The sequence below is a fragment of the Nonomuraea sp. B19D2 genome, from assembly GCF_040137845.1.
Taxonomy (GTDB): Bacteria; Actinomycetota; Actinomycetes; order Streptosporangiales; family Streptosporangiaceae; genus Nonomuraea.
In genome coordinates, this window is sequence record NZ_JBEFAK010000008.1 from 170,590 (window position 1) to 227,893 (window position 57,304).

A 57,304-nucleotide genomic window follows, 5' to 3' on the forward strand; every position below is an offset into this window, starting at 1 on the left:
CACGGCCACGTTGCCGACGCCGATCACCGCCACCTCGGAGCTGTCGAGCGTGAACCGTCCGGGATCGACGTCGGGATGCCCGCAGTACCAGTTGACGAAGTCGGTCGCCGCCACGCTGCCCGGCAGGTCCTCACCCGGGATGCCGAGCTTCCTGTCGACCATCGCGCCCGTGCAGTAGACCACCGCGTCGTACGTGCTCAGCAGGTCCTCGACGGACACCTGCTCGCCCAGCGTGACGCCGCCGAGGAAGCGGACCTGAGGGAGCTCGAGCACCCTGCGCAGGTAGTTCGCGATCGACTTGATCGACGTGTGGTCGGGCGCGACGCCGTACCTGACCAGCCCGTACGGCGTCGGCAGGCGTTCGAGGACGTCGACCTGCACGGGCTCGGCCGACTGCCTCACCAGAGCCTCGGCCGTGTAGATCCCGGCGGGGCCCGACCCGATGACCGCCACGTGCAACGCCACGCTGCCTCCTAAGACCCGAGTACCGCATGATCGGTCCTGCAAACGTAGCCGCTCATCACCGCCGCGGAGCGGAGGAACACCCACCTTGGTCCTCGTCCGGCAGGACGCGTCCTGGATGTACCGGCGAACAGGCGCAACATGGCGGCTCCCGGGGCATACGGCGCTAGTTCGACCCTACTCCGACCCGGCTGCCCCCGAGAGACCTCAGCCCTCACTCAACAGGACCTCGGCCGACGCGCGGAGCGCCGGCTTGTCCACTTTCCCGTTCACATTCGTGGGAAGGGAGTCCACCACGACCACCCGCTTGGGCACCTTGTAGTTGGACATGTTCGCCCGGGCCCAGGCGAGCAGCGCCTCAGGATCGGCGGAGAAGCCCGGCCGCGGCACGACGTACGCCAGGCCGGCCTCGCCGCTGGCGGCGTCCGGCACGCCGACGACGGCCACCTGCGCCAGTGACCCCTCGCGCAGCAGCAGCGACTCCACCTCGGCCGGTGACACGTTGAACCCGTTGACGATGTAGAGCTCCTTCTTGCGGTCCACGATGGCGAGGTTCCCCGACGGGTCCAGCACCCCGACGTCCCCTGTGTGCAGCCACCCGTCCCGGTCGACGGCCTCGGCAGTCCTGGCGGGCTCGCCCCAGTAGCCCCGCATCACCCCGTAGCCCCGCTGCAGGATCTCCCCGCGTTCTCCGGTGGCGACATCCTTCCTGTCGTCGTCCACGATCCTGACCTCGATCCCCGGCACGGGCCGCCCCGCGGTGCCGGCGATCACGTCGATCGGGTCCCCGGCCCTGGTCATGGCGACGACCGTGCCCTCCATCAGCCCGTACGCGTTGATCATCCGCTCCAGCCCCACCCGCTCAACCAGTCGCCTGATCAGGCTGGGCGGCACGGCGGCGGCCCCGCAGATGGCCACGCGCAGCGACGACACGTCCCAGGAGCCGCGGTCCAGCTCGTCCAGGATCCGGTGGAAGAGGGTCGGCGGCCCGGCCAGTACGGTGATCCGTTCGGCCGAGATCAGCGACATCAGCGCGTCAGGCGTGAAGACGGGGATCGGCACCATCGTGGCCCGGCGCAGGACGCAGGCGATGAGCCCGGCGTTCAGCCCGAAGCCGTGGCTGAACGGCGCGATGATCGGATAGCGGTCGCGCTCGTCCAGGGTGACGATCTCGGACCAGTCCCAGTAGCCGCGCAGGATCTGGGCGTGGTCGAGCATGACGCCCTTGGGCACGCCGGTGGTGCCCGACGTGGACATGATCTCGCACAGGTCGTCCGGGCCGATGGCGAGCGCCCGTTCCTCGGCCTCCCGGGCGGAGACCCGCGCGCCCAGCGCGCGTAGGTCCGGCGGGTGGTGCAGGCCGGGGAGCGGCGGCAGGAGGTCGGCGAGCGGGGTCGCGGACGGGCCCGCTCCGGTGATCAGCACCTTCGCGCCGGTCTTCTCGATCAGCTGCGCGGCCTCGATGCCCTTGTAGCGGGAGGAGAGCGGCACGATGACCGCGCCCGCGTCCCAGATCCCGAACGCGTGCCGCACCCAGAACGCCGAGTTCAGGCCCCATAACGCCACCCGGTCCCCTGGACCGACGCCGAGGGCGATCAGGCCGCGGGCGATCTCGGCGGCCGCGGCCCTCAGCTCGGACAATGTCATCCGCGTGCCGCCGTCGGCGACCACGGTGGCGTCGGGGTGGTTTGCTGCCTGGTCGCGCAGCATGCGGGGGAGCGTTCCCCAGTCCGGCATCGGTGCCATCGGTTGCCCCTAGGTGATGAGAGCGCGATCCCTTCCGAGGTGGTGGCCGCGCAGGTCGGTCACGGTGCCCGGCGCGGGGGTCTCGGAGACGTCCTGGGCGATCTCCACGTTGATCGATATGGGGGTCAGCGCCTGGACGGCCTGCCGGATCCTCGACTTCCACATGGGATTCTGCACCAGGCTCATCCGGCTGAACGTGACCGTGAGCACCGCCGCGTCCAGCGTCCCCTGCCGGCTGATCGCGAGGTCCCAGCCGGCCACGCCGTCGATCTTCGACAGTGCCTTCTCGATGCGCGGCAGCGCCAGCCACACGCCTCTGACCAGCACGTGGTCGCCCACAGTGTGAGCCGGCGCAGGTACGCCGTGGGGGCTGCCAAGCCGGGCGACCAGGCCGGTCCTGAGCGCGGCGTCGCCGGGCGGCGGGGTGACGATCAGCTCGGCGAGCCCGGTGGCGGGGTCGGGGGCGTCGTCCTTGGTCAGCGATGCCACGCCCAGCACGCCGTCCGCGAGCGGAGTGAGCGGATCCTCGTCCGCGGCCCGCCATGCCAGGCCGCCGCCGGTGTACGGGTTGGCGAACACCTCCGTCACCCTGGACTCGAACTCGCCCGCCAGGTGGCTCATCGTCCGCTTGGCGGCGATCTCTCCAGTCAGGACGATGTTCCTGAGCCCGAGGTCCAGCGGGTCCAGGAGGAACTCCAGGTGCAGCCGGGCCAGGAAGTCCATCGCACCGGTGGGGGTGATGACCAGGGTGGTCGCCTTCAGCGCGGTCAGCGCGTGGTGCAGGCGCAGCCTGCCGCGCGGTCCCACGTCGGCTGCGGCGCCGGCCACGCCGGCGGCGGCGGCCGTCCAGAGCGCGCCCGCGGGCTCGGCGAGGGCCACCACGACGCGGTCGCGCTCGCCGACGCCCGCCTCGCGCAGCGCCTGCGCGGTCAGGCCGTGGTCCTGCGGGGCCAGCGGCACGGCGCTCGACACATCGGGAGAAACGAGCAGGAGCCCCGTGGCGGCGTGCGCGGCGGCCCCGAGATCGTCACGCGTGAGCCAGAGGGTCATCGGACCACCACTTCCGTAAGGGCCATCAACGCATCACCTCGGTCATGAACAGCGTCATCGAGTCGCACACCCGGTCGTGCGCCAGCCCGCCGACCTGCGCCTGGATGATGAGGTCCGTCGCGCCCGCCTCGGCGATCCTGGCCAGGGCCTTGCGCGAGCCCGCCACGTCGTCCACCACCACCATCAGGTTCTCGCGCAGCGTGGCCATGGACTCCTCGGGCGGCAGCCCGGCCGCGAGCTGCCCCAGCACCCGGTGCGTGGCGTGGCGGGCGTCGTAGTAGTCGGGCGGGGTGACCAGGTTGACCTGGCGGCGGATGTACCACAGGACGGCGTCGGCGGCCGCGGCGTTCGCCTCGTCCCGGGTGGGGGCGACGTACCAGGGGATCATCAGCGCGACGCGCCGGCTCGCCGGGTCGAAGCCGTGCTCCGCCAGACATTCCCGATATTTCGTGATGTCGGAGGCCACGTCGTCGATGCCCTTGAGCATCGTCATGCCGAGCAGGTTGTACCCGTGCCTGGCCGCTGCCAGGTATCCCTCCAACGAGGTCGACGCCACCCATACCGGGGGATGCGGCCGCTGGGCCGGGCGCGGGTAGACGGCCACGTCGGGGATCTCGAAGAACTCGTTCGACCGGTAGACCGGCTCGCCGTCGGCCTGCCAGATGGCCAGCGTCGCCTCCAGCGAGTCCTCCCAGATCTGCCGGGACTTCTCGAACGGCCGCTGGAACGCCTGGTACTCCAGAGGGGAGGCGCCCCGACCCGTGCCGAACTCCACCCGCCCGCCGCTCAGCACGTCCAGCGTGGCGACGCGCTCGGCCGTCCGGATGGGCGACTGGAACGGCAGCAGGACCACGCCGAGCCCCAGGTGGATGCGCTCGGTGCGCTGCGAGATGGCGGCCAGGACCAGGTCGGGCGCGGAGGAGTGGGAGAAACCCCTGGTGAAGTGGTGCTCCACGAACCAGGCCGTGTCGAAGCCCAGCCGGTCGCCCAGCGCGACCTGGTCGATCACGTTCCTGAACGCCTGCTGCTCCACTTCACGGGTACGACCGCGGACCTCCAGCTCATATCCCAGGCTGATCCGTAGGGACGTCATCGCGCCTCCGGCGAAGTAGTGAACCAAGCGCTCGCTTGGTAGAGCGTATCAGCAGCGAACACTTGCGGGAAGGGCGCGGACCCGATCAGAGTGGATGCCTGTGAAGCGAAAGCATGCGCTGCGGCGGCCGAAGGACGGGCCGCTATCCGACGCCGACGATGACTTCTCGCTCACCAGTGCCCGCAGGTATGAGGCGTTCGGCCGGGTGATGGCCGCGCTCGCCGGCGAGGCCGACTTCATCGAGTCGTGCCGCGACCTGACCTGGTGGCGCGGGTCCGACCACAGCTGGCACATCGAGTGGCGCGACGGCCCGTACGCGTCCGAGGTGGCCGCGCTGCTCACCGAGCAGGTGCGCGACCCCGGCTACGACGGCCCGCTCGTCACCGAGGCCGGGCCGGGGAGCGGCGGCTCGGCCGTGCTCGACGTGATGGGCGTGCGGTTCGAGTTGCGGGCGATCGACCCGATGGGGTGGGCCACCGTACAGGCGCGCCCGGGGTTCTGGCGCCTGGCGGAGGCGCTCGACACCACCCGCCGCACCAACACCCGCCACCCGTGGGAGGAACTGCTCGGCGGCTAGCTCCCCGTGGGACCTCCACCGAAACACGGCATCCACCCTCCTCCCAAGGGACCTCCACCGAAGTGCGGCGGGACGGAAGCGTGCAGGTCGGCCGGCCGGAACGGGCGCTAGCCGAGAGCGTGGGCCGTCAGGCGGGCGCGGTGCGCCTGCGGCGGGCCGAACAGCTGCGCGTCCGAGGTGGCCCGTTTGAGGTAGCGGTGCGCGGGATGCTCCCACGTGATGCCGATCCCGCCGTGCACCTGGATGTTCTCGCCCGCCGCCGACAAATACGCCTCCGTGCAGTACGACCCGGCGATCGCCGCGAACACCTCGTCGCGGGCCGCCGCCCCCGCCGCCGACCTGGCCGACTCCACCAGCAGGAGCAGGTCGGCGAGCTTGTGCTTGATCGCCTGGAACGACCCGATCGGCCGCCCGAACTGCCGCCGCTGACTGGCGTGCCCGACCGCCATCTCCAGGCACCGCTGCGCCCCGCCCACCTGCTCCGCCGCCAGCGCGGCGATCCCGAGGTCACGCACGCGGGCCCACGACGTGCCGTCGCCGAGCCGCCGTACCGGGGTGCTCTGGAAGGAGAGTTCCTGCAGCGGCCGGCTCTCGTCCATGGTCCGGTACGTCCTGCGCCGCGCCGGCACGGCCCCAACCAGCAGCCCGTCCACGTAGAGCAGCACCAGCTCGCCCGCCAGCGCGTACGGGACGACGCCCGTGAGCAGGCCCGACTCCAGCCGGAGAGCCCCGTCGCCGGGCAGGACCACCGTCGCCGTCCTCGAGCCGTCGGCCAGGGCCGGGAGCAAGTGGGCGGCCCCGCACGATTTGAGCGCCTCGACCGCCATCACCGCCGTCTGCAGGAACGGATGGGGCGACAGGGCCCGGCCCAGCTCCTCGGCCACCGCGGCCGTTTCGGCCGGACCGCATCCCGTCCCGCCGTGCTCCTCCGGCACGAGGAGCCCCGCGATCCCCACGTCACGCGCGAACAGCTGCCACGGCGCGCCCGGCCGGTCGGCGAGGTAGTCGCGGACGACGGCGCCCAGCTCATCGGGGAGTGCCATGACGTGATGTTAACCAAGCGATTGCTCGCTTTGGTATGCGGTGACCGAAATTTGCCTTTTCTGTACGGACACATAATCTGACAGTGGTCAACCCAGGGAGTAACCATGGCACGGTTGACCAGGGAAAAGAGATGAACGACACCAGCATCGACTATGCCGACCTCGCCGAGTACGACCGGCGGCAGCTCTGCATCGAGCGCCATCTTCTGGCGGCCTTCCTCGGGGGAATCGCCGTCGGGCTGACCGGCATGCTCCTCGCCGGCAAGGGGCCCGGATGGATCGGCCAGATCTACGACCCCTACGTCTACCTCGCCCTGGCGCTGGCCGTGGGCGCGACGGCGTCCGGGTTCGGCTGGGCGTTGCTGACGACGTTCCTGGCGACCGCGTCCACGCTGGTCGCGGCCATGGGCGCGAGCGCGTTCAGTGGCGACCTGGCCTTCGACGTCATCGGCGGCAGCGCCGCCGGGCTCAACTGGACGATCGTCCTGCTCGTCGGCCTGGGCCTGCTGGCGTACGCCACCCGCAGGGACGACGTCTGGGGCGACCTCGCGGCGGGCGCGATCGGCGTGGTGCTGACCGTGGATGTGGTGGACCGGGTGACTCCCGGGTTCATCGACGACGAGCGGTCGTTCTGGCCCGGTCCCGCGCTCGTGGTCGGGCTGCTGTCGGTCGCGATGGTGTTCCTGCTGCGCAGAAAGGCGCGGGGCCGGATATGCGCGCTGGCTTTGTCGGCGATGTTCGCCGGTCTGTTCACGGCCTGCCTGGCCGCTCTCGTGTCGGGCTGGATCCCCCTGACGGTCTGAGCCCTGTGGATAAGCGTGAGCGCTGAGCTGCTCCGACTCGATAGCCTGTAATCCTTCACATCCGGTTCGAGCAAGGAGTAGCCGTGTTGCTGCGCATGTCGACGTTGTTTCTTCGCACCCTGCGGGACGACCCGGCAGACGCGGAAGTGCCGAGCCACAAGCTCCTGGTCCGCGCCGGCTACGTCCGCCGCGTGGCGCCCGGCATCTACTCCTGGCTGCCCCTCGGCAAGATGGTGCTGGAGAACGTCGCCAGGATCGTCCGCGAGGAGATGAACCGGATGGGCGGCCAGGAAGTGCTCTTCCCCGCCCTGCTGCCCCGCGAATACTACGAGGCCACCGGCCGCTGGACCGAGTACGGCGACACGCTCTTCCGGCTCCAGGACCGCAAGGGCGCCGACTACCTCCTCGGCCCCACGCACGAGGAGCTCTTCACCGACATGGTCAAGGGCGAATACTCCTCGTACAAGGACTATCCGGTCACCCTCTACCAGATCCAGACGAAATACCGCGACGAGGCCCGGCCCCGGGCGGGGATCCTGCGCGGGCGTGAGTTCCTCATGAAGGACTCGTACTCGTTCGACCTCGACGACGACGGGCTCAAGCGCTCCTACGAGCAGCACCGCGAGACGTACATCCGCACCTTCGACCGGCTCGGCATCCGCTACAAGATCGTGTTCGCCCAGTCGGGCGCGATGGGCGGGTCGGCGTCGGAGGAGTTCCTGGCGCCCACGCCCACGGGTGAGGACACGTTCGTGGCCTGCCACTCGTGCGGCTACGCGGCCAACGCCGAGGCCGTCGTCACGACCGCGCCCGCCGCCCGCTCGGTCGACGACGTGGCGCCGCTGCAGGTCATGGACACGCCCGACACCCCGACCATCGAGACGCTGGTGTCGTACGTCAACGAGCACCACGGCCTGTCCGTCACCGCCGCCGACACGCTCAAGAACGTCGTCGTCAAGGTCTCCACGCCGGGTTCCGACAAGGTCGAGACCCTGGTCATCGGCGTGCCGGGGGACCGCGAGGTCGACTTCAAGCGCCTGGAGGCCGCGCTGACGCCCGGCGAGCCCGCCATCTTCGAGGCGGCCGACTTCGCCAAGCACCCCGGCCTCGTACGCGGCTACATCGGGCCGCAGGTCCTGCGCGCGCTCGGCATCCGCTACCTCGTCGACCCCCGGGTGGTCACCGGCACCTCCTGGGTGACCGGGGCCAACGAGCCCGGCAAGCACGCCGCCAACGTGGTGGCGGGGCGCGACTTCACCCCCGACGGCACGATCGAGGCCGCCGAGGTGCGCGCCGGCGACCCCTGCCCGCGCTGCGGCTCCGAGCTCTCCATCGACCGCGGCATCGAGATCGGCCACATCTTCCAGCTCGGCCGCAAATACGCCGACGCCGCCGGCCTCGACGCCCTGGGCCCCGACGGCAAGCCGATCCGGATCACGATGGGCTCCTACGGCATCGGCGTCTCCCGCGCCGTGGCCGTCATCGCCGAGCAGGCCCACGACTCGCTCGGGCTGGTGTGGCCGCGCGAGGTCGCGCCCGCCGACGTGCACATCGTCGGGACCGGCAAGGAAAACCAGGTGGAGGCGGCCCTGCAGCTGGGGGCCGAGCTCGAGTCCCGCGGAGTGCGGGTGCTGGTGGACGACCGGGCCTCGGTCTCGCCCGGGGTGAAGTTCAAGGACGCCGAGCTGCTGGGCGTGCCCACGATCGTGGTGGTCGGGCGCGGGCTTTCCCAGGGGGTCGTGGAGCTTCGGGACCGGGTTTCCGGTGAGAAGTCGGAGATCCCGCTCGCCGAGGCCGCCGACCGCGTCCTGGCCGCCATCGGCTGACCGGCCGTCCCACGCTTGACGCCACCGGGCCTGTCCACGGGTGAGGGTCCGGTGGCGTCCACGGACTCTGCAGGCCCACCACGTGCGGGCCGCACCCCCCGGGTGGAGCGGGGGGGCGGACTCGGGCAGGGGCCTATCCGCCGTCCGACGTCGCCGAGGGCGAGGGCGACGGCGGCGGGTTGGCCGCCGCCGGCATGCCGGGGAAGGCCGCGGGCTGGGCGGGACGGAAGGCGTACGAACGGGTCACGGCCTCCTGCATGGCCAGCGCGGCATAGCGCCGCAGCGTGACGTCCTGCGCGGCGGCCAGCTCGAGATAGGCGGCCGTGACGCCGCTCTCCAGGTGCACCGCCAGCTTGACGGCGAGCGCCTGGTCGGCCGGGAAGAACGGCAGCGCGTAGGACGCGTCGGGCTCGGCCGGCCGGCCACCTCGCGCCGTGATGAACGAGCGCAGCTGATCGCGGCGCGCCCGGTGCGCGTCGAAGGCCGCGCTCACCCGGTCGCGCAGCGACCCCGAGGTGCGCGCGCCCAGCAGCCCGTACGCGAACAGCACCGCGTGCTCGGCCGCCAGCACCTTGCGTAGTTTCTCGACGTCGTCGGGGCTCACAGCGACCTCGGCAGGGCGACGGCGTGGGCAGCCTCGCAGGCCCCGATGCTGGCGATCAGCTGCGCCACTCCGGGCGAGACGCCGGCGAGCTGCCGGACCCGCAGGGCCGCGGCCCTGCGCTCCAGGTCACGCAGCCGCGACAGCGACGGCTTGGCAGTGGCGGCGGTCGAAGCGGCGACGGACGGCGACGAGGCCACGGTCACATATTTGCGCAGCTCGTTCAGATGAGCCTGATGGCGGTCCCGGAACGGCACCAGCTTCTGCGCCCCGCCAGAGATCAGCGACGAGTAGAGCTCGATCGTCCGCTCCTTCTCCGCGATCAGGCCTTTCAGCAGGGTGGTCTCCGGTGAGTCAGAGGCCTTCACGGAGGGCTGCGACGGGCCGGACGCGCTGCAGGCGGTGAGAGCGGCCGCTCCGCCCGCCAGCAAGACTCGCCGGGAGAGGTGACGCGGACGCACGAGCTAGGACCTCCAGTGAATACGGACGCAGATAGCATCGTACGGGTTAGTGCCCGGGATCGCTGTCAGGCGACGCTCCGCCATTCGACCACGACGAGTGGCGCTCTTTCCGTGCCCTCATACAGATAGGGTGTCAACTGTCGTCGCTGGCTGAGCGGCCAGACGACGTGAGCCAGAGGCGAGGTCCGCCCGGCTGAGACATGACAATAGGGGAGGTCGATATGGGCAGCGCATCACCCCGCGACCACCTGATGAAGCTCCTTGAGCCCGTGGTCAGCGCGGAGGGCCTCGACCTGGAGGACGTCACGGTCACCCAGGCGGGCAAGAGACGGTTGCTGCGCGTGATCGTGGACCGCGACGGCGGTGTGAGCCTTGACGACGTGGCAGAGGTGAGCCAGGCCGTGTCCACGGCCCTCGACGACGACGACTCGATGGGCCAGTCGGCTTACACGCTGGAAGTCTCCTCGCCGGGCGTCGACCGCCCGCTGACCGAGCCGCGCCACTGGCGCCGGGCGGCGAAACGATTGGTGAAGGCAGAGATGAGAGACGGCACCGTGGTGGAGGGTCGCATCCTGGCCGCGGACGAGACCGGTGTCGACATCGATGTCACAGGCACCGCACGCAGGCTTGATTACGAGGACCTTACCCGGGGACGGGTACAGGTGGAGTTCCGCCGGATCGACGACGTCGACGGCGACGAAGGCTAGGGGGGAGCCGTCGTGGACATCGACATGAGCGTCCTGCGCAGCCTGGAGCGAGAAAAGGACATCTCCTTCGACCTGGTCGTCAAGGCGATCGAGGACGCGCTGCTGATCGCCTACTTCCGCACCGAGGGCGCCGCGTCCAAGGCGCGCGCCGAGCTCGACAGGAGCAGCGGGCACGTCATGATCTGGGCGGCCGAGCTGGACGAGGACGGCGAGGTCGTCAGGGAGTTCGACGATACGCCCAACAACTTCAGCAGGATCGCCGCCACCACCGCCAAGCAGGTCATCCTGCAGCAGCTGCGCGACGCCGAGGACGAGATCAACTTCGGCGAGTTCGCCAGCCGCGAGGGCGAGCTGGTCTCCGGTGTCATCCAGCAGGGCAAGGACCCGCGGGTGGTGCTGGTCGACCTCGGCAAGATCGAGGCGGTGCTGCCGCACGCCGAGCAGGTCCCCGGCGAGGAGTACGTGCACGGAGAGCGCATCCGCGCCTACGTCGTGCAGGTGAAGAAGGGCCACAAGGGCCCCTCCGTCACCCTGTCGCGCACGCACCCCGGGCTGGTGAAGAAGCTGTTCGCGCTGGAGGTGCCCGAGATCGCCGACGGCACCGTGGAGATCGCGGCGGTGGCGCGTGAGGCGGGCCACCGTACGAAGATCGCGGTGAGGTCACGCAAGCCGGGCGTCAACGCCAAGGGCGCCTGCATCGGGCCGATGGGCTCGCGCGTCCGCAACGTGATGACCGAGCTGCACGGAGAGAAGATCGACATCATCGACTGGTCGGAGGACCCGGGCGAGTTCGTGGGGAATGCCCTGTCGCCGGCCCGTGTTTCCCATGTTGAGGTGCTCGATCTCGAGGGGCGCGTCGCGCGGGTGACCGTGCCCGACTACCAGCTCTCGCTGGCCATCGGGAAAGAGGGGCAGAACGCCCGGCTCGCCGCGAGACTCACCGGGTGGCGGATCGACATCCGGCCGGACACACAGGCCGAAGATGCCGCCGGTTCCGTAGATGCGTCAACACGGTAAGCTGGAATATGGTGGCCAAGCGGTCCCACAGCGCACCTGTGTGGGCTGCAGGGTTCGCACGGCTAAGTCCGAGCTGCTCCGCCTGGTGCGGGTCGAGGATCAAGTGGTCCCTGACCTGCGAGGACGGCTTCCTGGTCGCGGTGCATCGCTGCATCCGTCCTTGAGCTGTCTGGAGCTAGCCGAGCGGCGCCGAGCGTTCTCGCGCGCATTCCGCGTGCCGGGGCCGCTTGACGTGTCGCTCGTGCGAGCGCACTTGGAGGGAGACACCGAAATGTCATGTAGGACGCCGAGTTGATGGGCGGAGTCAGATTGCTATGAGCGCCTGATGAGCACGCGGCGATGAAGACGTCAAGGTAGCGACGGTCCGGACGGCATAGCCAGCCTCCCGGGCCGAGTAAGGGAGTGCAGTGGCGAAGGTCCGGGTATACGAGCTCGCTAAGGAGTTCGGCGTAGAGAGCAAGGTCGTCATGGCCAAGCTCCAGGAGATGGGAGAGTTCGTCCGCTCGGCGTCCTCGACCATCGAGGCGCCGGTGGTCCGCAGGCTCACCGAAGCTCTGGGCGCATCGAAGGGTGGGCCCTCTAGGGGCGGCGGACAGCCGTCCAACAAGCCGCAGCCGCCGAAGGCTGCTCCCCGGCCGGCGGAAGGCCAGGCCGGTAACGGCACCGCACAGGCGCCGGTCCCCTCACCTCCGCGTCCGGGCCCCAAGCCCGGTCCGCGTCCCGGCCCCGCGGGTGGCGTTCAGCCGCGCCCGCCGGTGCCCATGCCCCACCAGCAGCCGCAGCAGCAGCCTGAGGCTGCTCGCGGCGAGACTTCCGGGGCTCCGCAAGCACGATTCGAGAGCGGCGCGCCCGCGCGCCCGACTCCTGGTCCGCGTCCCGGTCCCGGCGGCGCCCGTCCCGGCCCCAAGCCGGGTCCCGCGCCTCGTCCCGGGCCCTCGGGCGGCGGCGACCGGGGTGAGCGGGGTGACCGGGGCGACCGGCAGGCGCCGCGTCCCGGCGCGCACACCGGTGGCGGCCCGCGTCCCGGCCCGGGTCCCAAGCCCGGCCCGCGCGGCCCGCGTCCCGGTAACAACCCGTTCTCCTCGACCGCCAGCGGCATGGGCCAGTCGCGCCCGCCGCGTCCGGGTGGCCAGCGTGACGGAGGCGGCCCCGGCCAGCGCGAGCGTCGCGACGGCCCGCCGCGTGACCGTGACGGCGCGATGCCGCGCCCGCCGCAGGGCCGTGGTGGCGCCGGAGACGCCGGGCCCAGGCCCGGACCGCGTCCCGGCCCGCCCGGTGCCGGTGGTCCGCGTCCCGGTCCCGGTGCGGGTGGTCCGCGTCCCGGTGGTCCGCGTCCCAACCCGATGATGATGCCGCAGGGTCGTCCTGCCGGTCCGGGCGGCGGTGGCCGTCCGGGTGGCGGTGGCGGCGGTGGCGGTCGTCCCGGTGGCGGCGGTGGCCGTCCCGGTGGCGGCGGCGGTCGTCCCGGTGGTGGCGGCGGCTTCGCCGGCCGTCCCGGTGGCGGCGGCGGCACCGGCCAGCGCACCGGCACCGGTGGTCCCGGCGGCGGTGGCGGCGGCTTCGGCGGTCGTCCCGGCCCCGGTGGTCGTGGCCGTGGTGGCGGCACCGCGGGTGCCTTCGGGCGTCCCGGCGGCCGTCCGGCTCGCGGGCGCAAGTCGAAGCGGCAGAGGCGCCAGGAGTTCGACAACATGTCGGCGCCGGCGATCGGCGGCGTGCAGGTCGCTCGTGGCAACGGCGCGACGATCCGCCTTCCGCGCGGCGCGTCGCTGTCCGACTTCGCCGACCGCATCGGCGCGAACCCGGCCTCGCTCGTGCAGATCATGCTGCACCTCGGCGAGATGGTGACCGCGACGCAGTCGGTGAGCGAGGACACGCTGCAGATCCTCGGCGGCGAGCTGGACTACAACATCCAGGTCGTCAGCCCGGAGGAGGAGGACCGCGAGCTTCTCGAGGCCTTCGACATCGAGTTCGGCGAGGACGAGGGCGACGAGGCCGACCTGGCCGCGCGTCCGCCGGTCGTGACTGTCATGGGTCACGTCGACCACGGTAAGACCAAGCTGCTCGACGCCATCCGCAAGACCAACGTGGTGGCGCGCGAGGCGGGTGGCATCACCCAGCACATCGGCGCTTACCAGGTCTCCACCGAGCACGAGGGCGAAGACCGGAAGGTCACCTTCATCGACACCCCGGGTCACGAGGCGTTCACCGCCATGCGTGCCCGAGGCGCCAAGTCCACCGACATCGCGGTGCTGGTGGTCGCGGCCGACGACGGTGTGAAGCCGCAGACGATCGAGGCTCTCAACCACGCCCAGGCGGCCGACGTGCCGATCGTGGTCGCGGTCAACAAGATCGACAAGGAGGGCGCCGACCCCAGCAAGGTCCGTGCCCAGCTCACCGAGTACGGTCTGGTGGCCGAGGAGTACGGTGGCTCGACGCTGTTCGTCGACATCTCGGCGAAGAACGGCACGGGCATCGACAACCTCCTCGAGGCCATCCTGCTGACCGCGGACGCCGAGCTCGACCTGCGGGCCAACCCGACGATGGACGCCCAGGGCATCGCGATCGAGGCGCACCTCGACCGCGGTCGCGGCCCGGTCGCGACCGTCCTGGTCCAGCGCGGCACGCTGCGCGTCGGCGACAGCATCGTCTGTGGCGAGGCCTTCGGCCGCGTCCGGGCGCTGCTCGACGACAACGGCGACGCGGTCGAGGAGGCCACGCCGTCCCGTCCGGTCCTGGTGATGGGTCTGACGGCCGTGCCGAGCGCCGGTGACAACTTCATCGTGGTCACCGACGACCGGATGGCCCGCCAGATCGCCCAGCAGCGCGCGGCGCGCAAGCGCACCGCCGACATGGCGAAGTCGAGCCGTCGCCGCAGCCTCGAGGACATCTTCAAGGACCTCGAGAAGGGCAGCGTCGACGAGCTCAAGCTCATCATCAAGGGTGACGTGTCCGGTTCGGTGGAGGCCCTGGAAGACGCCCTGCTCAAGATCGACGTCGGCGACGAGGTCAGGCTCCGTGTCCTGCACCGCGCGGTCGGCGCCATCACCGAGTACGACGTCAACCTGGCCGTCGCCGACGACAACGCGGTCATCATCGGCTTCAACGTGCGCCCCGAGCCGCGGGCGCGCGACCTGGCCGAGCGCGAGGGCGTCGACATCCGCTACTACTCGGTCATCTACCAGGCGATCGAGGAGATCGAAGCGGCGCTCAAGGGCATGCTCAAGCCCGAGTTCGAAGAGGTCCAGCTGGGCACGGCGGAGGTCCGCGAGGTCTTCAAGGTGCCGAAGATCGGCAACGTCGCCGGTTCGCTGGTCCGCTCCGGTCTGATCGTCCGCAACAGCAAGGCCAGGCTGATCCGCGATGGCGTCGTCATCGCCGACAACCTGACCGTCTCGTCCCTGCGTCGCTTCAAGGATGACGCGACCGAGGTCCGCGAGGGCTTCGAGTGCGGTATCGGTGTCGGTTACAACGACATCCGGATCGACGACGTGATCGAGACGTTCGAGATGCGGGAGAAGCCGCGCGTGTGACGCGCGGCCGGGCGCCCGGCGGGACATCCGCCGGGCGCTTCTCGCACGCTCTGGCCTGCTCTCCACCGCAGCAGGCCGGTCGTGCGTTCACACCAGGTCAAGCGGTGGTTGCCAACGATGTATGTGGGTGCTCTGATCCTGGACATCCTGCTCGGCGACGTCAGGTCGCTGAAGCAGAAGCGCTCTGTCGTGCGGCCGCTGATCGCCGAGCTGCAGCGCCGTTACCCCAGCATCGCGGTGGCTGAGACCGGCCATCTCGACCTGCACCGCAGGGCCGAGGTCGGCGTCGCCGTGGTGTCCGCCTCCGCGGGAAACTGCAAGGAGCTGCTGGACGCCTGCGAGCGGATGGTGGCCTTCCGCCCTGAGATCGAGCTGCTGTCCGCCAGGCATCGGCTCTACAACGACGAAGATTGAATGACTGCACGGCCAGGTCGTGCGTGAGGGGGAGCGAACATGGCGGATGCCGCACGAGCGCGCAAGCTCGCCGACCGCATCCAGCAGATCGTCGCCGAGATGCTGGAACGCCGGATCAAGGACCCGCGCCTGGGCTTCGTCACCGTGACCGACACGCGCGTCACGGCTGACCTGCGCGAGGCGACGGTGTTCTACACGGTGTTCGGCTCCGACGCCGAGCGGGCCGACAGCGCGGCCGCCCTCGAGAGCGCCAAGGGCATCATCCGCTCCGAGGTGGGCCGCCAGACCGGCGTGCGCTTCGCCCCGACGCTGACGTTCAAGCACGACCCGCTGCCTGACAGCGCGCGCCACCTCGACGATCTGATCGTCGCTGCCAGGGCGCGGGACGCCGAGGTCGCGCGCCAGGCCGAGGGCGCCGCCTACGCGGGGGAGGCCGACCCCTACCGGACGCCGGACGAGGGGGAGGACGACCAGGAGTGACGCCCGACGTACGCGACAGGGCCGGCCGCCAGCCCCGCCTGAACTCCCGCACGGTCACCGCGATCCCCGAGGCCGCGTGGGACCGGGCGGTGCGGTTGATCGGACAGGCCGACGACATCGCGCTCGCCTGCCATGTCACACCGGACGGCGACGCGCTCGGCTCGATGCTGGCCATGGGGTTCGCGCTGCGGTCGATGGGCAAGCGGGTCGTGGCGTCGTTCGGCGACCATCACTTCGCGGTGCCGCGGCTGCTGCGCTTCCTGCCGGGGCAGGAGATGCTGGTGCCGCCGGAGGACTATCCCGCCGCGCCCAAGCTGATGATCACCTTCGACGTCTCGACGTTCGAGCGCCTCGGGCTGCTGCGTGACAACACCGCCAGGGCGCACGAGGTCATCGTCGTGGACCACCACCCGTCGAACGAGGGGTTCGGCACGCTCAGCCTCATCGACTCCACGGCGGCCGCCACGGCCATGCTGGCCGAGCAGCTCATCTACCGGCTCGGCGGGCGGCTCGACCGCGACATCGCCACCTGCCTGTACACGGGGCTGGTGACCGACACGGGGTCGTTCAGGCACTCGTCCACCACGCCTGCCGTGCACCAGATGGCGGCCAGGCTCGTCGCGACCGGGCTGCGTACCGACGAGATCGCCCGCGAGCTGTGGGACCGCTCGCCGTTCGGCTACCTCAAGGTGCTGGCCGCCGCGCTCGACCGTGCGGTGCTGGAGGACGGTCTGGTGTGGACGTACGTGACGCGGGTGGATCGGGCGGCGCAGGGGCTGCCGTACGCGGAGCTGGAAGGCATCATCGACATCGTGCGGCGTACCGACGAGGCCGAGGTCGCGGTCGTGCTCAAGGAGGACGACCACGGCCACTGGCAGGTGTCGACCAGGTCCAAGGGCAAGGCCGACGTGGGCGCCGTGTGCGCAGCGCTGGGCGGCGGCGGACACCACAACGCCGCCGGATACACCTCCTACGACAGCGTGGAGAAGACCATGGCCGCGTTCCGGCGCGAGCTGGGGAAGGTTTGATGGCCGAGAGCGGTTTGATCATCGTTGACAAGCCGGGCGACTGGACGTCCCACGACGTGGTGGCCAAGATGCGGCGCATCGCGGGCACCCGCCGCGTGGGGCACGCGGGCACGCTCGACCCGATGGCCACGGGCGTGCTCGTGATCGGTGTGGAGAAGGCCACCAGGCTGCTCGGGCACCTGACGCTGACCGAGAAGGTGTACGAGGCCACGATCCGGCTCGGCGTGAGCACGAACACCGACGACGCCGAGGGCGAGGTCACCGCCACGGCGCCGGCGTCAGAGGTGACGGCGGCCGAGATCCACAAGGGCGTCGCGGCGCTGACCGGCGAGATCATGCAGATCCCGCCGCAGGTGAGCGCGATCAAGGTGAACGGGCAGCGCGCCTACAAGAAGGCACGCGCGGGCGAGGAGGTCGAGCTGCAGGCCCGGCCCGTCACCGTGCGGTCGTTCGAGGTGCTCGACATCCGCGCCCACGACGACGTCGTGGACGTGGACGCGGTCGTGACCTGCTCCAGCGGCACCTACATCCGCGCGCTGGCCCGCGATCTCGGGGCGGCACTCGCGGCCGGGGGACATCTGACGCGGCTGCGGCGCACCCGCGTGGGGCCCTACGACCTGTCGCTGGCCAGGACCATCGAGCAGCTGGCCGAGGAGTGCGTGATCCTGCCCATCGGCGAGGCGGTGGCGGCGGCGTTCCCGCGCCGTGACGTGACCGCCGAGGAGGCGCGCGTCATCGGGCACGGGGGGCGCCTGGGCGCCGTCGGGCTGGGGAAGGGGCCGATCGGCGTGTTCGGGCCTGAGGGCGAGCTGCTGGCGCTGGTGGAGGAGCAGGGCCGCGTGGCCAAGCCCCTCGCCGTGTTCGTCTCCTAGGGCTGTCTCCGCCGCTCACCGGAGCACGCTGCGATGACGCGGGCTCCGGGCCGGCTCAGGCGGGCTTGCGGGCGACGATGACGTCGCGGACGATCGCCTGGTCCACCCAGTGCTCGAAGTCGGGATAGTCCATCACCTCGAGTCCCGCCCCGGTGAGGATCTGGGCCAGCTCGGAGCTCTTGCCCCCGTAGGTGTTCCAGGAGATGCCCATCGCGCCGCCCGGGCGAAGCAACTCGGCCCAGCCGGGGACGGCCTGCCTCAGCAGGTCCAGGGGGCTCCGTGACAGCCCGCTGCCGGCCTTGCTGCCGTGCTGGACGCCGTAGGGCGCGTCGGCCACCAGGACGTCGAACGAGCGCGGCTTGAAGAAGTCCCGGCTCCTGAGCGTGTCGGCGTTCACCACGGCCAGGTGCTGCACGTCGCCGCTCTTGAGCGCCTCCTTCGACAGCCCGAACGTCACGTTCAGCCGCCGCCCCACCAGGGCCCGCTCGCGCCGCACCGGCACGGTCTCCGCGGTGTGCTTGAGCCGCTTGTTGCGCAGCCAGGTCTTGATGAACCCGGAGTAGGCCTCGAAGTCCTTGCCGTCGACGTCAAGCCCGTAGGCGTCGTAGCCGTACATGAGAGCCTGGTTGAGCGTCGTGCCACGCCCGCACAGCGGGTCGAACACCGCCAGTCGCGCGCCGAGGCCCTTGTCCCCGGCCAGCGCGGTGACGTTGAGCAGCAGCTTGGTGAAGTGCTCGTTGGTCTTTCCCGCGTACCTCTGGATGGTGATCAGGTCGCTGCTCAGGCGGTCGAGCGACTTCATGGTGAGCGGCCGGAGCAGCTCCCCTTCCATCGCAAAAATCGCGTAAACCGAGGAAAGATTGGACAAAAGCGAGATATCCGACTCACTCAAGTCGGACGACGTCTCGAACGTCACGTACGGCACACCGCCGATGGTGGTCTCCTCGCTCTCCACCACCTTGCCGCCGAGCCCGCGCTCGCTGAAGACGGCCAGCTCGCTCCGGGTCATCCGGACGGAGCTCTCCCCATAGACCCGGTTGAAGGCAGGCAGGATCAGAAGCGCGTAACGAGGCATGATGCCCGATCCTATCTCCCTCGATTGCCGGGAATAGAGACGCGCGTGGCAGGCTTGTGTCGGATTGATCCGCCACGAGCGAATGGGGCCTAGCGTGCAGGGTTCGGAAAGGTCTGTCGTCACCATCGGTGTGTACGACGGGGTCCACCGCGGGCACCAGCGGGTGGTGGAGCGGGCCGTCGCCATCGCCCGCGAGCGGGGGCTGCGTAGCGTGGCCGTCACGTTCGAGCCGCATCCGGACGAGGTGGTGCGGCCCGGGTCGCACCCGCAGCGGCTGACCAGCCTGCGGCGCAGGGCCGAGCTGCTGGACGGGCTGGGTGTGGACGAGATCGACGTGGTGGAGTTCACGCTCGGCCTGTCGCGGACGAGCCCGGCCGACTTCGCCCAGAACGTGCTGGCCGAGCGGCTGCGGGCGGCCGTCGTGGCGGTGGGGGAGGACTTCGTGTTCGGGCACCAGGCGAGCGGCGATGTCGAGACATTGCGGACGCTGGGCGATAAGTATGACTTTGCGGTGGAGGTCGTGCCCATGCTCGACGGCATCTCCTCGTCCGCGATCCGCGAGCGGCTCGTGGCGGGCGACGTCGAAGGTGCTCGCGAGCAGCTCGGGCGGCCGCACCGGGTCGAGGGCGTGGTCGTGCGCGGCTACCAGCGGGGGCGCCAGCTGGGCTTCCCGACCGCGAACGTCGAGACGCCGCCGCACACCGCCATCCCGGCCGACGGGGTCTACGCGGGGTGGCTGGAGTGCATACCGGTGGCCAACCTGCCCGCGCTCTACGCGGGCGAGCGGTGGCCGGCGGCGATTTCGGTCGGCACCAACCCGACGTTCGAGGGGGTGCCGCGGACGGTCGAGGCCTATGCGCTGGACCGGGATGATCTGGAGCTGTACGGAGTGCACGTGGCGGTCGAGTTCGGTGCGCGGCTGCGTGGCAACACGCGCTTCGAGTCCATCGACGCGCTGATCGCCCAGATCCACGCCGATGTCGAGGCCGCCCGCCGCCTCACAAGCTGAGTCGTCCGAGTACTCCCCGTGCAGTGGTAGCCTTGCATGTCGGCTCTGTAGCGGCGGCGCTGCGCGCTGCCCATGACGGCCTTCACCGCGGCGACTGTAGGCACGCACGGTCGTTCGCACTCTCAATCTCATTCGCGCGTGCCTGTAGCTCAAAGGAGAGCCGTGTCCCTCGACACCGCTGCCAAGAAGTCCATCATCAGCGAATACGCGACGGCCGAAGGCGACACCGGGTCGCCCGAGGTACAGATCGCACTGCTGAGCAAGCGCATCAGCGAGCTCACCGAGCACCTGAAGACGCACAAGCACGACCACCACAGCCGTCGTGGCCTGCTTCTGCTCGTCGGTCGCCGGCGTCGCCTGCTGAAGTACCTGCAGAAGGTCGACATCCAGCGCTACCGCTCGCTTATCGAGCGGCTCGGCCTGCGCCGATAACATGAAAGGGAGCGGCGAACGCGCCGCTCCCTTCTCATATGGGTAGAGCCATATGGCTGGGCGCGTGGCGGCATGGAAACGCCGTCGCGCCTGGCGTACAACTGAAGATCCGAGACACACAGCCCCCGCGTCCGCTCAGCACCATGCGACCCGCGACGCCTGCGGGCCGGTCCTCGGTAGTGGCTTCCGGTAGGAATTTGACAGAGAAATGTGACCGGGCGCTTCGATCGAAGACCGGCGCTGCACCTAACGAGGGTGCCGGTGAAAAGGGCGCGGGAGACCGACTACAAGGAGGTCCCCCGTGGAGGGTGTCCACACTGCTGAAGCCGTCATAGACAACGGCGCATTCGGCACACGCACGATCCGGTTCGAGACCGGTCGTCTCGCGCGCCAGGCGGCGGGTTCCGCCGTCGCCTACCTCGACAACGACACGATGGTGCTCTCAGCCACCACCGCTTCGAAGTCGCCCAAGGAGAACTTCGACTTCTTCCCGCTCACGGTCGACGTCGAAGAGCGCATGTACGCCGCGGGCCGCATCCCCGGCTCGTTCTTCCGCAGGGAGGGCCGTCCCTCCGAGGACGCGATCCTCACCTGTCGCCTGATCGACCGGCCGCTGCGCCCGTCGTTCGTGAAGGGCCTGCGTAACGAGATCCAGGTCGTCGCCACCGTGATGGCGCTCAACCCCGACCACCTCTACGACGTCGTCGCGATCAACGCCGCGTCGCTGTCCACCCAGCTCGCCGGGCTGCCGTTCTCCGGCCCGATCGGCGGGGTGCGCGTCGCGCTCATCGACGGCCAGTGGGTGGCGTTCCCGACCCATCCCGAGCTGGAGCGGGCCACGTTCGACATGGTCGTGGCGGGCCGCGTGCTCGGCGACGGCGACGTCGCGATCATGATGGTCGAGGCCGAGTCCACCAGGGACACGCTCAAGCTGGTCGCCGAGGGCGCCGTCGCGCCCACCGAGGAGACCGTCGCGCAGGGCCTGGAGGCGGCCAAGCCGTTCATCAAGGTGCTGTGCGAGGCGCAGTCGCGCATCGCGCAGGTCGCCGCCAAGGAGACCGCCGAATACCCGGTCTTCCTGGACTACCAGGACGACGTCTACGCCGCGGTCGAGGCCGCGGTGAAGACCGAGCTGGCCGCCGCGCTGACGATCGCGGGCAAGCAGGAGCGCGAGAACGAGCTGGAGAAGGTCAAGGCGCTGGCCGCCGAGAAGCTCCTGCCCGAGTTCGAGGGGCGGGAGAAGGAGATCTCCGCCGCGTACCGCTCGGTGATGAAGAAGCTCATGCGCGAGCGGGTCATCAACGAGGGCGTCCGCATCGACGGCCGCGGCACCAAGGACATCCGCGCCCTGTCGGCCGAGGTCCACGTGGTGCCCCGGGTGCACGGCTCGGCGCTGTTCGAGCGCGGCGAGACCCAGATCCTGGGCATCACCACGCTCAACATGCTCCGCATGGAGCAGGTCATCGACACGCTCAACCCGGAGCGCACCAAGCGCTACATGCACAACTACAACTTCCCGCCCTACTCCACCGGCGAGACCGGCCGGGTGGGCTCGCCCAAGCGCCGCGAGATCGGTCACGGCGCGCTGGCCGAGCGGGCGCTGATCCCGGTGCTCCCGACCCGCGAGGAGTTCCCGTACGCCATCCGCCAGGTCTCCGAGGCGCTCAGCTCCAACGGCTCCACCTCGATGGGCTCGGTCTGCGCGTCCACGATGTCGCTGCTGGACGCCGGCGTGCCGCTGAAGGAGATGGTCGCGGGCATCGCGATGGGCCTGATCGGCGAGGGCGACACGTACGTCACGCTGACCGACATCCTCGGCGCCGAGGACGCCATGGGCGACATGGACTTCAAGGTCGCCGGCACCAAGGACGTCATCACCGCGCTGCAGCTCGACACCAAGCTCGACGGCATTCCCGCGAGCGTGCTGGCCGCCGCGCTGAAGCAGGCCAAGGGCGCCCGCCTGGCGATCCTCGACGTGATGCAGGAGGCGATCGCCTCCCCGGCGGAGATGAACCCGACCGCGCCGCGCATCATCACCATCAAGGTCCCGGTCGACAAGATCGGCGAGGTCATCGGCCCGAAGGGCAAGATGATCAACCAGATCCAGGACGACACGGGCGCCGAGATCACCATCGAGGACGACGGCACGATCTACATCGGCGCCACCGACGGCCCGTCCGCCGAGGCGGCCCGTTCGGCGATCAACGCCATCGCCAACCCGCACATGCCGGAGGTCGGGGAGCGCTACATCGGCACGGTCGTCAAGATCGCGGCCTTCGGCGCGTTCATCTCGCTCCTGCCCGGCAAGGACGGCCTGCTGCACGTCTCGCAGATCCGCAAGCTGCACGGCGGCAAGCGCATCGAGAACGTCGAAGACGTGATGAGCGTCGGCGAGAAGATCCAGGTCGAGATCGCCGAGATCGACGCCCGGGGCAAGCTCTCGCTGGTGCCGGTCGAGGTCATCGAGAAGGAGGCCGCCGAGAAGGAGGCGAAGGCCGCTACTGGGGCCGCCGAGGGCACGGAGGCCCCGCCTGCGGAGGAGGCCGCCGAACCGGCCGCCGAGGAGAAGCCGGAGCGGCCCCGCCGCACCCGGACCCGCGTCCGCACCCGCGGCGGCAGCAACGACGCGGATGACCGCAACTCGTGAGCGAGTTGACGAACCGCGGTGGGGGGCCCCTGGGGGCGGGGCCCACCACCGGTCTTACCGGACGACGCGGCGGCATTTCGGAGGCTCCGTGAGCGAGCGAACCGTCGAACACAGGGCCTTGCTCGCAGGGCCTCCGAAGGAGGTCCTGTGAGCACCACTACGCTGCACCCCGGCAGGGATGGCGCCGGGGTGGTGAGGCGCACCGTCCTCCCCGGTGGGCTGCGCGTGGTGACCGAGACCATGCCGACCGTGCGCAGTGTCGCGGTCGGCATGTGGGTCGGCATCGGCTCGCGCGACGAGGCCCCGGAGCACATGGGGGCCACCCACTTCCTCGAACACCTGCTGTTCAAGGGCACCTCCACGCGCGACGCGATGCAGATCTCCGCCTCCATCGAGGGCATCGGCGGTGAGATCAACGCCTTCACCGCCAAGGAGTACACGTGCTACTACGCACGCGTGCTCGACGAGGACCTGCCGATCGCGGTCGACGTGCTCGCCGACGTGGTGACCAGCTCGCTCATCACGGAGGAGGACGTCGAGTCCGAGCGCGGCGTGATCCTCGAGGAGATCGCCATGCACGACGACGATCCCTCCGACGTGGTGCATGAGCAGTTCGCCGCCGCCCTCTACGGCGACTCGCCGATCGGCCGGCCCATCCTCGGCACGGTCGACTCGATCAACGCGCTCGGGCGTGCGCGGATCGCCGAGTACTACCAGCGCTACTACCGGCCCCGCCGCACCGTCGTGTCCGTCGCGGGCAACGTACGGCACGAAGAGGTCGTCGAGCTGGTCACCAGGGCGTACGAGCGGGCGGGCGCGCTGGGCGGCCCCGCCGAGTTCGCCCCGCCGCGCACCAGCGGCCCGGGCGCCGAGACGCGCTCCGGTGTGCGGGTGCTCGACCGGCCGACCGAGCAGGCCAACCTGGTGCTCGGCACGACCGGCCTGTCCCGTACGGACGACCGCAGGTTCGCGCTCGGCGTGCTCAACGCGGCCCTGGGCGGCGGCATGTCGTCCAGGCTCTTCCAGGAGATCAGGGAGAAACGCGGCCTGGCCTACTCGGCCTACAGCTACACCTCGGCCTACGCCGACACCGGACAGTTCGGCATCTACGTGGGCTGCCTGCCGTCGAAGATCGACGACGTGCTCAAGATCTGCCGGGACGAGGTGTCCAGGGTGATAGCCCAGGGCCTGAGCGCCGACGAGATCATGCGGGGCAAGGGGCAGATGCGCGGCGGGCTCGTGCTCGGCCTGGAGGACACCGGCTCGCGCATGTCGCGCATCGGCAAGAACGAGCTGGTCTACGACGAGCTGATGTCGGTGGACGAGGTGCTGTCCCGCATCGAGGCGGTCACCCCCGACGAGATCGACGCGGTGGCCAGAGACGTGCTCGAACGGCCGCTCACGCTCGCCGTGATCGGGCCGTACGGCGACAAGGACTTCTCTGACGCCGTACGCCAGTGAGAAACCTGCATGGACCGCATTGAGCAGCCAAAACAGTGTGACGGCTGTCTGGTATAGGGTTGCCCTGTGATCAGGGTAGGTGTGCTGGGCGCCCGCGGCCGGGTGGGCGTCGAGGTGTGCAAGGCGGTCGAGGCGGCCACCGACATGGAGCTGGTGGCCGCGCTCGACAAGGACGACTCCATCGAGGGGCTCGAGGGCGCCGAGGTGGTGGTCGACTTCACCCATCCCGACGTGGTCATGGGCAACCTCGAATGGGCGATCAGGCACGGCATCCACCCGGTGGTGGGGACGACCGGGTTCGACGAGGGCCGGCTGGAGAGCGTGCGCGGGTGGCTGGCCGACTCTCCGGGCACCCACTGCCTGATCGCGCCCAACTTCGGCATCGCGGCCGTGCTCATGATGCACTTCGCCCAGCAGGCGGCCCGCTACTTCGAGTCCGTCGAGATCGTCGAGCTGCACCATCCCAACAAGGCCGACGCGCCGTCCGGCACGGCCCGGCGCACGGCGGAGCTGGTGGCCGAGGCGCGTGCCAAGGCCGGGCTGGGGCAGATGCCCGACGCCACGAGCACCGCGCTCGACGGCGCTCGCGGGGCCGACGTGGGAGGCGTGCACGTGCACGCGGTGCGGCTGTCCGGGCTGATCGCGCACCAGGAGGTGCTCCTGGGCGGCGACGGCGAGATCCTCACGATCCGGCACGACACGATGAGCAGGGCGGCCTTCACTCCGGGCGTGCTGCTCGGGGTGCGCCGGGTGCGCGAGCTGCCCGGCCTCACCCTGGGCCTCGAGCCGCTCCTCGACCTCTGAAGCGGCCTCTGGCCGCACACGACGTGCCCACCACCGGGCGGTCGTGGGCACGTCGTGAGGAGAGGGTCCCGGCTCCGCACAGCCGAGCCTACGAGCACAAACACTAATACGAGTGGCAAGATCCGCCTGACCCATGGGATCGTGTCGGCATGGTGCGATGGGCTGAGGCCGGGGAGCTGGCCGGGCTGGCCGCGGTGGAGCTGGCGGCGGACAAGCTTTTCGAGCAGGTGGGCATCGTGTTCCCGCCCGGCACCACCATGATCGAAGAGGTGGACGATCCCGGGGCCGTCCTGGTGGAGGGGACTCCTCCGGCGGGGTTCGCGCTGGTCGGGTGGGTGGACGGCAACCTGCACCTGGAGCAGCTGGCCGTGCATCCGCAGAGCATGCGCCAGGGCATCGGCGGGCGGTTGACGGCGGCGGTCATCGACCACGCGCGGGCCGCCGGGGCGCCTGCCGTGACGCTGACGACGTACCGGGACGTGCCCTGGAACGCGCCGTGGTATGCGCGGCACGGCTTCTCGGTGATGCCCGAGCAGGAGTGGGGGCCGGAGCTGCGCGCGGTGGTCGAGCACGAGCGCGAGCTGGGCATCGAGGTGGCGCCCCGCGTGGTGATGCGCCGCTAGCTCCCGCGGTAGGCGGCGAACCAGTCGACGGCGTAGTCCACGGCGGCGATCAGCGGGAACAGACGGGCCTCGGCCGCGCCCACCCGTCCGCGCCGCACCGCGCCGGTCTTGTCGAAGTCCGCGCCCAGCGCCTCGAAGTCGCTCACGTCCACGTCCACGTCCACGAACTCGCACCACTCAGGTCCCCGCCCGTCGTCGACCACGGCGCGGTAGCCGCGCCGGGGCGGGTCGCTGGTGTAGCGGTATTCGGCCAGGTGGAAGGTGGTGCACTTGTCGTAGCCGACGCCGAGCAGCAGGACCAGGGCGCCGGCGTCGTAGAGCCGGGCGAGCGGGGAGCGCTCGCCGAGCAGGCAGTCCCGGGCGTGGCCGCCGGTGATCTCCGCCGCCCGGGGTCCGACGGCGGCGAAGGACGTCTGCGGGTGGGCGCTGCGCAGGGCGCCGGGCAGGGTGCGTACGCATTCGGCGATCCGGCCCATCGACGTGGACGGGGTGGCACGGGGGTCGTAGGCCGGCATCGCGGAGCGGTAACGGGCGATCTCCTCCGGGCTCATCCCCGCGGTGGCGCTGCGGTAATGCGGCGAGGTGTCGGAGTTGGCGGAGGTGCCGCTGGGCACGGCCAGCGTGCCGTCGTCGCCGAGCAGCTCGCGGAGCACCGCGACCACCGTGTCGGGGCCGCCCTCGACGTGACCGATGCGGCTGAGTGCGGAATGCACGAGCACGACCTGCCCGGGTCCGATCCCCAGGGCGGCGAGGTCGCGCGCTAACCGGGCATTGTCGATCATAGGGTGTGAGATCACCATCTGAGCGGTCATTGCTCCTATTGTGCGATAGTTTCCATAAACGGCCTGATTTGGTCAGTAAACGTATGGAATAAGGTGGGCCAGAATGGCCCCCACCTGCACGTTGGCTGGCTATACTTCTACGGGCTGCAGCGCCAATATGTTGGTCAACGTTTTCCCGTCCATGCAATTGCAAGCAGTATGTCGCTGTTCCCACGCGTATTGATGACGCAGAGGTCATGTGGCCCGAGGGAAGCGGCTGGGGCGGGGGCGTGGAAGGAACTGACGCGGAGCGGCGCGGCTCGCCGCCTCGTTGGACGGCGGACTTCGTCCGAGTATGGGCGGGATCGGCCATCTCCACCATCGGCACCCGCACTCTCGGCGTGGTCTATCCGCTCCTGGCCCTCGCGGTGACGGGGTCGCCCGCAGCGGCGGGCTGGACCGGATTCGCCCTGACGCTCCCGATCCTGATCCTCTATGTCCCCGGCGGGGTTCTCGTCGACCGGATACCGCCTCGTTCGATCGTGCTCTTCGCCGAATCGGTGCGTGGGCTGACCGTGGCCAGTGTGTGCGTGGCGCTGTTCCTGGGTGAGGTGTGGCTGCCGCACGTGATCCTGGCCGCGTTCGTCGAGGGCGCGATGTGGGTGCTCTACATGCTGGCGGAGATGTCATTGGTGCCGTCCCTGGTGGAGCGGACCGGCCTGCGGTACGCGCTGGCCAGGACCGAGAGTGCCAGCCATCTGGCCTCGCTCGCGGGCAAGCCGCTCGGCGGCTACCTGTTCGGGCTGGGACATCTGATGCCGTTCGCGGTCAACGCCGTGCTCTTCACCGTGTCCTTCTTCCTGTTCTTCGGGATGCGCGCGGGCCCCGTCCGGCGGCCGGCGCGTCCGCCGCTGCAACGCGACCTGCTGACCGGATTCCGGGCACTCAGACACCAGCCGTTCCTGCGTGCCTCGGTCACGCTCATCGCCATCACCAATTTGATGGTGAACGCGATGATCATGATTTTCGTGGCCGGTTCCAGCGGCGTCACGTCGTTGACGGTCGGGCTCGTGCTGGCGTCCGCCGGAGTGGGGGGAGCCTTCGGGGCGGCCATGACCCCCTACCTCAGGCGGCCGATGCGTTCCATCCTGCTCGTTCACATGTGGGTCTGGGTCGGGGCGCTGTCCACTGCCGCGTTCGGCGCGATGCTGGAGGTCCGGCCGGTCTTCTTCGCCATGGCGCTGTTCATCACCGGCTTCGGCGGGGCCGTGAGCAACGTGTGCATCAGGGCCATCGAGGTGGAGTGCATCCCGCCGAAGACTCTGGCCCGCGTGGTCGGCGTCTCCCGGCTCACGTCCCACGGCGCGATCTGCCTCGCGGCGCCTCTGGGCGGCTTCCTGGTGACCTGGTTCGGCGTGGCGGGCGGCTCGTTCGTACTGCTCCTCGCGATGCTGTGCGTGGCGGTGCCGGCCACCCGCATGCGGGTGCTGCGCGACAACCTGGTCCCGGCCTCGCCCTGAAGCGCCGCCTGACGGCCGGGGCGTTCACCCGACGCCGGCCAGCCGCCGGGCGTCCTCGGTCATGTGCTCGGGTATCGCGGGGGCCGAGGCCGCGATGGCCTGCTGGGCCAGCGCCGCGGCTGAGGTGGTCTTGCCCGCCAGCTCCTCCACGCGCGCCGCGTACAGCAGCACCGGCCCGTGGTCCATGGCCTCGGTCAGGGCCTCCACCATCTCCTGCTGGGCTTCCTGCATGCTGTCGGTCTGCGCGAGCGCGAGCGCGTGCGCGACTTTGGCGAACGGCCAGCGCAGCGGCCCCGCCCGGTCGAGATCGCGCAGCGCGGCCTGCGGCCGGCCCATGCCGGCCAGGATCTGGCCGCGGCCGAGCAGGGCGTCGGTGTTGTTGCCCTCCCTGTCGAGCACGCCGTTGAGCACGCCCACGGCCGCGTCCGGATGTCCGCCTTGCCACAGTGCCCAGGCCAGCTCCGTCTGGATCGTCAGATCCGCCGGCACCCGGATCATCGCGGCGTGCAACTCGCGTACGGCAGCGGCGGGCGAGCCCTGCGCCAGCCGCAGCCTCCCGATGGCCGTGAGCAGGGGCCCGACGGCGGACGCCGTCCCGGCGGTCTCGAAGCTCCTGGCCGCCGTGCCGTAGTGGGCGATGGCCTTGTCCAGGTCTCCGTGCTGATGGGCGACGTTGCCGAGCAGCGACTCGATCTGCGCGCGCAGCGTGAGGTCGTGCTCATGCGCACGGGCCAGCGCCTCCTCGCCGAGCCTGGCGGCCAGGAAGAGATCGCCCTCGCGCAGCGCGCCCTCCGCCTCGCGGAGGCAGTCCGCGGAGCGCAGCTCGACGGGGATGGCCTCCACGCTCTGCTCGTCCTGCTTGACCGGCTGGAGCAGCCGGTCGTACGCCAGCTCGTACGAGCTCTTGCCCAGATGCTCGTCGGCCCGGAGAAGACGGCGCTTCACCAGCAGGGCGATCACGGTCTTGCCGACCCCCGCCGACCTGATCGCGCTCTGCCGGACGGCCTGCGGCCCACCCCCGGCCCGGCCGGGGAAGGTCAGCCGCAGCCAGGTCGTCAGCCGGCGCGCGTCGCCGTTGAACCGTTCGACGGCGATCGCCCGGATCTCTCTGGCATAGTGCTCGGACAGCGCCCTGTCGGCGTACCGGAGCACGTCGCCCCTTCTGATCTCGGTGGTCTCCGGGGACAGAGATCTCCACAGTGACTCGCAGACCACCTGCAGCTGGACCGGCTCCACCGCCTGCGCCCGCTGCCCGCTGCCCGACCGGGCCCTGATCGCGATGAGGTCCCGCACCACCTGCTCGGCCGCACCCTCGGCGAACGCGCGCCCCGTGCCCTCCACCGGCCTGGTGACCGCTTCCAGCGCGCCGTCGAAGCCCAGCGCGTCCAGGGCGTAGCGCTCCAGACTCGAGTCTTCGCTCTCCCGGTCGTCCAGCACGAGGCGGGCGAGCTCGCGTTCGTGCTTCAGCAGATCGGCGAGCCGGTCCGCGCGGATCGACATCAGCAGGCGCAGGTGGGGGTTCTCGCTCAGCGCCTCGGCGAGCTGGCCGAAGAACCAGCGCCGGTACGGCTGATGCCGCTGCCCGCCGGTGAAGAGCTCCTCGGCCTGGTCGATGGCCATCAGGACAGGTGTCGGCGCACCGAAGGCGTCGCGCTTGACCGGCCGGGACCGGAGGAACGCCGGAATCGTCATGCCCGTCAGCCGGGTGGGCGGCGCCGGCGGCGTCCACGACATCAGCAGCGCGAGAACGTACGGATTGTGGGCCGGCAGCGCGGCCCGCGGAAAGGACGACCCATAGGACACCCGGCCGAGCGGGAGGATGTCGGCCTCGCCCGGACTGAACAGCGGCACGACGCCCGCCTGGAGCAGCGAGGTCTTCCCGATCCCCGAGGCGCCGTACAGGACGGTCAGTCGCTGCTCCCGCCAGAGCTTTCGCACCTCGTGGGATTCGGCGCCACGCCCGAAGAATCGATGGCGGTCCTCGGCGCGAAAAGCGCGCGGACCTTTGTACGGTCCCGGCGCCGCCTGCGCACCCATGCCGGAAGTCGTCATGGCGATCCCCTCCGCAGCCGCGTTTCAGCGCACATTTCCTGCGTGACGGTCAAGGAGATCGATATCCTTGCACGTCCGGCGCGGCCGGCACACCCACCCGCGGCGACGAATTGTCGCCCGGGCGTGCCCGGTTTCAGGCTCGCTGGTGGGATATGCGGAGTCTGTCTTAAATGGAGCTCGAGAAGCGTGCCATTTGCTCCTTGTCGTCGGTCAGGCACGAGGTCAGCACTTCCCGGAGCGCGGCGCTGTCCATCTCGTGGAGATTGCGCAGGGAAACCGCTGTCACGTCGATCAGCTTGCCTGAGCCATACTGCCCGTCACGCATGTGCACTCCGTCCTTTTCGGTCACCCGAATGCTGGGTGACATGTGGGCGCTTATGAGCGTGCGTACAGGTCCCGCCCGACCGGGTCGAGCAAGATTTTTTATGTGTATTTATTCTGTGATAATCCGCCCGACTAATCAACCTTTACGATGGGGCCATACAGATATCGAACCTGTTCGGGTGTGGAGCGGAGGATCGACGTGTCGGAAAACTCGCACTCCATGGCGGCGCGGGCGCCGCAAGTCTGGGAACGGGTCCCGAAGCGTAATCCGAACTTCACCGGCCGTGCGGACCTGCTGCTCGCCCTGAGGAAGAGCATCAGCCCCGTGACCGCCGTGGTGGCGCAGCCCATGGCGCTGCAGGGCCTCGGCGGTGTGGGCAAGACGCAGCTCGCCGTCGAGTACGCCTGGCAGTACCGCACCCATTACGACCTGGTCTGGTGGGTGTCGGCCGACCAGCCCATGCTCGTGCCGTCGGCGCTGGCCGCGATGGCCACGGCGCTCGGCCTGCCGCCCGCCACCAGCACCGGGGTGGAGCAGGCGGCGCAGTCGGTGTTGCGCGCGTTGCAGAGCGGGGTGCCCTACCGCAGCTGGCTGATGATCTTCGACAACGCCGAGGAGCCCGACCTGATCAAGGACTACATTCCCAGAGGGACGGGCCACGTCATCATCACCTCCCGCAACTCGCGCTGGAGCGACTACGAGGACACGGTCGCCGTCGACGTGTTCAAGCGCGAGGAGAGCATGGCGTTCCTGCTCAAGCGCCTGGCTGGCGCGGTGACCGAGCCGGAGGCCAACCAGGTGGCGGAGGTGCTCGGCGACCTCCCGCTCGCGCTGGAGCAGGCCGCCGCCCTGTTGTCACGCACGCTGATGCCGGTCGACGAGTACGTCGGCCTGGTGAAGCAGCGGACGGGCGCCGTGCTCAACCTGGAGAAGTCGCCGACCTATCCGCAGTCCATGACGGCGGCGTGGCAGGTGTCGGTCTCGCAGCTCGAAGACCGCGTGCCGGCGGCGGTCGAGGTGCTGCGCTGCTGTGCGTTCTTCGGCCCCGAGCCCATCCCGCGCGACGTCTTCCGACGGGGCAACCAGGCGGTGGGCCCGCGGCTGGCACAGATCCTGTCCGACCCGATCATGCTCACCAACGCGCTGAGCAATCTCGAGCGCCTCGCCCTGGTCAAGGTGGAGCCGTCCACCCGCACCCTCCAGGTCCACCGCCTCAACCAGGCGCTGCTCCGCGACGAGACCAGCCCCGAGGACCGCGAGGAGCTGCGCCACGAGGTGCACATGCTGCTGGCGGGCACCGCCCCGAGCGACCCCGACGACACGGCCAGGTGGTCCCGGTTCGAGGAGCTGGCGGCCCACCTCGAGCCTTCCGGGCTCATCGAGTGCACGGTGCCGGCCGTGCGCAAGTTCGCCCTCGACCTCGTGCGCTACCTGTACGTGCGCGGCAGCTACAAGCAGGCGCAGGCGCTGCTTGACCAGTACATCGCGAAGTGGACGCAGGACAGCGGCCCCCGGCATGCAGACGTGCTGAAAGCCCGCATCCACCTGGGCCTCGTCTACCTGGGCCTGACCTTCTACACCAGGGCATCCGAGCTCATGTCGGAGACCTTGCAGGTGATGACCGAGGAGCTCGGTCCCGACCGTCCTGAGACGCTGTGGGCGAAGAAGAGCTACGCGGCGGCGCTTCGTGGCCGTGGTGAGTTCTTCCAGGCACGGCAGAGCGACCAGGAGCTGCTCGAGGCATACGAGCGGACTCCCGACAAGCGGGACGACCCCGACACTCTGCAGGCCCGTAACAACCTGGCGGTCGACTACGCGTTGACTAGCGACTACAACAAGGCCAGCAAACTGCTCCAGGAGGCGTACCTCCACATGAGCAGCCGGGAAGGCATCGGGCGCCGCGTCCTGCTCACCGCGTGGAGCAACCTGAGCCGGGCCGTGCGGCTGAGCGGCCAGTTCGAGGTGGCCACCGACGTGGCCGAGGAGGCGTACGCGTACGGCGTGGCGCAGCTCGGCGACGACCACCCCATCACCCTGCTGGCTGCCAAGGACTACGCGATCTCCCTGCGCAGGAGCGGGCGGCTGGGCGAGGCCCTGGAGCTCATGAGGAGCACCCACACCCGTCTGCACCGGTTGTACGGAGACGTGCACGCCGACACGATGGCCGCGGCCATCGGCCTGTCCAACGCACTGCGCGCCGACGGCGAGATCGAAGAGGCGCTGCGGATGGCGAAGCGCGGGCTCGACCACTATCCCGACGTGTTCGGCAACGAGCACCCGTTCACCCACGCGTGCAACGTCAACCTGGCGCTGCTCACGCGCCTGAACGGCGATCCCGCCAAAGCACGCGAGATCAGCGAACGGGCCCTGGCCGGCCTCACCGAGCGGCTCGGCCGCGACCACGACTACACCGTCAGCTGCGCCATCAACCTGCAGAACGACCTGGCCGCGCTCGGCCTGCACGACGAGGCCCGCCGCCTGGGCGAGGAGAACCACCGGCGGATCCGGGCGTCCTTCCACCCCGACCACTATCTCAGCCTCGTGTGCGCCGCCAACCTGAGCCTCGACCTGCGGGCCACGGGGGCGGAGAAGGAGGCCGAGCAGTTGTTGTCGGACACGACGCGGCGGTTGGACGCGGTGCTCGGGCGCGACCACCCCGAGACCCTCTCGGTGCTCGCCGGCGAGCGGCTCAACAGCGACTTCGACCCGCCGCCCATCTAGACCTGGGTGTTCGTCCTGACCCAGGCCTCCCTGTGGTGCTCGGACTGCAGGCGGGCCTGGGCGGCGGCGTCGGGCGTCACCGGCTCGGCCCGCCAGCGGCCCAGCGTGTCGCGCAGCGTGGCCACGAATTGGGTGCCGGGCTCCGTCAGCCCGCCGCTGTCCAGGAGCGTCCCGGTCGCCTGGTGCGCGGCCTCGCGCCAGCGGGCGAACTCGACCTGGGCCCGCGGGCCGTGCTCGGCGTCCTGGATGTGCCGCCGCCAGAACCCGGCCACCCCCGCGTGCGCGTACGCGCCGTGCAGCAGGCTGAAGAGCGGGCGCGGGTCCGGGCGCCAGGGCGCGTAGAAGCGGCGCCCGTCGTCGGGCAGGGTCAGCTCCACCACCGCGCTGAGCGCGTCCAGCTTGGCGTGCTGGAGCTCGTGGGCGAGGGTCAGCGCCATGCCGATGCCGTCGATGGGGTCGGACAGCGCGATCGTGCCGAACGTGACCCGCGCCGACGCGCTGTACTGCTCGGCCGAGCGGGCGACCACGGGCGTGAGCACCGAGACCGCGGCGGCCACCTCGCCCGCCACGGTCCGGTGGCGCGAGCGCAGGATCTCCCACGCCTCGTGCAGGCAGGAGGCCCACCTGCGCCGCCGCTCGCCGGTCAGGCGCCCGTCGGCGTCGTCTCCAGGCCAGCGGTACGGGTCGAGGTCGTCGATGGTCATGCTCACGCCGGGCGCGACGGAGACGCGGTGGAGGACCTGCCAGCCCGGCCGGTCGCCCGACACGTCCACCAGGTACGTACGGCCGCCGACCCGCAGCTCGGCCCCGCCCGCCGCGGGCTCGACCGTCACCTCGGCCACCTCCGGCAGGTCGCCGGGCAGGCTCAGCAGGCCGATCGACGGCAGCATGAGCGAGCCGCCGACCGGCACCTCCAGGCGGCAGGCGGTACGCGTGCGCACGGCCAGGGCCAGCGCGACCGCCGCCAGCCGCCCGGGCTCCGCGTGGCCCTGGCATGTGCTCAGCGCCCATGAGCCCAGCGCGGGGTGGCGCAGCAGGCGGCCGACCTCCTCAGGGGCGTCCGCCTCCATCTGTGACAGCGCCTCATAGGCGCGTGCCACGAGGGCGCCGTGCCGGTGTGCCCCTGCTTCGGCCACGAGCAGCCGTACCAGCAGGCGGTGCTTGCTCTCCTGCGCGGCGCACAGCTCGGCCACGGCCTGCGCGCCGCCCTCGCCGGCGGCCAGCCCGGCGAACGACGTGACGGAGATCCGGTGCGGGGACGGGCTCATCCGGCTCCCCGCAGCCGCGCCACGTCCCGCTCGCAGCGCGCGCCGATGTACGAGATCAACCGGTACAGGTCGGGGCAGTAGACGGAGCGCTCGGCGAAGCCGGCACCGGGGCTGTAACGGTGGGCGTACAGGCCGCCGCCGCAGGTGGACACCAGGTCGCAGCTGCGGCAGTCGGGGGAGAGCGCAAGCTCGCCGATCTGCCGCGCCACGATCGACGGATGCCGCAGCGCCTCGTCCAGCGGGTTCCGCAGGACGTGCAGCCGGGTCTCGGGCGCGCCGTGGTAGGCGCTCTTCAGGATGTCCGACTGCTCGATGCCGCCGTCGGTCTCGATCACGATCATGCGGATCGGCGACAGCCCGACGGCCTCCGCCCGGGAGTGGCCGCCCATGAGCAGGCGCATGATCTCCCGGAACAGCCGGATCTCGGTCTGCAGGACCGGGCTGTCGTACCAGCGGTCGAAGATCGTGATCAGCCAGTCGGCGTACGGCGTCTCGGGTGAGCCCGGCACGCGGAACGGGGGCGGCGTCGCCCAGTTGCCGTGCGGGAGGAGGAAATCGATCGCGGGCGGGTCGTACTCCAGCAGCGCCTCATACGTGCGCAGCGGATCGTTGCGCACGTCCACCGTGCACAGGATCCCGCTGAACAGGTGGTGGTAGGGCCCCGCGGTCAGCCGCCGCAGCGACTCGCTGACCAGGGCGTGGCTGCCGCGCCCGGTGGCGAAGCGGCGGTGCCGGTCGTGGCCCTCCGCGTAGCCGTCCATGCTCACCCCGACGCGGATCTCCAGCGACTCGAACAGCCGCAGGTACTCCTCGTCCAGCCGGACCGCGTTGGTCTGGATGTTGACGTTGACCCTGGTGCCGGTGGTGACCGCGCCTCTGATGCCGCGTACCAGCCGGGAGATGAGCTCGGGCCCCGCGAGCAGCGGCTCGCCGCCGTGCAGGACGACGTCGATCTCCGGCAGGTCGTGACGGGTGGCGTGCTCAGCGATCCGCTCGACGGCCCGGTCGGCGATGGCGTCGGACATCCTGCGGGGTTGATCGCGCCAGCTCTGGTCCGCCATCTCGTACACGTAGCAGTGGCGGCAGGCGAGATCGCAGCGGCTGTGGATCTTCAGGATGTACTGCTGGAACGCCAGCGGTTTCCAGCCGCCGGCCAGCAGCGCCCCGACGTCGAGCAATTCGGGGAATCCCCCGGTGAGCAGCGGCTGCGAATCAGGGCTTCCTAACAACGGCCACCCCTTATGCGTCGTGCGTCCCATCCTGGGCTCGATGAGCGGGAAACGGCGCTGGCCCCCGGTCCCTATGTCTCACGACTTCGATGGCTAGTCAAGATTTATGGCTGCTGGGACGAATTTCTTCTTGGTAATACAGCAATTCCTCGAAAAATAGGTATAGATCATCTACTTTTGTGATCACTGGAAGCCAGTCGTATGTGCCGAGCCCGTCGCGTTCCAGCGGAGACAGCAGGTGCGCGGTGGCCCTGAGCGCGTTCGGCGGGATCTCGATCGGCGCGGTCTGGGCCACGACCCCGCGGAAGGCCCGCGCGAGGGGGTGCTGCGGCCCGCGTACGCCGAGCGCCTCCAGCGCCAGGTCGGCGGGTTGCTGCGTGACCGCGCCGTCGGCCAGGTCGAGCGTGTCCGGGTTGGCGAGCGCGACGAGCACGCGCAGCTCGGGCGGCAGGTCGCGGAGCACGCGCGGCGGCCGGTCCGACTCGGTGCGCCGCTGCCTGCGCGCCAGCAGCAGCAGGACCTCGGGGACGCCCTCGCGCCGCCCGCGCAGCACCTCGGGCACGCAGTCCGCGAGCGGGCGGGCGGAGGCGGCCAGGCGGCGGCCCATGGCCTGCCTGACGAGGGGCAGCGACTCGCACAGCAGGGCCTCCGCCAGCTCGGGATACGCCTCGTCCGGGTCCGTCTTGAGCGCGTAGGCGTAGCGCCTGAGCGGGTCGACGGCGCGCGCGTCCGGCACCGTCTCGCGGGCCAGCCGGTCGAGGTCGCGCTCCGACTGCAGGATCGCCTTCGGGTGGCTCACCCCGGCCGCGGCCAGCCTGTTCTGGGCGAGCATCGCGCCGCCCGCCGCGCCGAGTGCCCCCGCCAGCAGCGCCGCGCTCAGCGGGATCGAACTGACCGAAGCGGTCGCCAGCGCGATGGCGATCAGTACCCCCGCCGCACCGATGGCCACGGCCAGCCAGCCGAGCAGCGTCTCCCGCCGGTTGACGACGTCGGTGCGGCTCCTGCGGAACTCCTCCCAGTCGGCCGCGGCCCGCTCGGCCCTGACCTGGGAGATGCGTTCCACCAGGTCCGCGCGCCGGGCGGGCCAGCCGGGAGGCGGTCTGCGCTGGTCCTGTTCGAGCCGCTCGGCCAGCTTGGCGAGCTCGTGGCGGAGCGCCGCCGCCTCACCGAGCCGGCCGACGTACAGCTCCTCGAGGCGCGCCCGCGTGGCCAGGTCGAGCTCGCCCGGCCGGCCGGCCTCTGCGGGCATGGAGGCGATCCGCTCGACGAGCCCGTGCAGCTCGCGGGCGAAGCCGGCGGAGCCGTCGGCCACCAGCACCTCGGGCAGCACGCCACGCAGCGCGTCCAGCACTGGCGGGCTGACGTACCCCGTGACCAGCAGCGCCGTGAAGGCCGAGCGGGCGGCGGAGCCGACGAGCTCGGTCGCGTTGAGCGCCTCGTCGTCGAAGAACACCGCCTCGGACAACTTGATCACCACTCGCGGCTCGCGCCGGTCGGGCAGCTGGAACGACATGATCCGGCCGTTCTCCTCGACCCGCTCGGCGGCCAGCCCGCCCGTGCGCAGCTCGTTCTCGACGAGCATCGCCAGACGGGCGAGGCTGGGGGAGCGGCTGTGGCGGGACGACGCGCCGGCGACCACTGCGGCGTCGATCGGCGCCGAGCGCGGCGCCGCGGCCTCGAAGCTCGACCAGGCCAGCTGCAGCAGCAGGCGGATGTTGCCGCCGCTGTGACGCAGCAGCTCCAGCAGGCCCTTCTCGGTGAACGGCCGGATGCCGTCGGAGGCGCCCTTGACCGCGGCGCCGATGTACGCCGAGAGCACCTGCCGCGCCTCGTCCGGCGTGAGCGGCAGCATGTGGCAGGCGCCGGCGTCGAGCCGCTGGCGCAGGTCCTGCGGCATGCCGTGCCATCCGCTCTCGCTGGTCACGAGCAGGAGCATGCCGGAGGCCTGCGGGATCACCTCGACCAGGCTCTGCAGGAGGCCGGCGTTCGCGGGCACCGGCTCGCCGTCCTCCAGCAGGAACTTCTCGCACTGGTCGAGCACCACCACAAACGGCCGCCCGCCCCTGGTCACCAGCGTGGTCAGTAGCTGCAGGCCGTAGCGGCAGGTCAGGGGGTCGTCGATCTGGCCGCCCACCCCGATCGCCGCCGCGGCGTCGGCACTGATCGGCTTGCCGCACAACCAGTCGTAGGCGGCCTCGGAGTAGCCGGGCCTGATCAGGTACGACAGCGCCCGCTGGAACCGCGGCGCGTCGCCCGCCACGGCGGCGATCTCCTTGGCCTGCTCCTCCAGCACCTCCCCGGACTCGACCTGGTCGGCGCCGATCAGCTCCGCCGGCTCGCCCTCGGCGGCGACCAGGTCACCCGCCGTTCTGGCGGCCAGGTCGCCCTCGATCGTGTTCAGGTAGCTCAGGCTCAGGTCGGCCAGCAGCGGCTGCGGCAGCTGGGAGACCAGGCGGCGGTAGGCCGCGACGAAGTCGTCCTCCTGGAAGCGCAGGTAGACCTGGACCGCCTCGGGGTTCGCGCCGTGGACGAACGCCATCATGTGGCGGGCGGCATGCGTCTTGCCGATGCCGTGGGCGCCGTACAGGCAGCTGAGCCCGCCGTCGCGCGGGAAGCCGTCGAGGTACGCCCTGGCCGCCCGCAGGGCCCCGCGCACGCCCGGGAGGATCGCGGTGGGGGTGAGGCGCGACCAGTCGCTCAGGAAGCTGGGCAGGGAGGTCTCCTCCGCGCTGGAGGTGCCCCGGGCCGGGAAGGGATTGCGGCGGGGGTAGTCAGCCATGGGTGCCTCCAAGCCCGTTCCATCTCTCGCCCTGCCAGATCCTGAGCCGCAGCCAGTTCTCGGGCATGTGCAGGTCGGCCGTCGGCCACGGGTCGTCCTTCTCGTACTCTCTGAGGCGGAACTCGAGCAGCAGCTCCAGGCGCCGCATGGCCTGGCCCACGGTGTACGTGCGGCCGCTCAGCGCGCCCCTGAGCCCCTCCTCGTGGAAGGGCGGGGGCGGCCGGCCGTTCCACCGGCGGCGGGCCAGCTCGGTGATCTGCTCCGGGGTCAGGGCGCCCAGGTCCACGATGTGCCCCCGCGCGGCGAACCGCTCCCGGTCGGCCATGGTCAGCCGGGCGGTGTTCGCGTGGTCGTAGGCGTCCACGACGAAGACGACGACCGTGCTCGTGCTCTCGAACACCTTCATGGCCAGCCAGATCAGCTTGCCGGCCGGCACACCCTCGTACCGGACGCCGAAGCCGACGTTCGCGGCGGCGAACGTGGCACCGGCGAAGCCGGCGAGTTCCTGCAGGTCGTACTCGTTCATCGGGTCGGTGCTGCTGCGCCGGCTGAGCTCGGTGAAGCGGGCGCGGAGCTCGTCAGGGATCTTGATCGCGCACTCGTTCATCTTGTTGCGCAGGTCGAGCAGCGTGGAGCACATCTGCGCGTACGCGTCGTGCGTCATGTCCTCGGGCTCGGCGTAATGGGTGACGAACGTGTAGCCGGGCTTGTCGCAGGCGTCGCGGTAGAGGCGCATCACGTGGTTGGCCAGCGAGGTCCGGCCGCTCTTGCCCACCCCGGTGATCAGGAAGAAGGCGGGCCGCTTCCTGGCGACCGCCCGCTCGACGGCCTCTTCGATCGCCGACATGCGGATGCCGGCCAGCTCGAGCAGCATCTCGCGATCCGAGTCGCAGGAGACGGCGTCCAGGGGCCCGACGGCGTAGGGGTTGCCTTGCAGGCCGTAGAGCTCGTAGCGGGCGTCGGCGGGGTGCATCTCACCCGCCGATCATGGTCAGGTAGTCGGGCAGCTCGGCGGCGGCCGGCTCGAACGCCGAGCCGGCGAACAGCGGCGCGAGGAAGCCGTGTCTGCCGTGGTAGGCCTTCGTCAAGCCCTGGATCTCCTCGGCCCGCGCGCCGAAGCGCAGCTGGAATCCCCTGAGCGCGTCGGTCGCCAGCTTGTCCTGGTAGACCAGCTCCAGTGCCACCAGCAGCGCCGGCTGCCGCACGACGTCCATGAACAGCTCGGGGCTCTGCACGCGCAGCACCACCAGGCGCACGACGAGGTCGGGCTGTAATCCGGCCAGGCTCGGCGTGCCCTCGATGATGGCCTCCGTCACCCGCAGCAGGTTGAGCACGCGTTTGATCTTCCGCGGGTTCGGCGCGACGATCCGCTCCAGCGTCGCGACGTGCCTGCCCGCGAGATCGCCCAGCAGCGAGCCGCGGATGAAGTCGCCCACCTCCGCCGATCCGATCGGGTAGAGGTGCAGCGGCAGCTGGATCATCTTGTCGAGGTAGTCGTCGGCGATGACGGCGTGATCGGGGAAGTCGAACGGCTTGTACTTCACCGACACCCCGCGGTCGACCACGTCCTTGGACAGCGCGATCAGCACGAAGACGTTCTTGAGGTCGAGGAAGAGCTTGATCGACTCGAGCACGTCGATGATCTGGTCGGGCTCGCACCTGTCGAGGTCGTCAACGAAGAAGATGATTTTTCGGCCCTTTTCGGCCAGGCGGTCGGCCTCTTCCTGCAGGAGCCCGCGCAGGCGGCCGGTCTGGCTGTCGACCTGGCCGCGGATCTCGGCGTACTGCTGGGCAAGCTTGCCGATCTTCTCCACGCTCGCGGAGCCCACGTTGATCCGCTTCAGCAGCTCGTCGGCGGCGAGGTTCAGCATGATGACGCCGAGCCGCTTGACGCTGTCGGCGAAGCGGTGCGCGGGGTCCTGGTCCAGCGCCGTGTGCAAGGCATTCAGGAGGGGGAGGAGCATCTCGGGCTCGCGGCGGTGCACCCAGGGGTTGAAATGCACGCGTACGAACTCCGCGCCGTGCCGGTCGAGGAGCCGCTGGTCGACCATTTGCAGCAGGGTCGACTTCCCGCTTCCCCACGCGCCGAAAACGCCGATGGTGAAAGGCGTCTGGGTGCGGGGATTGGTAATGACCGAAACCAGCGGGTCGACGTATCGCCGAAACTGCAGCAGATCCCCACGCCAATCCACCGGCGCGTCCGAGAGCATTGCGATATCGGCCATGATTCCCCCTAGTAAGAGGATGCATCGTCCGCACCGCCGAATATCACGGGTTATTGAACTGTGATATCGCCTTTCGCGTCGAGGTATGCGTCGACCTCGGCCAGGTAGGCGTCCTTGAGATGCCTGGGCAGCCAGGTGATCTCGAAGGCGTTCCGTTCGAGCTGGGCCAGCTCCGCACGGGTGAGCCGGAGCGCCTCCTGGAGCGCTTCGAGGTTCTCCCCGACGTAGCCGGCGAAATAGGCGGGGTCGTCGGAGTTGATCGTCACCCGGACGCCCAGGTCCATCAGCTTGCGGATGCCCTCGGCCTTCATCGAGTCGGTGACGTAGCCGTTGGAGATCGGGCAGCAGGTGAGCCCCATGCCCCGCTCCAGCACCACCGCGACCAGCCGCTGGTCCTCCAGGATGTTGACGCCGTGGTCGATGCGGTTGACGCCGATGTCCTCCACGGCCTGGCGGATGTGCTCGACCGAGTCGTCCTGGTCGACATCGCAGTGCATGGTGAGGAGATAGCCCTCCTGCCTGGCGCGCTCGTAGACCGCTGCGAACTTGGCCGGCGGGTTGCCCTTCTCGTCGGAGTCGAGCCCCACGCCCACGATCCACTCCTTGTACGGCAGCGACTCCAGCAGCGTCGCCATCGCGTACTCGGCCTGGAAGTCGCGCAGGAAGCACATGATGAGCTGGGCCCGCACCCCGAGCCGCGCCTCGGCGTCCATCAGCGCCCGCCGCAGGCCCCTGATCACCACGTCGAACGGCACGCCGCGCGAGGTGTGGGCCTGCGGGTCGAAGAAGATCTCGGCGTAGCGGACGTTCTGCTCGGCGGCCTTGCGCAAATAGGCCATGGCCAGGTCGTAGAAGTCGGGCTCGGTGCGCAGCACCTGCATGCCCTCGTAGTAGATCCGGAGAAAGGACGGCAGGTCGTCGAAGTCGTAGGCGGCCCGCATCGCCTCGACGGAGGTGTACGGCAGCTCCAGGCCGTTGCGCTCGGCCAGCTCGAACTTGAGCTCCGGCTCCAGCGTGCCCTCGATGTGCAGGTGCAGCTCGCACTTGGGGAGTCCCGCGATGAAGTCCTTCACCCGCCCAAGCCTAGAAGATCCAGGCCCGGCCTAGAAGACGATGGCGAGACCGACCGCGAACAGGAGCCCGTACGCCATCTGCAGCTTGCCCGTCTGCTGCAGCACCGCGATCAGCGCCGGGCCCACCGCCTTGGCCCGCACGGTCCTGATCGCGGGGATCGCCAGGGGCACGGCCAGCAGGGTGAGCGCTGCCCACGGCGTGAGCGGGATCATGGCCAGCGCCACCACGAACGGCACCACCTGGCAGGCCACATAGAGCGTACGGGTGCGCTCGGCCCCCAGCATCACGGCCAGCGTGCGCTTGCCCGCCTGGCCGTCCGTCCCGACGTCACGCAGGTTGTTGACCACGAGCATCGAGCACGAGAGCAGCCCGACCGGGATCGAGGCGAAGAACGCGGGCCAGCTCAGCGACTCCGTCTGCACGTACGCCGTGCCCACCACGGGCACGACGCCGAAGAACACGAACACGGCCAGCTCGCCCAGCCCGCGGTAGCCGTACGGGCGCTTGCCGCCCGTGTAGAACCAGCCGGCGGCGATGCACGCGGCGCCCACCAGCAGGATCCACCACGCCTGCGTGACGACGACCAGCACCAGCCCCAGCACCGCCGCGACCGCGAAAGAGCCCAGCGCGGCGATCAGCACCTGGCGCGGCGCGGCCGCGCGCGAGCCCACCAGCCGCATCGGGCCGACCCGCTGGTCGTCGGTGCCGCGGATGCCGTCGCTGTAGTCATTGGCGTAGTTGACGCCGATCTGCAGCGAAAGCGCCACGAACAGTGCCAGGACCGCCCGCCACCACACGAATCCGCCTTGCCCGATCGCCACTCCGGTGCCCACCATGACAGGCACGACGGCGTTCGGGAGGGTACGCGGGCGTGCGCCGGCGATCCACTGGGCGGGGGTTGCCATATGTGTCTAGTCCTCTAGCTGATGTCCGTGGTGAGCCTGACCATCCTGATCGGGCGGCCCATGTCCAGCACGCGCTCGGCCATGTCCTCGCCCCAGCCCGCTGACTCCAGGAAGCCGAGCACCGCGTAGTTGTCGGCGAACACCCAGGTGACGATCTGCCGGAAGCCGTCCTCGCGCAGGTAGTCGACGGTCGCGTTGAGCAGCCGGCTGCCGTGGCCCCTTCGCACGAAATCGGGGTCGACCAGCAGCGTCAGCATCTCGGCCACCACGGTGGGGTCCAGGTCGGGATCCTCGGCGGGAGCGTGCGAGGCCAGCCCCACCACGCGCTCGCCGCCCCGGGGGGTGGTCAGGGCGGCGCTCCCGCCCGCGCCGAGGGCGGGAAAGCCCTCGGTGTCGAGGATGGTCTCCACCGCCACCAGGACACGGTGCCTGGCGGTGGGCGGGGCGACGATCGCCTCGTCCCACTGGCGGAGCCACATCTTCTCGGCTGCCGGGCCGGTCATCTGCTCGAGTGGGCCTTCGGGGAGGAAATCCCGATAGCCGTAGCGCCAGGCGCGGATCTGACAATTCGCAACCTGGAGCACATCCTCGCGCCGGGCCGCCCGGACGCCTACGTCTGCCATCTCGGCCCGCTCCTTCGCCTGCCGTTCGTGCCACAAGGCACGAGTTACACCGTATCGGTGTTTGGCCCTTGGAGACGACGCGAACCCCTCTTCCTCGGCGATCTCTGGCAAGACGCGGCGTGTCGACAACGGGACCTCAGCCATGTCTGGGCGAGTCGCCCAGCTTTGAGACCTCGGCCAACGTCTGGGCGAGTCGCTTGGCTACGAGACCTCGGCCAACGTCTGGGCGAGCCGCTTGGCTGTGAGACCTCGGCCAGCGTCCGCGCGCGTCGCCCGGCTATGAGACCTCAGCCAACGTCTGGGCCAGTCGCCGCACTCCTTCATGCAGCTCCGCCTGGTGGGCGGCGGCCATGTGCGTCATCCGGATCCTGGGCCCCGGCGGCTCGGACGGGTAGTACATCCTGCCGGGGCTCACCAGCACCCCGTTCCGCCTGGCGGCCTCGACCAGCGCGTTCTCGTCGACCTCGGCGGGCAGCCGGACCCACAGGTGCATCCCGCCGATGGGCAGCAGATGCACCTCCGCCTGCGGCATGCGGGTGGCGAGAGCGGTCGCGAGCGCGTCGCGCCTGGTCCTGATCTCGGCGTGCACGGCCGTCAGATGCCGCGGCCAGGCCGGCGACCCCACGAACTCCAGCGCCGTCTCCTGCAGCGGCCGCGCCACGAAGAACGACTCCACGAGCTGGCTCGCCCGCAGCCGGTGGGCGGCGGGCCCTCTGGCGATGACCGCCGCCACCCGCATGCTCGGCGACAGGATCTTCGTCAACGACTTCACGTGGACGACGGTGCCGTGCTGATCCATGGACGCCAGGGAAGGAGGCGCCTGCTCGGTCAGATAACGGGCGAAGTCATCCTCGATCACGAACGCCCCCGCCGCCCTGGCGACCTGCAGCACCTGCTCCCTGCGCGCCACCGGCAGAGTGGCACCCGTCGGGTTGTGCAGCGTGGGCTGGCAGAAGAAGACCCGTGCGCCGGTGACGGCGAACGCCTCGGCCAGCAGCTCCGGACGTACGCCGTCCCTGTCCATGGGGACGGCCGTGGCCCGCAGCCCGGCCGCCTTGGCCGCCGAGAGCGCCCCCGGATAGGTGGGCGTCTCGACCAGCACCGGCGTGCCCGGGGCGCCCAGAGCCCTGAAGGCATGCGTGAGCGCCGCCTGCCCGCCGCTCACGATCAACGCGTCGGCCGCGGTCACGTCACCCCCTGCCTGCCTCGCGAACCACCGCCGCAGCTCTTGCAGGCCCGCCAGCGGCGGCATGGCCCAGGCGTCCGGCCTGCGCACGGCGCGTGCCGCGGCGGCGGCCAGCTGCTTGTCCGGCCGCAGCCCCGCCGGCAGATATCCGCCGGTCAGCGGCACCACCCCGTCGGCCGCCCCCGCGAGCAGCGACGCCACGGGCTCTCCGTCCACGACCCGGTCCCCGAGCGCCACGGTCTGCCAGGAGAGGTCGGCAGCCTCCCTTCCACCGGTGACCTGCGGCGTCACGAACACCCCGCTGCCGGGCTTCGCGACCACCCGGCCCTCGGCGGCCAGCTGCCCGATGGCCCGCGACACGGTGACGGGGCTGACGTTGTGCCGCCGCATGATCTCCCGGCTGGACGGCAGCCGCGCCCCAGGACCGAGCCGTACGGCCTCCTCGCGCAGCACCGTCGCTATCTGGGCGATACTGCTATCGTTGTTCATGAAAAGTCAGAATAGCGCTACTCTCGTGGACGGAGTAGCACTCCCCCGGGCGGAGGGGCGTGCCCGTCAGGGCACGGCCCTGGCCTTCCTGGGCGTCCTGGCGTTCTCCGGCTCCTTGCCGGCCACCGTCTATGCCATGCAAGGCGTCAACCCGTGGCTGGTCGCGATAGGCCGGGCAGCCGTGGCCGGAGCGGTGGCAGTGGCCTGCCTGAAAGTCACCAAGAACCGACTGATCCCCCCGAAGCATGAGTGGCCGGCGTACGCCCTGATCTCCCTGGGCGTCGTCTTCGGCTTCCCCGTCTTCAGTGGCCTGGCCCTTGCCATGGGTGCGAGCACCGCACACTCCGCGGTGGTGATCGCGCTCCTCCCGGCAGCCACCGCCGTCTGCGCGGTCCTGAAGGCGGCCGAACGCCCCCGCCCCCTCTTCTGGGTGGCCTGCGCGGCAGGCGCGATCGCCATAACCGCTTTCACCCTCACCCAGCATCAGGCAAAGGCCACCTGGCCCGATCTGCTCCTGGTCGGCGCCGTGATCTCGGCGGCCATCGGCTACACGGAAGGCGGCCGCCTGTCCAGGGAGACCCCGGGCTGGCAGGTGATCTCCCGCGCCCTCGTCTTCTCCCTCCCCCTGACGGTCCCCATGGCCACGGCAATAGCCATCGCCACCCCAGTCAATCCCACCCCACAGGCGATAGCGGGCTTCGCGTACGTATCACTCATCTCGATGTTCCTGGGCTTCTTCCCCTGGTACGCGGGCCTGGCAAAGGGCGGCATCGCCAGGGCGGGCCAGACCCAGCTCACCCAGCCCCTACTCAACCTCCTGTGGGCCTGGGTCCTGCTGGGCGAGCGATTCGGGCCGGCCACGGTGGTCGCGGCCCTGGCCGTGCTCGTTTGCGTGGCCATCACCCAGCGCGCCCGTACTTGAAAGCCGTGACGCCGCCCAGCAGGATGAGAGAGGAGGTGTCACAACCATGGCGGACCTCACGATCCCAGAGGGCGGCTTCTGGCCTGCGCCGGAGATCCCGCAGCCGAACATCTATCCCATGGAATGGCGGGTCGAGACCGAGAAACTCGCCGCCATCTACGAAAAGTCCAAACGCATGGTCTGGAACCCGGCCGACCTGCCCTGGGACGGCCTGGACCCGGACGACTTCACCCGGGAACAGCGCCTGGGCATCATGTACTGGTTCGCGGTCCTGGCGAACTTCGACGCGTCGGGACCGGCCGTGTTCGCCCGCGCCACAATCCAGGCCTTCGAGAAGCACGAAGAGGACCCGGTCAGGAAGTGCTTCTTCTCGATCACCCGTGACGAGATGAACCACGAGGAGTGCTGCCAGCGCACCATCGCCAAACTCTGGCCAGGCGGCCCGCTCAACTGGACCCCTTCCGACGACCTCGAATCGGCCGCCCGCAACAACATCGGCTGGCTCTACCACAACGGCGGCCGCTACTGGAACGGCTACAACTCGGCCGTCGGCAAATATTCGCTGCCGGTCCTGTTCACCAGTTTCATGATGGGGGAGATGGCCGCCTCGACGCTCTTCAGGGGCATGGCCTCCGGCACCCGGCATCCCGTCTTCGGCGAGATGTTCCAGCGAATAGGGCGCGACGAGTCCCGCCATCTCCAGATCTGCATGACGATCCTGGAGAACGAATGGCCCGGGCTCACCGACGACACCCGTACCCTCATCACCCGGCAGCTCAGAGCCGGCTTCGTCTTCCTCAGCATGATCCTCTGGGAGCCGCCGGAAGGCTTCTGGGATCTCCCGCCGTACTTCCTGCCCAACCACCGCGTCCTCATGGACCACGCCAGGCAGGCGGGCCTCGGCGTCCTGTCGTACGAGGAACAGGCGGAGAACTGGCGCGTGGCCATGGCCAGGATCCGCGCGATCGTGGAGCGCTGGGGCATCGCCTTCCCCGCCATTCCGGAGCTGGACCTGGAAGGCGTGCAGGTGGACTTCATCGACCCGGAGGACATTATTCCGGTCTTCTAACATGCACACCATGTGGCCTCGCATGGACGGAATGAGAGTGATGGAGTTCGGCACGCCCGGCGAACTCCGTATCTGGCTGACCGGGCTGGTGCTGTCAGGCGAGAAAACGGCCACGGCCGGGCTCCTGCCGCTCGACTACCACGCCGAGGGCGAGGAGGTGGAGCACGTCGGCGAGCGCCTGGCCGTCGCGGACAACGCGGGCGCGAAGGCGGCGGAAATAGAAATAACCAGGGTGGAGCTGACGCCGTTCGCGGAGGTCGCCTGGGAATTCGCCCAGGCGGAAGGCGAGGGCTACCGCTCGGTGGAGCACTGGCGCGAAACCCACCGCCGCTACTGGGCCGGGCAGGGCTACGAGGTGGCGGACTCGACGACGGTGGTCTGCCTGTGGTTCCGCCTGGTCGGTCAGGAAGGGGGGCGGCGGTCCTCGGGCGAGACGTAGCTGCCGCGGTGCGGAATGGTGAAGACCCACCCCTGCTCACGGAGCAGCGCTATGGCCCGCCGTACGGTCTCACGTGCGGCGCCGTACTGGCGCACCAGCGTGACCTCACTCGGAAGCGGGCGTTGCGCAGGCAGCTCACCCGCCTCGATGCGCTTGCGGATCAGCTCGGCGATCTGCCGGTACAACGGAACCTGGTCGGCCTCTGCCGCACCGGGAGCGCTCACGAACGTGCCCCCGCCTTGGCGCGTGTGGACCAGCCCTTGATTGCGTAGCACGCGAATCGCCCTGCGCGCGGTCGTGCGCGCAACACGGAACTCCCGCTGGATCCCTGCCTCGCTGATCAGGACATCTCCCGGGGAGAGCCCCTCAATTATGCGTGCCTTGAGGACTTCGCTGATCTGAACATAGAGGTAGGTGCCACCCGAGCGATCCAGCACCCCTCAAGGATATCCAAGCTCACGGTCAAAGGAAGAGCCATTAAGCGCCCTTATTTGCAGGCCACTTTTCGGGCTCATTCACATATGTTCCCCTATGTGGGACGGTGAACACCCAACCCTGCTCCCTCAGATGTGCTACGGCCTTCCGGACCGTGACCTTGGCGACTCCGTGTCGCAGCATCAAAGTCTTCTCGCTCGAGATCGAGCGCCTCGGCCGGAGCTCGCCACGCCTGATTCTTGCAGCGATATCATCGGCGATTTCCAGATAAAGGGCCTTCGTCTGCCTTATCCGTGGAACACCCATGGGCCCGACATATGTGCCTTCGCCTTGAACGGTGTGAACGAGTCGACGCTCGCGCAGTTCTCGAACCACATTGCGTGCGGTCGATCTCGCGACGCCGAACGTCGCTTCCATGGCCGCCTCGCTCGGCACGGCCTCGCCGGTTCGCAATCGCCCACCGTTGATCTGCTCTTGAATCGCGTCGGCGATCTGCACGTAGATTGGGACAGGCCCGTAACGGTCGAGCATGCTCATAGAGTAGACGTCTGGATACAAGCAGTCGAGGAGAGTCAGACCTGGGGCCACGACTCCTTCGGTGACACGTAACTGCCCCGCTGCGCGACAGTGTAGATCCATCCTTGCTCCCTGAGGAGCGCCATGGCCCGCCGCACCGTCTCCCGGGCCACGCTGTACTGCTCCACCAGTGCTGACTCGCCCGGTATAGGCCGTCGCGGCGAGAACTGTCCCGCCTTGATCTGCTCGGCGATGTCCGTCGCGATCTGCTGGTACAGCGGGACTTTCCGCTGCTTGCGAGGGGCTTCGTCTGGTCCGCCGACAAAGGCCCCTTCGCCCTGAACGGTGTAGATGAGCCCTTCCTCGCGCAGCACGTGAACCGCCCGCCTGGCGGTGGTCCTCGCGACTCCGAACTCCTGCTGAATGTCCGCCTCGCTCGGGACGGGGTGTCCAGACGCGAGTCCAGAGACTCGCTCCCGAAGGATCTTGGCGATCTGGAGGTAGATGTGAGTGTCTCCGTCGTAGTCGAGCACGCCTGCAACTTAGACCAACAGGTGCAAGAACGCCCATATCGTTCTGTCTCTTTAGACAGAGTCCTCTTTCTTGATAGACGGGAGGAGACGACTAGACGTATCGTTCAGGCCATGACCAAATCTCTTGGGCTGCCCTGCTGCCACCTAGCACCCCACGTGCCGGATCCCCGTCCCGGTCACCTGACCATGAGCTGGATCCCCGCGCGGCTGCTCGCCGAACGCGTACGGGTCCGGGATTACACCTGTGCTTGCGCGCCGACGTGCTACGAGCTGTGTCAGAGCGGCGGTGAGTACTTCATTCGCAGGTCTCGCCGTATTGATGAAGAGGTGGTGATAGAGGAAACCCACCGGACCATTTACGCGAAAGCGCTGGTCGCCTGGACGAGATTGCTGGATGGGACGTCATGTTGATCGCAAATTTGCCGTCATTGCCGGATTTCGGCTTCTTCCACAAGCGGACACGGCCGACAGTCCCGTTCGTCTCCCAGCGGCGGGCACCAATGTTAGCTGTGTCTTTGCTGCCGCTCCCGTTCACTCGCCTCGGAGGTCTTGAGTACCTTCAGCACCTCTAACAGGGCAGGCTGGTCCAGCGCCATCGTGTGCTTCTCCTCTGCGTGTCACTTGGCGGTCTCACACAGAGACTCACGCAGTGGCCCGCTGTCGTTGAAGGCGACGCGCCATTCGAGGCCGGTTCTACACCACTCGACGGGACGTAACCATCGCCGGCGGGCGTGTCTGCCGCCCTCCGCGCCGGGTGGCCTTCCGCGCGGGGACACGTACAAGCCGGGGGTGCGCTCGTTGGGGGCAGCGCCGATCACTGCGGTCAGCTCCGCCTCGATGAGGCTTGGTAGATGGTCTCGGCTGCTTGCTGGATCCGTTCGCTCGGAGTTCTTCAGTACCGTCAGGATCTCTAACAGGGCAGACTGGTCCAGGGCCATCGTGTGCTTCTCCTCTGCGTGTCACTTGGCGGTTTCACACAGAGACTCAGACGATGGCTCCCGGTCGTTGAAGGCGACCCGCCGTTCAAGGTCGGATCTACACCACTCGACGGGACCTAACCCCCTGTTAAGGGTGGGAGCGAGGGCACGCGCCGCTTCGCTCTTGCATCACCGCGGACCTGTGGAGGGTGAGAGTAGACGGGTGTCCGGTCCGCGCTTGGCCGCCGAGCGCGCGAACCGGACACCCCAGGTGATGGCACGCGAGCGTGCCATCGGGGGCGCACCTGCGTGACCCCGGGCGACGCGCCTGCCCATAGCCCGGTGAGGGGCGATGGGCTTCGCCCGGGATCGGTGCGTACGACGGGCATGATCTCGCGCCCTCCGGAGGCGCGGGGCCATGCCACGGCGAGCAATGGCCGGCTGACGTCCGTAACGGCCTACCCGCGGTTATTAGATTCTCATGGCCGTCACTTGGAAAACCGCTGTTCGGCGCTATACACAGGATGATTCCCTTTGGTATCCGGTGGGTCCATGCTCCCAAGTGGAATCGATTTATGTAGGGATTCGCCGCCAAGCAGCATCCGTGATGATCAGGTGATCGAGCAGGCGCAGGCCGACTGTCTCGGCGGCCTGGACGAGATGGGCCGTGGCCTCCAGGTCGGCCGGGCTGGGGTCGAGGGAGCCGCCCGGATGGTTGTGGGCAAGGCCGAACATCGCGCCGCCCGAGGTGAGCACTTCCGTGATCACCTCCCGGATCGGCACTGGCGTGTGGTCGGACGCGCCTTCGGTGAGGATCGAGTGCTTCAGCACTCTGCCGCGGGTGTCGCACACCACCATGACGAGCCGCTCCTGCCTGCGGCCGCGCAGCAGCGGCGCGCAGTGGTTGGCGAGGTCGGACGTGCTGGTGATCCGCTCGCGCTCCGGCCATGCGTCCGCGCGACGTACGAGATGAAAGGCCGCGGCCACTCTGGCGGCCTTGGCGGGACCCACCCCGGGCACGGCGAGTAACCGATGCGGGTCCGAACGGCGGAGGCCGTCGAGATCCCCGCAATGCTTGATCACCTGGCTGGCCAGGTCCAGCGCGCTCGACCCGCGAAACCCCGAGCCGAGCAGCACGGCCAGCAGCTCACGGTCTGCCAGCGCGGCGGCGCCGCTGGCCATGAGCCGTTCGCGCGGCCGGTCGCTCTTGGACAGGTCTTTGACTCGCATCGGCAACCTCCGCACCCGTTGTATCAACGCGCACTGACAATCTCTGACCTGGGCGTTTGCGATCATCCTTTCGTTGTCGTGCGTGCGGAATGTCGTGGAAGGTCAGCTTGGCGGGCGGTTGGCCTCGGCGATCACAGCGGAGGTCGGCCGTGCCGTCTCCGTGGCGATCTCGTACGTGACAGCGTCCGCCCATTCTCCAGCCACCACCTGATCGCCTGCACGGGCATCCCGCCCAGCCGCGTCCACACCAGGCCGCCCCACGTGGAGAGCGCCACCTTCGCGACGATCGGCGCCCGCCTGCTCGACGGCACGTTGCCCGATCCGATCAGCCGCCGGTACGGCTTCGATGACGCTGTCCGGGCTTTTCAGGTTCGTGGGTATGCGGCATTGCGGGAAATTTCGCCGTCTCGATGGCGTGCTTGGTGGACCGATCGTGCTGGTCTGGGACAACGTCCGTATCCACATCACCGCACCCTGCGCGAGTTCTGCGCCGCGAGCGCCGGCTGCTTCACGGTGTTCCAGCTGCCCACCCGGATCTGAACCCGTAGGAAGGCGCGGGATCCCTGGCCAAGCGGGACCGGGGTAACCTCGCCGCCGCAGACCTGTGTCAGGTCACGCGAGCCGTGAAGCGCAAGCTCAAGATGCTGCAATATCGGCCGCAGTTGATCGATGGCTGCCTCAACGACGCCTGCTGGTTCTCGACGGCTGACCGGCGTTCATTCACATGGAGTGGTCGCTTGCTGCGCGAGTGACCTGGCCGGGTGTGCGGCAACGACCATGACGATGACGGAGGTGAGGGCGATGGCGGCGCCGACGTAGAGCGGCGCGGCATAGCCGAGGCCCGCGGTGATGGCCAGGCCCCCGAGCCAGGCGCCAAGCGCGTTGCCGATGTTGGACGCGGACACGTTGGCGCTGGCGGCCAGCGCTGCCCCTTGCGCGAAGTCGGTGACGCGAGTGATCATGCCCGGCACGCTGGCAAACCCGAACAGCCCCATCAGAAACACCAGTATCACGGACGCGGTGGCGCTGCCGGCCAGCAGGCCGAACACGGCCAGGGTGATGGTGAGTCCGAGCAGGGCGAGGACCAGGGCGCGGTCACGGTCACGGTCGGCCGCTCGCCCGCCGATCAGGTTCCCGACGACCAGACCGACGCCGTAGACCATCAGCAACCAGGCGACATCCGCTGAGGAGAAGCCGCTGACCTCGGTGAAGGTGTAGGCGATGTAGCTGAACGCACCGAACATCCCGCCATAGCTGAGCGCGGTGGCCGTCAGAGTCAGCCAGACCTGCCAAGACCGGAACGCACGGAACTGCTCCCGCAAGCCGCTGGGCGGTACCGGATCGGAGCGGCCCGTCACTGTCGGCGGTGGCGTCTCTCCCGCCCAGCCGGGGACGAGAGCGACGATTCCCACCAGCGCGAGCACGCCGATTCCGGTGACTGCCCAGAAGGCCGCTCTCCAGCCCCAGTGTTCACCGACCAGCGCGCCGAACGGCACGCCCAGCACATTGGCAACCGTCAGTCCGGCGAACATGATCGCCACCGCGCGGGACTTCTTCTCCGGCGCGACGAGACTGCGAGCGACCAGCGAGCCGATGCCGAAGAACGAACCGTGGCACAACGCCGCGACGATCCGCCCGAGCAGCATCACCGGATAGTTCGGCGCGATAGCGGACAACAGGTTGCCGATGACGAACAACGCCACCAGGCCGACCAGGATCCCCTTGCGGGGCAGCCGCGCCGTCGCCGCGGTCAGCGCGATCGCGCCGATCGCGACACTCAACGCGTACCCGGAGATCAGCCACCCCGCTGCCGCCTCGGACACCGCTAAACTCGACGCCACCTGCGGCAGCAGCCCGGCGATCAAAAACTCGGTCAGACCGATGCCGAAACCGCCGAGTGCCAGCGCGATAAGTCCACCCGGCATCCGTCGCTCTCCAATCGAGTCACGGGGTACGGCACTTTCTGCCACGGCGTGTGGTTGCCCGGATACCGAACCGCACGCGGTGTGGCCCGATGCCGGACCGCGCGGCACTGAGGCCCCACTATGCCACCACGGGTGGGAAGACTTCGTACGGCTGTCCGTCGCCTTGTGCTGCCCGCGCGCTCCCATGTCTCCCGTGCGGCCCCAGCCGAAAGCCTGCAAGACGAACGGCCCCGACATCACCCAGTCGAGTTCAGTAGCGGGAGCCCCGGCCCCAGGCCCGCACGCCAGGTAGAGGGCTTCTGGCAGAAACCGTGTCCGGGTGTGCCCTCGAATGTTGTTGAGAGCTGTCTACCGCTGCGCCGCTGGACAGTGGGTCTGGGGCTTCCTGGGCGATGTCGCCCGCCGTACGGGTGCCGCGGCCGACTACATCACTGCCATACTGCCGCTCTGAGCGAAGCCTCCACCGCCCCTTGATCTCGTCACGACCGGCGCCCGGCCGAGGGTCGGTGTCATCGCCCTGCGGGCGCTCCAGCATGTCGTACGTCTGCAGCCGGGCGAAGATCTGATCGTCGTCGGGGTCGGCGGCGGCGGCGCGGGAGCATAGCGAACCAGTTGGGCCAGGCCACGGGCACCAAGGTCACTGCCGTCGCCAGGCGCCGCGAACTTCGCGTTCCATCGCGAACTCGGCGCCACCCGCCTGATCGCCTACACGGCTCGCCGCGGGGCCGGGCGGTGGTCACGGCAACTTGGAAGCGTTCGGCAGCACGCCGCCATGGCCCGCCCTATCCACCCGCGACACGGTGGGGCAGGCGCAGACGCCCGAGTTCGGTCAGCGGCGCGTTACGGCGGACTGAGGGCCTTTCTGGTTGGCGGGTAGATGTCGCAATCCACACCAAACCGAAGACCCTCACCCCTTCACAAGATCATCGAGGTTATAGCTAGACGGGCATGCTGTACGTGACTCTGAAACGGTCACCCGGGATGACGATGTCGCTCGTTTCGACGGGGCGGTCGCCGGCCCAGTGGGTGCGTTCGATGTGCAGCACGTGGACGCCGGCCGCCAGATCAAGGGCATCACTCTCCGCCGGGCGGGGAACGCGGGTGTGCACGCTCTCGACGACCTCGGTGACCTTTACGCCGTGTGCGTACATCCTCGCCACCAGGCTCCGCCGCTCCTCCTCCGAATGGGGGGCGAACTCCAGTGGCTCGTACGAGGTGGCGAGCTGCAGCGGTCTGCCCTCGCCACGAAAGATGAAGTGCGTCTTGGTCAGCGTGGTCGACTCGCTGAGGCGCAGGCGCCTGGCGATGTCGGGTCCTGCTTCCGTCGGCTCGCTATGCCAGTCCCACGTCACGCGTCTGCCCTGAGACTGCAGATCGGCCGCGAACGGGGCAGGATGATCGAGAAAGCGCCATCGGTAGAGCGATGTCAGGTCGGGGCGCTCTCTGACGTAATGACCCGAGCCCACGCGGCCGATGATGAGGCCTTCGCCCGCGAGCACGCGTAGCGCGTGCCGGGCTGCGGTCTCGCCGACCTGGTACTTACGAGTCAGCTGCGCCCGCGATGGGATCGGCGCGCCGGGGGGAAGGGCGCCGTCGGTGATCTGCCGCCGAATGTCTTCGACGACACGCAGGTAGACCGGATCTGAGGTGGCCACTAGTCCATCCCTGGGGGTTCGTGTGAGGCGTTGCCCCATGTTGCCGTATTCGGCAGGTAACCGACCGTCATCGATGGGCGTTGGAGCCCCAACTTTGCGATGGTGGAAAATTATCGGAGAAACCCTGTAACGCCGGTGTAAGAGGTGCCGATTCTCCGATAGAGGTCGTCGATGTGTGTACCCCCGAGCACATATCGGCGACCTCTTCCAATGTGGGCGGTTTGGGGCTGCGGTGGTCCGCGAGCTGCCTGTATGGCCTGGTCGGGCGGTGGTTCCTGATCGGGAACGGCGAGTCCTGCGAAGCAACCACCCGACCTTGAGGCCGCTGGCCCACTGAACTGCCGCTTGTCGGTCGGGCCCGCTATCCGCTCTGGCCCGGTGTCCGTTCTGGTCCGCTATCCACCTGGCGCGGTGTCCGCTCGGGCGCGTCGTCCGCTTGGGTTCGCTGTTGGGTCGGGCTGCCTTTACCCGACTACCCGACGCCTGACTACCCGGCTCCCGACCCGAGTCTGGTCGACAGAGGGCCGCACGCCAGTGGTCCCCCAATACGGCCGCAGAGTGGCCGTACGCCAGTGGTCCCCCAATACAGCCGCAGAGTGGCCGTACTCCGGAGAGCCACTTTCTCCTAAGTTGTGGCATCGACCACACATCAGGACAGCTCCTTGAGCCGTCGAGCCGCACCACCCCCCACCGGTGCTCATTCAGGTGCACAAGCAAGAGGAAACTTCATTGATCGACATCGGCAAGCTCCTTCCCTCCGACCGAGACGTTTGGGAGGGCTTGTTCCGCGCGTACATCGACTTCTATCAGCGAGTCGAGCCGGACGAGATGTACGACCGCGCATGGCACGAGTTCCAAGCGGGCACCCGCGTCCACGCCTTCGGCGCGAAGCTGGACGGCAAGCTCGTTGGCATCACCCACTTCTTCACCCACGCGAACACCTCCGCTCCCGACACCGACGTGTGCTACCTCCAGGACCTGTTCACCGCTCCCGAGGCCCGAGGCAGAGGCGTGGCCCGCGCATTGATCGAGGCCGTGACCGACTGGGCCCGTGAACGCGGCTGCTCCCGCGTGTACTGGAACACACACGAGTCCAACACCACGGCACGCAGCTTGTACGACAAAGTGGCCGAGAATCGAGGCTTCATCCGATACCAGATCGAGCTACGGCAGTAGGGACTTCTTGCCAATGTCCTCGGGATATGGCGGGATCTCGTGTGCGTGGCAAGTCCGCCCTTCGTAGTCCCGCCGAGCGCAGTGGCTGCGGCGCCCACACCTGGAGCCAGGTGTGGCTGGCAGCCGCAGCGCTTGTGATGCCGCATTCGGCCCCACGGCGGGCAGATGGGATGCGTCGGTTGTGATGCTTTGCCCAGCGTCCGCGACGGCAGGGGGAGGGGGCGACCAGACAAAACGCCCACGTCGGCCTGACAGCTGCAGCGACAGCGGAGGGCTGCTTCTGATGCCTGGCGGTGGAGGCCGGACGTTGGCGTCCGCTGTGGCTGGCCGGGCGCTGCGTGAGGAGCGGCTCTTTTGGACGGGAGTCCTGGGCATGGGCTTGAGATGTACGAAACCCTCTGTGGCGTCGGTAGGCTTGTGAGTGAGAGGGATGTCGTCTGGAGGGAAGCCTCCGGGATGCCCGTGAAATGGGGCGAAAGGCGCCTTCAGGCAGGCAAAGCGGGGTGGCGGCGTCCAAGGAATTTCTGAATCCAGGTAGCGTTCGCACTATGGCATCGCCAACTGGAACCACAGACGCACCCTTCGGCCGCATGCTGACCGCGATGGTCACGCCGTTCACCCCCGACGGCGAGGTCGATTATGTGGCTGTGCGACGTCTTGCCACCTATCTGGTGGACGAACAGCACAACGACGGCTTGATCGTCAATGGGACGACTGGTGAGTCGCCTACCACCACGGATGAGGAAAAGCAGCGTATCGTCAGCGCCGTCCTTGATGCGGTCGGCGATCGGGCGACCGTGGTGGCAGGGGCGGGCACCAACGACACCCGCCACAGTGTCGAGCTCGCCAAGCAGGCGGCACGTGCCGGCGCGCACGGCCTGCTGGTGGTGACGCCTTATTACAACAAGCCTCCGCAAGAGGGGCTGTACCAGCACTTCACCGCCGTTGCCGATGCGACCGGCCTTCCGGTGATGCTGTACGACATTCCGGGGCGCAGTGGCGTGCCGATCAAGACTGAGACTCTGATCCGGCTGGCGCAGCACGAACGCATCGTGGCCGTAAAGGACGCGAAGGGCGATCTGTTCGCCGCCAGCCAGGTGATGGGCGCGACCGATCTCGCCTTCTACTCCGGCGACGACCTGCTCAATCTCGCCTGGCTCTCCCTTGGTGCGGCCGGGTTCGTCAGCGTCGTCGGACACGTGGTAGGCGCCGAGCTGGCGCGCATGATCCATCTGCACAAGGACGGCGACGTCGCCCAGGCCCTGGCCATTCACAGCCAGGTGGCCCCCGTGATAGACGGGATCATGCTGCGCGCGGGTGGCGCGATCATGGCGAAGGCGGCGCTGAGCATGGTGGGCGTCCCGGCGGGGCCGGTACGGCTGCCGCTCGTGGACGCGACAGAGAAGCAAATCGCCGAGCTGCGTGCTTGCCTGGTAGCCGGCGGGGTGAAGTTGACAGACGCATAGGAACGGGGAGGAACCGGGAGTTTTGAGAACACGATCTGACCATGGGGGCCAGGCATGAGCCATCCGCATCCTGAGCTTGGCCCCCCGCCGGCGCTGCCCGAGG

At 69.4% G+C, this 57,304-nt stretch carries 53 protein-coding genes and 1 pseudogene (2 of these 54 running past the window's edge); 27 read left to right on the plus strand and 27 right to left on the minus strand.

All coding sequences use genetic code 11. The features are described 5' to 3' along the window. The 4 genes from ABN273_RS17665 to ABN273_RS17680 form a co-directional block, all read right to left on the minus strand. Positions 1-465, minus strand: partial view of an FAD-dependent oxidoreductase gene (locus ABN273_RS17665; RefSeq protein WP_349449973.1) — the start only. Its footprint begins 837 nt before the window's first position; 465 of the gene's 1,302 nt are visible here — the first part of the coding sequence; the start codon lies at positions 463-465; its stop codon lies beyond the left edge, outside the window. 204 nt (positions 466-669) lie between these two features. Then, complete coding sequence (locus tag ABN273_RS17670) at positions 670-2,208, minus strand: AMP-binding protein (RefSeq protein WP_349449974.1); 1,539 nt, start codon at positions 2,206-2,208, stop codon at positions 670-672. A gap of 9 nt (positions 2,209-2,217) precedes the next feature. Further along, complete coding sequence (locus tag ABN273_RS17675) at positions 2,218-3,258, minus strand: hypothetical protein (RefSeq protein WP_349449975.1); 1,041 nt, start codon at positions 3,256-3,258, stop codon at positions 2,218-2,220. A gap of 25 nt (positions 3,259-3,283) precedes the next feature. Then, entirely contained in the window at positions 3,284-4,351 is a 1,068-nt protein-coding gene (locus ABN273_RS17680; RefSeq protein ID WP_349449976.1) for an LLM class flavin-dependent oxidoreductase, read from the minus strand. Between the two features lie 94 nt (positions 4,352-4,445). On the opposite strand from ABN273_RS17680, the gene ABN273_RS17685 reads away from it, so the two are divergent. Next, on the plus strand, positions 4,446-4,928 hold the full coding sequence (locus ABN273_RS17685; protein WP_349449977.1) for a hypothetical protein: 483 nt from the start codon (positions 4,446-4,448) through the stop codon (positions 4,926-4,928). Between the two features lie 107 nt (positions 4,929-5,035). On the opposite strand, the gene ABN273_RS17690 is transcribed toward ABN273_RS17685, so the two are convergent. Beyond that, positions 5,036-5,971: an acyl-CoA dehydrogenase family protein gene (locus ABN273_RS17690; protein ID WP_349449978.1), complete on the minus strand. Its 936-nt coding sequence runs from the start codon at positions 5,969-5,971 to the stop codon at positions 5,036-5,038. A 131-nt stretch (positions 5,972-6,102) separates the two neighbouring features. Between ABN273_RS17690 and ABN273_RS17695 the strand changes: the two genes are divergently transcribed. Continuing rightward, positions 6,103-6,774 carry a hypothetical protein gene (locus ABN273_RS17695; protein ID WP_349449979.1) on the plus strand — a complete coding sequence of 224 codons (672 nt, stop codon included), beginning with the start codon at positions 6,103-6,105 and terminating at the stop codon, positions 6,772-6,774. A gap of 83 nt (positions 6,775-6,857) precedes the next feature. Next, on the plus strand, positions 6,858-8,600 hold the full coding sequence (locus tag ABN273_RS17700; RefSeq protein ID WP_349449980.1) for a proline--tRNA ligase: 1,743 nt from the start codon (positions 6,858-6,860) through the stop codon (positions 8,598-8,600). 133 nt (positions 8,601-8,733) lie between these two features. Here the strand turns inward: ABN273_RS17700 and ABN273_RS17705 are convergent, their stop codons facing one another. After that, a complete protein-coding gene (locus ABN273_RS17705) occupies positions 8,734-9,204 on the minus strand; it encodes a ferritin-like domain-containing protein (protein ID WP_349449981.1) in 471 nt (156 codons plus the stop codon). Further along, positions 9,201-9,569, minus strand: a complete 369-nt coding sequence (locus ABN273_RS17710) for a hypothetical protein (protein WP_349449982.1) — start codon at positions 9,567-9,569, stop codon at positions 9,201-9,203. The genes ABN273_RS17705 and ABN273_RS17710 overlap by 4 nt, the downstream gene beginning before the upstream one ends. Positions 9,570-9,883: 314 nt before the next feature. On the opposite strand from ABN273_RS17710, the gene rimP reads away from it, so the two are divergent. From rimP to truB, 8 genes are all read left to right on the plus strand, one after another. Next, the gene (gene rimP, locus ABN273_RS17715; protein WP_349449983.1) at positions 9,884-10,369 is read left to right on the plus strand and encodes a ribosome maturation factor RimP; all 486 of its coding nucleotides are present in this window, start codon (positions 9,884-9,886) and stop codon (positions 10,367-10,369) included. 12 nt (positions 10,370-10,381) lie between these two features. Further along, complete coding sequence (gene nusA, locus ABN273_RS17720) at positions 10,382-11,386, plus strand: transcription termination factor NusA (protein WP_349449984.1); 1,005 nt, start codon at positions 10,382-10,384, stop codon at positions 11,384-11,386. After that, positions 11,370-11,681, plus strand: coding sequence for a YlxR family protein (locus ABN273_RS17725; RefSeq protein ID WP_349449985.1), 312 nt, complete (start codon positions 11,370-11,372; stop codon positions 11,679-11,681). Before nusA ends, ABN273_RS17725 begins: the two co-directional genes overlap by 17 nt. Positions 11,682-11,793: 112 nt before the next feature. Beyond that, entirely contained in the window at positions 11,794-14,916 is a 3,123-nt protein-coding gene (gene infB / locus ABN273_RS17730; protein ID WP_349449986.1) for a translation initiation factor IF-2, read from the plus strand. A 117-nt stretch (positions 14,917-15,033) separates the two neighbouring features. Beyond that, entirely contained in the window at positions 15,034-15,330 is a 297-nt protein-coding gene (locus ABN273_RS17735; RefSeq protein WP_349449987.1) for a DUF503 domain-containing protein, read from the plus strand. A 39-nt stretch (positions 15,331-15,369) separates the two neighbouring features. Next, on the plus strand, positions 15,370-15,810 hold the full coding sequence (rbfA, locus tag ABN273_RS17740; protein WP_349449988.1) for a 30S ribosome-binding factor RbfA: 441 nt from the start codon (positions 15,370-15,372) through the stop codon (positions 15,808-15,810). Next, positions 15,807-16,838 (plus strand): DHH family phosphoesterase, encoded by a 1,032-nt coding sequence (locus ABN273_RS17745; protein WP_349449989.1) that lies wholly within the window; start codon positions 15,807-15,809, stop codon positions 16,836-16,838. The genes rbfA and ABN273_RS17745 overlap by 4 nt, the downstream gene beginning before the upstream one ends. Next, positions 16,838-17,710, plus strand: coding sequence for a tRNA pseudouridine(55) synthase TruB (gene truB / locus ABN273_RS17750; RefSeq protein WP_349449990.1), 873 nt, complete (start codon positions 16,838-16,840; stop codon positions 17,708-17,710). Before ABN273_RS17745 ends, truB begins: the two co-directional genes overlap by 1 nt. 55 nt (positions 17,711-17,765) lie before the next feature. On the opposite strand, the gene ABN273_RS17755 is transcribed toward truB, so the two are convergent. Beyond that, positions 17,766-18,785, minus strand: a complete 1,020-nt coding sequence (locus ABN273_RS17755) for a TRM11 family SAM-dependent methyltransferase (protein ID WP_349449991.1) — start codon at positions 18,783-18,785, stop codon at positions 17,766-17,768. An 82-nt stretch (positions 18,786-18,867) separates the two neighbouring features. Between ABN273_RS17755 and ABN273_RS17760 the strand changes: the two genes are divergently transcribed. The 6 genes from ABN273_RS17760 (at position 18,868) to ABN273_RS17785 (ending at position 25,761) form a co-directional block, all read left to right on the plus strand. Then, positions 18,868-19,794: a bifunctional riboflavin kinase/FAD synthetase gene (locus ABN273_RS17760; RefSeq protein WP_349449992.1), complete on the plus strand. Its 927-nt coding sequence runs from the start codon at positions 18,868-18,870 to the stop codon at positions 19,792-19,794. Between the two features lie 162 nt (positions 19,795-19,956). Then, positions 19,957-20,226 (plus strand): 30S ribosomal protein S15, encoded by a 270-nt coding sequence (gene rpsO, locus ABN273_RS17765; RefSeq protein WP_132592555.1) that lies wholly within the window; start codon positions 19,957-19,959, stop codon positions 20,224-20,226. Between the two features lie 301 nt (positions 20,227-20,527). Further along, positions 20,528-22,873: a polyribonucleotide nucleotidyltransferase gene (locus tag ABN273_RS17770; RefSeq protein ID WP_349449993.1), complete on the plus strand. Its 2,346-nt coding sequence runs from the start codon at positions 20,528-20,530 to the stop codon at positions 22,871-22,873. Between the two features lie 147 nt (positions 22,874-23,020). Next, the gene (locus tag ABN273_RS17775; protein WP_349449994.1) at positions 23,021-24,334 is read left to right on the plus strand and encodes a M16 family metallopeptidase; all 1,314 of its coding nucleotides are present in this window, start codon (positions 23,021-23,023) and stop codon (positions 24,332-24,334) included. Positions 24,335-24,400: 66 nt separating this feature from the next. Further along, positions 24,401-25,138, plus strand: coding sequence for a 4-hydroxy-tetrahydrodipicolinate reductase (gene dapB, locus ABN273_RS17780; protein ID WP_349449995.1), 738 nt, complete (start codon positions 24,401-24,403; stop codon positions 25,136-25,138). Positions 25,139-25,287: 149 nt separating this feature from the next. Further along, on the plus strand, positions 25,288-25,761 hold the full coding sequence (locus ABN273_RS17785) for a GNAT family N-acetyltransferase (RefSeq protein WP_349449996.1): 474 nt from the start codon (positions 25,288-25,290) through the stop codon (positions 25,759-25,761). Here ABN273_RS17785 and ABN273_RS17790 read toward each other — a convergent pair. Further along, a complete protein-coding gene (locus tag ABN273_RS17790) occupies positions 25,758-26,573 on the minus strand; it encodes an AAC(3) family N-acetyltransferase (protein WP_349449997.1) in 816 nt (271 codons plus the stop codon). The genes ABN273_RS17785 and ABN273_RS17790 overlap by 4 nt on opposite strands. Positions 26,574-26,812: 239 nt before the next feature. Here ABN273_RS17790 and ABN273_RS17795 point away from each other — a divergent pair, with 239 nt between their 5' ends. After that, complete coding sequence (locus ABN273_RS17795; RefSeq protein WP_349449998.1) at positions 26,813-28,042, plus strand: MFS transporter; 1,230 nt, start codon at positions 26,813-26,815, stop codon at positions 28,040-28,042. Between the two features lie 24 nt (positions 28,043-28,066). Here ABN273_RS17795 and ABN273_RS17800 read toward each other — a convergent pair whose 3' ends face one another. Both ABN273_RS17800 and ABN273_RS17805 read right to left on the minus strand, forming a co-directional pair. Then, positions 28,067-30,094, minus strand: a complete 2,028-nt coding sequence (locus ABN273_RS17800) for a tetratricopeptide repeat protein (protein ID WP_349449999.1) — start codon at positions 30,092-30,094, stop codon at positions 28,067-28,069. Between the two features lie 166 nt (positions 30,095-30,260). Then, a complete protein-coding gene (locus ABN273_RS17805; RefSeq protein ID WP_349450000.1) occupies positions 30,261-30,419 on the minus strand; it encodes an FxSxx-COOH-like cyclophane-containing RiPP peptide in 159 nt (52 codons plus the stop codon). Positions 30,420-30,617: 198 nt separating this feature from the next. On the opposite strand from ABN273_RS17805, the gene fxsT reads away from it, so the two are divergent. Next, entirely contained in the window at positions 30,618-33,140 is a 2,523-nt protein-coding gene (fxsT, locus tag ABN273_RS17810; RefSeq protein ID WP_349450001.1) for an FxSxx-COOH system tetratricopeptide repeat protein, read from the plus strand. Here the strand turns inward: fxsT and ABN273_RS17815 are convergent. From ABN273_RS17815 to ABN273_RS17855, 9 genes are all read right to left on the minus strand, one after another. Beyond that, a complete protein-coding gene (locus ABN273_RS17815; RefSeq protein WP_349450002.1) occupies positions 33,137-34,408 on the minus strand; it encodes an HEXXH motif domain-containing protein in 1,272 nt (423 codons plus the stop codon). The genes fxsT and ABN273_RS17815 overlap by 4 nt on opposite strands. Next, entirely contained in the window at positions 34,405-35,637 is a 1,233-nt protein-coding gene (locus tag ABN273_RS17820) for an FxsB family cyclophane-forming radical SAM/SPASM peptide maturase (RefSeq protein WP_349450003.1), read from the minus strand. Before ABN273_RS17820 ends, ABN273_RS17815 begins: the two co-directional genes overlap by 4 nt. 97 nt (positions 35,638-35,734) lie before the next feature. After that, a complete protein-coding gene (locus tag ABN273_RS17825) occupies positions 35,735-38,416 on the minus strand; it encodes a hypothetical protein (protein ID WP_349450004.1) in 2,682 nt (893 codons plus the stop codon). After that, positions 38,409-39,389, minus strand: coding sequence for a hypothetical protein (locus ABN273_RS17830; RefSeq protein ID WP_349450005.1), 981 nt, complete (start codon positions 39,387-39,389; stop codon positions 38,409-38,411). The genes ABN273_RS17825 and ABN273_RS17830 overlap by 8 nt, the downstream gene beginning before the upstream one ends. Before the next feature lies 1 nt (position 39,390). Then, positions 39,391-40,641, minus strand: a complete 1,251-nt coding sequence (locus tag ABN273_RS17835) for a KAP family P-loop NTPase fold protein (protein ID WP_349450006.1) — start codon at positions 40,639-40,641, stop codon at positions 39,391-39,393. A gap of 50 nt (positions 40,642-40,691) precedes the next feature. After that, positions 40,692-41,714 carry an adenosine deaminase gene (locus ABN273_RS17840; RefSeq protein WP_349450007.1) on the minus strand — a complete coding sequence of 341 codons (1,023 nt, stop codon included), beginning with the start codon at positions 41,712-41,714 and terminating at the stop codon, positions 40,692-40,694. Positions 41,715-41,744: 30 nt separating this feature from the next. Continuing rightward, positions 41,745-42,620 carry a 1,4-dihydroxy-2-naphthoate polyprenyltransferase gene (locus tag ABN273_RS17845; RefSeq protein WP_349450008.1) on the minus strand — a complete coding sequence of 292 codons (876 nt, stop codon included), beginning with the start codon at positions 42,618-42,620 and terminating at the stop codon, positions 41,745-41,747. A 14-nt stretch (positions 42,621-42,634) separates the two neighbouring features. Then, positions 42,635-43,243 (minus strand): GNAT family N-acetyltransferase, encoded by a 609-nt coding sequence (locus ABN273_RS17850; RefSeq protein WP_349450009.1) that lies wholly within the window; start codon positions 43,241-43,243, stop codon positions 42,635-42,637. Positions 43,244-43,520: 277 nt separating this feature from the next. Beyond that, a complete protein-coding gene (locus ABN273_RS17855) occupies positions 43,521-44,918 on the minus strand; it encodes an aminotransferase-like domain-containing protein (RefSeq protein ID WP_349450010.1) in 1,398 nt (465 codons plus the stop codon). A gap of 25 nt (positions 44,919-44,943) precedes the next feature. Between ABN273_RS17855 and ABN273_RS17860 the strand changes: the two genes are divergently transcribed. Genes ABN273_RS17860 through ABN273_RS17870 form a run of 3 tightly spaced genes read left to right on the plus strand, consistent with a single transcriptional unit; the run spans position 44,944 to position 47,348 of the window. Further along, the gene (locus tag ABN273_RS17860; protein WP_349450011.1) at positions 44,944-45,840 is read left to right on the plus strand and encodes a DMT family transporter; all 897 of its coding nucleotides are present in this window, start codon (positions 44,944-44,946) and stop codon (positions 45,838-45,840) included. Positions 45,841-45,886: 46 nt separating this feature from the next. Further along, positions 45,887-46,909 carry a hypothetical protein gene (locus tag ABN273_RS17865; protein WP_349450012.1) on the plus strand — a complete coding sequence of 341 codons (1,023 nt, stop codon included), beginning with the start codon at positions 45,887-45,889 and terminating at the stop codon, positions 46,907-46,909. A 22-nt stretch (positions 46,910-46,931) separates the two neighbouring features. Continuing rightward, positions 46,932-47,348, plus strand: coding sequence for an ASCH domain-containing protein (locus tag ABN273_RS17870; RefSeq protein ID WP_349450013.1), 417 nt, complete (start codon positions 46,932-46,934; stop codon positions 47,346-47,348). Here the strand turns inward: ABN273_RS17870 and ABN273_RS17875 are convergent. Genes ABN273_RS17875 through ABN273_RS17885 form a run of 3 tightly spaced genes read right to left on the minus strand, consistent with a single transcriptional unit; the run spans position 47,312 to position 48,832 of the window. Beyond that, complete coding sequence (locus ABN273_RS17875) at positions 47,312-47,785, minus strand: GntR family transcriptional regulator (protein WP_349450014.1); 474 nt, start codon at positions 47,783-47,785, stop codon at positions 47,312-47,314. The two genes, ABN273_RS17870 and ABN273_RS17875, sit on opposite strands and share 37 nt — an antisense overlap. A gap of 40 nt (positions 47,786-47,825) precedes the next feature. Then, positions 47,826-48,314: a GntR family transcriptional regulator gene (locus ABN273_RS17880; protein WP_349450015.1), complete on the minus strand. Its 489-nt coding sequence runs from the start codon at positions 48,312-48,314 to the stop codon at positions 47,826-47,828. Positions 48,315-48,355: 41 nt separating this feature from the next. Continuing rightward, entirely contained in the window at positions 48,356-48,832 is a 477-nt protein-coding gene (locus ABN273_RS17885; protein WP_349450016.1) for a GntR family transcriptional regulator, read from the minus strand. Between the two features lie 111 nt (positions 48,833-48,943). Between ABN273_RS17885 and ABN273_RS17890 the strand changes: the two genes are divergently transcribed. Further along, the gene (locus ABN273_RS17890) at positions 48,944-49,243 is read left to right on the plus strand and encodes a hypothetical protein (RefSeq protein WP_349450017.1); all 300 of its coding nucleotides are present in this window, start codon (positions 48,944-48,946) and stop codon (positions 49,241-49,243) included. A gap of 377 nt (positions 49,244-49,620) precedes the next feature. Here ABN273_RS17890 and ABN273_RS17895 read toward each other — a convergent pair. Then, positions 49,621-49,770: pseudogene (locus tag ABN273_RS17895) on the minus strand (IS256 family transposase); the annotation flags it as partial. Between the two features lie 552 nt (positions 49,771-50,322). Then, a complete protein-coding gene (radC, locus tag ABN273_RS17900) occupies positions 50,323-50,979 on the minus strand; it encodes a RadC family protein (RefSeq protein ID WP_349450018.1) in 657 nt (218 codons plus the stop codon). A 261-nt stretch (positions 50,980-51,240) separates the two neighbouring features. Here radC and ABN273_RS17905 point away from each other — a divergent pair, with 261 nt between their 5' ends. After that, positions 51,241-51,519, plus strand: coding sequence for a hypothetical protein (locus ABN273_RS17905; RefSeq protein ID WP_349450019.1), 279 nt, complete (start codon positions 51,241-51,243; stop codon positions 51,517-51,519). A gap of 176 nt (positions 51,520-51,695) precedes the next feature. Here ABN273_RS17905 and ABN273_RS17910 read toward each other — a convergent pair whose 3' ends face one another. Both ABN273_RS17910 and ABN273_RS17915 read right to left on the minus strand, forming a co-directional pair. After that, positions 51,696-52,904, minus strand: a complete 1,209-nt coding sequence (locus tag ABN273_RS17910; RefSeq protein WP_349450020.1) for an MFS transporter — start codon at positions 52,902-52,904, stop codon at positions 51,696-51,698. Between the two features lie 938 nt (positions 52,905-53,842). Continuing rightward, positions 53,843-54,559: a GntR family transcriptional regulator gene (locus ABN273_RS17915; RefSeq protein ID WP_349450021.1), complete on the minus strand. Its 717-nt coding sequence runs from the start codon at positions 54,557-54,559 to the stop codon at positions 53,843-53,845. A 729-nt stretch (positions 54,560-55,288) separates the two neighbouring features. Here ABN273_RS17915 and ABN273_RS17920 point away from each other — a divergent pair. From ABN273_RS17920 to ABN273_RS17930, 3 genes are all read left to right on the plus strand, one after another. After that, positions 55,289-55,735: a GNAT family N-acetyltransferase gene (locus tag ABN273_RS17920; RefSeq protein ID WP_349450022.1), complete on the plus strand. Its 447-nt coding sequence runs from the start codon at positions 55,289-55,291 to the stop codon at positions 55,733-55,735. A gap of 590 nt (positions 55,736-56,325) precedes the next feature. Continuing rightward, complete coding sequence (gene dapA, locus ABN273_RS17925; protein ID WP_502911052.1) at positions 56,326-57,201, plus strand: 4-hydroxy-tetrahydrodipicolinate synthase; 876 nt, start codon at positions 56,326-56,328, stop codon at positions 57,199-57,201. 54 nt (positions 57,202-57,255) lie between these two features. Then, a protein-coding gene (locus ABN273_RS17930) for a ribonuclease J (RefSeq protein WP_349450024.1) crosses the window boundary here: on the plus strand, positions 57,256-57,304 show its start. Its footprint extends 1,637 nt past the window's final position; the window shows 49 of its 1,686 coding nt (coding positions 1-49); it begins with the start codon at positions 57,256-57,258; its stop codon lies beyond the right edge, outside the window.

Excerpts from the sequence above, each read along its gene's own strand:
- ABN273_RS17855 (WP_349450010.1), bottom strand. The coding sequence starts at position 44,918 with ATGAACAACGATAGCAGTATCGCCCAGATAGCGACGGTGCTGCGCGAG.
- ABN273_RS17805 (WP_349450000.1), bottom strand. The coding sequence starts at position 30,419 with ATGCGTGACGGGCAGTATGGCTCAGGCAAGCTGATCGACGTGACAGCG.
- ABN273_RS17910 (WP_349450020.1), bottom strand. The coding sequence starts at position 52,904 with ATGCCGGGTGGACTTATCGCGCTGGCACTCGGCGGTTTCGGCATCGGT.
- ABN273_RS17670 (WP_349449974.1), bottom strand. The coding sequence starts at position 2,208 with ATGGCACCGATGCCGGACTGGGGAACGCTCCCCCGCATGCTGCGCGAC.
- ABN273_RS17845 (WP_349450008.1), bottom strand. The coding sequence starts at position 42,620 with ATGGCAACCCCCGCCCAGTGGATCGCCGGCGCACGCCCGCGTACCCTC.
- ABN273_RS17690 (WP_349449978.1), bottom strand. The coding sequence starts at position 5,971 with ATGGCACTCCCCGATGAGCTGGGCGCCGTCGTCCGCGACTACCTCGCC.
- ABN273_RS17725 (WP_349449985.1), top strand. The coding sequence starts at position 11,370 with ATGCGTCAACACGGTAAGCTGGAATATGGTGGCCAAGCGGTCCCACAG.
- ABN273_RS17680 (WP_349449976.1), bottom strand. The coding sequence starts at position 4,351 with ATGACGTCCCTACGGATCAGCCTGGGATATGAGCTGGAGGTCCGCGGT.
- rimP (WP_349449983.1), top strand. The coding sequence starts at position 9,884 with ATGGGCAGCGCATCACCCCGCGACCACCTGATGAAGCTCCTTGAGCCC.
- ABN273_RS17735 (WP_349449987.1), top strand. The coding sequence starts at position 15,034 with ATGTATGTGGGTGCTCTGATCCTGGACATCCTGCTCGGCGACGTCAGG.
- ABN273_RS17790 (WP_349449997.1), bottom strand. The coding sequence starts at position 26,573 with ATGACCGCTCAGATGGTGATCTCACACCCTATGATCGACAATGCCCGG.
- radC (WP_349450018.1), bottom strand. The coding sequence starts at position 50,979 with ATGCGAGTCAAAGACCTGTCCAAGAGCGACCGGCCGCGCGAACGGCTC.
- ABN273_RS17760 (WP_349449992.1), top strand. The coding sequence starts at position 18,868 with ATGGGGCCTAGCGTGCAGGGTTCGGAAAGGTCTGTCGTCACCATCGGT.
- ABN273_RS17825 (WP_349450004.1), bottom strand. The coding sequence starts at position 38,416 with ATGGCTGACTACCCCCGCCGCAATCCCTTCCCGGCCCGGGGCACCTCC.
- ABN273_RS17890 (WP_349450017.1), top strand. The coding sequence starts at position 48,944 with ATGACCAAATCTCTTGGGCTGCCCTGCTGCCACCTAGCACCCCACGTG.
- ABN273_RS17870 (WP_349450013.1), top strand. The coding sequence starts at position 46,932 with ATGGACGGAATGAGAGTGATGGAGTTCGGCACGCCCGGCGAACTCCGT.
- ABN273_RS17865 (WP_349450012.1), top strand. The coding sequence starts at position 45,887 with ATGGCGGACCTCACGATCCCAGAGGGCGGCTTCTGGCCTGCGCCGGAG.
- ABN273_RS17675 (WP_349449975.1), bottom strand. The coding sequence starts at position 3,258 with ATGACCCTCTGGCTCACGCGTGACGATCTCGGGGCCGCCGCGCACGCC.
- ABN273_RS17850 (WP_349450009.1), bottom strand. The coding sequence starts at position 43,243 with ATGGCAGACGTAGGCGTCCGGGCGGCCCGGCGCGAGGATGTGCTCCAG.
- ABN273_RS17785 (WP_349449996.1), top strand. The coding sequence starts at position 25,288 with ATGGTGCGATGGGCTGAGGCCGGGGAGCTGGCCGGGCTGGCCGCGGTG.
- ABN273_RS17695 (WP_349449979.1), top strand. The coding sequence starts at position 6,103 with ATGAACGACACCAGCATCGACTATGCCGACCTCGCCGAGTACGACCGG.
- ABN273_RS17830 (WP_349450005.1), bottom strand. The coding sequence starts at position 39,389 with ATGCACCCCGCCGACGCCCGCTACGAGCTCTACGGCCTGCAAGGCAAC.
- rbfA (WP_349449988.1), top strand. The coding sequence starts at position 15,370 with ATGGCGGATGCCGCACGAGCGCGCAAGCTCGCCGACCGCATCCAGCAG.
- dapA (WP_502911052.1), top strand. The coding sequence starts at position 56,326 with ATGCTGACCGCGATGGTCACGCCGTTCACCCCCGACGGCGAGGTCGAT.
- ABN273_RS17685 (WP_349449977.1), top strand. The coding sequence starts at position 4,446 with ATGCCTGTGAAGCGAAAGCATGCGCTGCGGCGGCCGAAGGACGGGCCG.
- truB (WP_349449990.1), top strand. The coding sequence starts at position 16,838 with ATGGCCGAGAGCGGTTTGATCATCGTTGACAAGCCGGGCGACTGGACG.
- ABN273_RS17800 (WP_349449999.1), bottom strand. The coding sequence starts at position 30,094 with ATGACGACTTCCGGCATGGGTGCGCAGGCGGCGCCGGGACCGTACAAA.
- ABN273_RS17755 (WP_349449991.1), bottom strand. The coding sequence starts at position 18,785 with ATGCCTCGTTACGCGCTTCTGATCCTGCCTGCCTTCAACCGGGTCTAT.
- ABN273_RS17815 (WP_349450002.1), bottom strand. The coding sequence starts at position 34,408 with ATGAGCCCGTCCCCGCACCGGATCTCCGTCACGTCGTTCGCCGGGCTG.
- ABN273_RS17835 (WP_349450006.1), bottom strand. The coding sequence starts at position 40,641 with ATGGCCGATATCGCAATGCTCTCGGACGCGCCGGTGGATTGGCGTGGG.
- ABN273_RS17880 (WP_349450015.1), bottom strand. The coding sequence starts at position 48,314 with ATGCTCGACCGTTACGGGCCTGTCCCAATCTACGTGCAGATCGCCGAC.